60 protein-coding genes (1 of these 60 only partly in view) are annotated in these 53,518 nt (G+C 66.7%); 35 read left to right on the top strand and 25 right to left on the bottom strand.

The window, feature by feature from the left end; all coding sequences use genetic code 11:
* The 4 genes in view from leuS to nadD are tightly spaced (at most 11 nt apart) and all read left to right on the top strand, a layout consistent with a single transcriptional unit that may run on beyond the window.
* Positions 1 to 1,100, top strand: the end of a protein-coding gene (gene leuS, locus DVT68_RS04255) for a leucine--tRNA ligase (RefSeq protein ID WP_114823775.1). The gene continues 1,657 nt to the left of window position 1, outside the view; 1,100 of the gene's 2,757 nt are visible here — the last part of the coding sequence; its start codon lies off the left edge, out of view; it ends in the stop codon at positions 1,098 to 1,100.
* 5 nt (positions 1,101 to 1,105) lie between these two features.
* Positions 1,106 to 1,675 (top strand): LPS-assembly lipoprotein LptE, encoded by a 570-nt coding sequence (locus DVT68_RS04250; protein ID WP_114823774.1) that lies wholly within the window; start codon positions 1,106 to 1,108, stop codon positions 1,673 to 1,675.
* 11 nt (positions 1,676 to 1,686) lie between these two features.
* Entirely contained in the window at positions 1,687 to 2,697 is a 1,011-nt protein-coding gene (gene holA, locus DVT68_RS04245; protein WP_114823773.1) for a DNA polymerase III subunit delta, read from the top strand.
* The gene (nadD, locus tag DVT68_RS04240; protein WP_114823772.1) at positions 2,697 to 3,332 is read left to right on the top strand and encodes a nicotinate-nucleotide adenylyltransferase; all 636 of its coding nucleotides are present in this window, start codon (positions 2,697 to 2,699) and stop codon (positions 3,330 to 3,332) included. Before holA ends, nadD begins: the two co-directional genes overlap by 1 nt.
* Positions 3,333 to 3,613: 281 nt before the next feature.
* On the opposite strand, the gene msrB is transcribed toward nadD, so the two are convergent.
* Together msrB and DVT68_RS04230 are read right to left on the bottom strand one after the other, a co-directional pair.
* On the bottom strand, positions 3,614 to 4,231 hold the full coding sequence (msrB, locus tag DVT68_RS04235) for a peptide-methionine (R)-S-oxide reductase MsrB (RefSeq protein WP_114823771.1): 618 nt from the start codon (positions 4,229 to 4,231) through the stop codon (positions 3,614 to 3,616).
* A 29-nt stretch (positions 4,232 to 4,260) separates the two neighbouring features.
* The gene (locus DVT68_RS04230) at positions 4,261 to 5,982 is read right to left on the bottom strand and encodes a cytochrome c biogenesis protein DipZ (RefSeq protein WP_114823770.1); all 1,722 of its coding nucleotides are present in this window, start codon (positions 5,980 to 5,982) and stop codon (positions 4,261 to 4,263) included.
* 264 nt (positions 5,983 to 6,246) lie between these two features.
* Between DVT68_RS04230 and DVT68_RS04225 the strand changes: the two genes are divergently transcribed.
* From DVT68_RS04225 to DVT68_RS04185, 9 genes are all read left to right on the top strand, one after another.
* Positions 6,247 to 6,771 (top strand): RNA polymerase sigma factor, encoded by a 525-nt coding sequence (locus DVT68_RS04225; protein ID WP_114824379.1) that lies wholly within the window; start codon positions 6,247 to 6,249, stop codon positions 6,769 to 6,771.
* Positions 6,772 to 6,776: 5 nt separating this feature from the next.
* On the top strand, positions 6,777 to 7,457 hold the full coding sequence (locus tag DVT68_RS04220) for an NrsF family protein (RefSeq protein WP_114823769.1): 681 nt from the start codon (positions 6,777 to 6,779) through the stop codon (positions 7,455 to 7,457).
* Between the two features lie 460 nt (positions 7,458 to 7,917).
* Positions 7,918 to 8,196 carry a hypothetical protein gene (locus tag DVT68_RS04215; RefSeq protein WP_114823768.1) on the top strand — a complete coding sequence of 93 codons (279 nt, stop codon included), beginning with the start codon at positions 7,918 to 7,920 and terminating at the stop codon, positions 8,194 to 8,196.
* Between the two features lie 95 nt (positions 8,197 to 8,291).
* Positions 8,292 to 9,359, top strand: coding sequence for an NAD(P)H-dependent flavin oxidoreductase (locus DVT68_RS04210; RefSeq protein ID WP_114823767.1), 1,068 nt, complete (start codon positions 8,292 to 8,294; stop codon positions 9,357 to 9,359).
* Positions 9,360 to 9,433: 74 nt separating this feature from the next.
* Positions 9,434 to 9,826 carry a ribosome silencing factor gene (rsfS, locus tag DVT68_RS04205; RefSeq protein WP_114823766.1) on the top strand — a complete coding sequence of 131 codons (393 nt, stop codon included), beginning with the start codon at positions 9,434 to 9,436 and terminating at the stop codon, positions 9,824 to 9,826.
* A gap of 85 nt (positions 9,827 to 9,911) precedes the next feature.
* Positions 9,912 to 10,382: a 23S rRNA (pseudouridine(1915)-N(3))-methyltransferase RlmH gene (gene rlmH / locus DVT68_RS04200; protein ID WP_114823765.1), complete on the top strand. Its 471-nt coding sequence runs from the start codon at positions 9,912 to 9,914 to the stop codon at positions 10,380 to 10,382.
* Positions 10,383 to 10,587: 205 nt separating this feature from the next.
* Positions 10,588 to 11,037 carry a GNAT family N-acetyltransferase gene (locus tag DVT68_RS04195; RefSeq protein ID WP_114823764.1) on the top strand — a complete coding sequence of 150 codons (450 nt, stop codon included), beginning with the start codon at positions 10,588 to 10,590 and terminating at the stop codon, positions 11,035 to 11,037.
* 94 nt (positions 11,038 to 11,131) lie between these two features.
* Entirely contained in the window at positions 11,132 to 12,643 is a 1,512-nt protein-coding gene (gene scpC, locus DVT68_RS04190) for a succinyl-CoA:acetate CoA-transferase ScpC (RefSeq protein ID WP_114823763.1), read from the top strand.
* Between the two features lie 29 nt (positions 12,644 to 12,672).
* Complete coding sequence (locus tag DVT68_RS04185; RefSeq protein ID WP_114823762.1) at positions 12,673 to 13,242, top strand: Maf family protein; 570 nt, start codon at positions 12,673 to 12,675, stop codon at positions 13,240 to 13,242.
* Positions 13,243 to 13,291: 49 nt separating this feature from the next.
* Here the strand turns inward: DVT68_RS04185 and DVT68_RS04180 are convergent, their stop codons facing one another.
* Positions 13,292 to 14,116, bottom strand: a complete 825-nt coding sequence (locus DVT68_RS04180) for a CPBP family intramembrane glutamic endopeptidase (RefSeq protein WP_114823761.1) — start codon at positions 14,114 to 14,116, stop codon at positions 13,292 to 13,294.
* Between the two features lie 211 nt (positions 14,117 to 14,327).
* Between DVT68_RS04180 and DVT68_RS04175 the strand changes: the two genes are divergently transcribed.
* Positions 14,328 to 15,884, top strand: coding sequence for a hemolysin family protein (locus DVT68_RS04175; protein ID WP_114823760.1), 1,557 nt, complete (start codon positions 14,328 to 14,330; stop codon positions 15,882 to 15,884).
* A gap of 52 nt (positions 15,885 to 15,936) precedes the next feature.
* Here the strand turns inward: DVT68_RS04175 and DVT68_RS04170 are convergent, their stop codons facing one another.
* Complete coding sequence (locus DVT68_RS04170) at positions 15,937 to 16,332, bottom strand: MAPEG family protein (protein WP_325050408.1); 396 nt, start codon at positions 16,330 to 16,332, stop codon at positions 15,937 to 15,939.
* Positions 16,333 to 16,445: 113 nt separating this feature from the next.
* On the opposite strand from DVT68_RS04170, the gene ypfJ reads away from it, so the two are divergent.
* Positions 16,446 to 17,303 carry a KPN_02809 family neutral zinc metallopeptidase gene (gene ypfJ, locus DVT68_RS04165; protein WP_114823759.1) on the top strand — a complete coding sequence of 286 codons (858 nt, stop codon included), beginning with the start codon at positions 16,446 to 16,448 and terminating at the stop codon, positions 17,301 to 17,303.
* 155 nt (positions 17,304 to 17,458) lie between these two features.
* Positions 17,459 to 17,833 (top strand): YkgJ family cysteine cluster protein, encoded by a 375-nt coding sequence (locus DVT68_RS04160; protein ID WP_114823758.1) that lies wholly within the window; start codon positions 17,459 to 17,461, stop codon positions 17,831 to 17,833.
* Here the strand turns inward: DVT68_RS04160 and DVT68_RS04155 are convergent.
* Together DVT68_RS04155 and DVT68_RS04150 are read right to left on the bottom strand one after the other, a co-directional pair.
* The gene (locus tag DVT68_RS04155; RefSeq protein ID WP_114823757.1) at positions 17,830 to 18,597 is read right to left on the bottom strand and encodes an anti-sigma factor family protein; all 768 of its coding nucleotides are present in this window, start codon (positions 18,595 to 18,597) and stop codon (positions 17,830 to 17,832) included. The two genes, DVT68_RS04160 and DVT68_RS04155, sit on opposite strands and share 4 nt — an antisense overlap.
* Positions 18,584 to 19,144: a sigma-70 family RNA polymerase sigma factor gene (locus DVT68_RS04150; RefSeq protein ID WP_114823756.1), complete on the bottom strand. Its 561-nt coding sequence runs from the start codon at positions 19,142 to 19,144 to the stop codon at positions 18,584 to 18,586. The genes DVT68_RS04155 and DVT68_RS04150 overlap by 14 nt, the downstream gene beginning before the upstream one ends.
* Before the next feature lie 143 nt (positions 19,145 to 19,287).
* On the opposite strand from DVT68_RS04150, the gene DVT68_RS04145 reads away from it, so the two are divergent.
* Together DVT68_RS04145 and DVT68_RS04140 are read left to right on the top strand one after the other, a co-directional pair.
* On the top strand, positions 19,288 to 20,229 hold the full coding sequence (locus DVT68_RS04145) for a metallophosphoesterase family protein (RefSeq protein WP_114823755.1): 942 nt from the start codon (positions 19,288 to 19,290) through the stop codon (positions 20,227 to 20,229).
* Entirely contained in the window at positions 20,226 to 20,567 is a 342-nt protein-coding gene (locus tag DVT68_RS04140; RefSeq protein ID WP_114823754.1) for a cupredoxin domain-containing protein, read from the top strand. Before DVT68_RS04145 ends, DVT68_RS04140 begins: the two co-directional genes overlap by 4 nt.
* On the opposite strand, the gene DVT68_RS04135 is transcribed toward DVT68_RS04140, so the two are convergent.
* A complete protein-coding gene (locus tag DVT68_RS04135) occupies positions 20,554 to 21,363 on the bottom strand; it encodes a dioxygenase family protein (protein WP_114823753.1) in 810 nt (269 codons plus the stop codon). The genes DVT68_RS04140 and DVT68_RS04135 overlap by 14 nt on opposite strands.
* Before the next feature lie 198 nt (positions 21,364 to 21,561).
* Positions 21,562 to 23,421 (bottom strand): DEAD/DEAH box helicase, encoded by a 1,860-nt coding sequence (locus DVT68_RS04130; RefSeq protein WP_114823752.1) that lies wholly within the window; start codon positions 23,419 to 23,421, stop codon positions 21,562 to 21,564.
* A 118-nt stretch (positions 23,422 to 23,539) separates the two neighbouring features.
* Here DVT68_RS04130 and DVT68_RS04125 point away from each other — a divergent pair, with 118 nt between their 5' ends.
* The 3 genes from DVT68_RS04125 to DVT68_RS04115 are packed head-to-tail and all read left to right on the top strand — an operon-like array spanning position 23,540 to position 25,736.
* Positions 23,540 to 24,289: an SDR family NAD(P)-dependent oxidoreductase gene (locus DVT68_RS04125; RefSeq protein WP_114823751.1), complete on the top strand. Its 750-nt coding sequence runs from the start codon at positions 23,540 to 23,542 to the stop codon at positions 24,287 to 24,289.
* Positions 24,290 to 24,339: 50 nt separating this feature from the next.
* Positions 24,340 to 25,188 (top strand): S-formylglutathione hydrolase, encoded by an 849-nt coding sequence (gene fghA, locus DVT68_RS04120; RefSeq protein WP_114823750.1) that lies wholly within the window; start codon positions 24,340 to 24,342, stop codon positions 25,186 to 25,188.
* A gap of 5 nt (positions 25,189 to 25,193) precedes the next feature.
* Positions 25,194 to 25,736: a GNAT family N-acetyltransferase gene (locus tag DVT68_RS04115; protein WP_233523333.1), complete on the top strand. Its 543-nt coding sequence runs from the start codon at positions 25,194 to 25,196 to the stop codon at positions 25,734 to 25,736.
* Between the two features lie 40 nt (positions 25,737 to 25,776).
* Here DVT68_RS04115 and DVT68_RS04110 read toward each other — a convergent pair whose 3' ends face one another.
* From DVT68_RS04110 to DVT68_RS04100, 3 genes are all read right to left on the bottom strand, one after another.
* Positions 25,777 to 26,229 carry a pilin gene (locus DVT68_RS04110; RefSeq protein ID WP_147281663.1) on the bottom strand — a complete coding sequence of 151 codons (453 nt, stop codon included), beginning with the start codon at positions 26,227 to 26,229 and terminating at the stop codon, positions 25,777 to 25,779.
* Positions 26,230 to 26,403: 174 nt separating this feature from the next.
* Positions 26,404 to 27,720: a DEAD/DEAH box helicase gene (locus tag DVT68_RS04105; protein WP_114823747.1), complete on the bottom strand. Its 1,317-nt coding sequence runs from the start codon at positions 27,718 to 27,720 to the stop codon at positions 26,404 to 26,406.
* Between the two features lie 190 nt (positions 27,721 to 27,910).
* On the bottom strand, positions 27,911 to 28,567 hold the full coding sequence (locus DVT68_RS04100; protein WP_114824377.1) for a class I SAM-dependent methyltransferase: 657 nt from the start codon (positions 28,565 to 28,567) through the stop codon (positions 27,911 to 27,913).
* A 159-nt stretch (positions 28,568 to 28,726) separates the two neighbouring features.
* Here DVT68_RS04100 and DVT68_RS04095 point away from each other — a divergent pair, with 159 nt between their 5' ends.
* Positions 28,727 to 30,001 (top strand): MFS transporter, encoded by a 1,275-nt coding sequence (locus tag DVT68_RS04095; protein WP_114823746.1) that lies wholly within the window; start codon positions 28,727 to 28,729, stop codon positions 29,999 to 30,001.
* Positions 30,002 to 30,019: 18 nt separating this feature from the next.
* Positions 30,020 to 30,505 carry an FKBP-type peptidyl-prolyl cis-trans isomerase gene (locus DVT68_RS04090; RefSeq protein WP_114823745.1) on the top strand — a complete coding sequence of 162 codons (486 nt, stop codon included), beginning with the start codon at positions 30,020 to 30,022 and terminating at the stop codon, positions 30,503 to 30,505.
* A gap of 114 nt (positions 30,506 to 30,619) precedes the next feature.
* Here DVT68_RS04090 and DVT68_RS04085 read toward each other — a convergent pair whose 3' ends face one another.
* From DVT68_RS04085 to DVT68_RS04070, 4 genes are all read right to left on the bottom strand, one after another.
* Entirely contained in the window at positions 30,620 to 31,048 is a 429-nt protein-coding gene (locus tag DVT68_RS04085; RefSeq protein WP_114823744.1) for an organic hydroperoxide resistance protein, read from the bottom strand.
* Positions 31,049 to 31,052: 4 nt separating this feature from the next.
* A complete protein-coding gene (locus DVT68_RS04080; RefSeq protein WP_114823743.1) occupies positions 31,053 to 31,511 on the bottom strand; it encodes a MarR family winged helix-turn-helix transcriptional regulator in 459 nt (152 codons plus the stop codon).
* A 203-nt stretch (positions 31,512 to 31,714) separates the two neighbouring features.
* Positions 31,715 to 32,287 (bottom strand): C40 family peptidase, encoded by a 573-nt coding sequence (locus DVT68_RS04075; RefSeq protein ID WP_114823742.1) that lies wholly within the window; start codon positions 32,285 to 32,287, stop codon positions 31,715 to 31,717.
* A gap of 92 nt (positions 32,288 to 32,379) precedes the next feature.
* Positions 32,380 to 33,558, bottom strand: a complete 1,179-nt coding sequence (locus DVT68_RS04070; RefSeq protein ID WP_199535950.1) for a hypothetical protein — start codon at positions 33,556 to 33,558, stop codon at positions 32,380 to 32,382.
* 235 nt (positions 33,559 to 33,793) lie between these two features.
* On the opposite strand from DVT68_RS04070, the gene DVT68_RS04065 reads away from it, so the two are divergent.
* The 4 genes from DVT68_RS04065 to DVT68_RS04050 all read left to right on the top strand — a co-directional run bounded on the left by DVT68_RS04065 (position 33,794) and on the right by DVT68_RS04050 (position 37,787).
* Positions 33,794 to 35,053, top strand: a complete 1,260-nt coding sequence (locus tag DVT68_RS04065) for an NAD(P)/FAD-dependent oxidoreductase (RefSeq protein WP_114823741.1) — start codon at positions 33,794 to 33,796, stop codon at positions 35,051 to 35,053.
* A 58-nt stretch (positions 35,054 to 35,111) separates the two neighbouring features.
* Complete coding sequence (gene gorA / locus DVT68_RS04060; protein ID WP_114823740.1) at positions 35,112 to 36,458, top strand: glutathione-disulfide reductase; 1,347 nt, start codon at positions 35,112 to 35,114, stop codon at positions 36,456 to 36,458.
* Between the two features lie 111 nt (positions 36,459 to 36,569).
* On the top strand, positions 36,570 to 37,352 hold the full coding sequence (hutG, locus tag DVT68_RS04055) for an N-formylglutamate deformylase (protein WP_114823739.1): 783 nt from the start codon (positions 36,570 to 36,572) through the stop codon (positions 37,350 to 37,352).
* A 189-nt stretch (positions 37,353 to 37,541) separates the two neighbouring features.
* Complete coding sequence (locus tag DVT68_RS04050) at positions 37,542 to 37,787, top strand: signal peptidase (protein ID WP_114823738.1); 246 nt, start codon at positions 37,542 to 37,544, stop codon at positions 37,785 to 37,787.
* An 83-nt stretch (positions 37,788 to 37,870) separates the two neighbouring features.
* Here the strand turns inward: DVT68_RS04050 and DVT68_RS04045 are convergent, their stop codons facing one another.
* The 7 genes from DVT68_RS04045 to asnS all read right to left on the bottom strand — a co-directional run bounded on the left by DVT68_RS04045 (position 37,871) and on the right by asnS (position 44,028).
* Positions 37,871 to 38,293, bottom strand: coding sequence for a RidA family protein (locus DVT68_RS04045; protein ID WP_114823737.1), 423 nt, complete (start codon positions 38,291 to 38,293; stop codon positions 37,871 to 37,873).
* Positions 38,290 to 38,958 (bottom strand): carbonate dehydratase, encoded by a 669-nt coding sequence (gene can, locus DVT68_RS04040; protein ID WP_114823736.1) that lies wholly within the window; start codon positions 38,956 to 38,958, stop codon positions 38,290 to 38,292. Before can ends, DVT68_RS04045 begins: the two co-directional genes overlap by 4 nt.
* Positions 38,959 to 38,968: 10 nt before the next feature.
* Entirely contained in the window at positions 38,969 to 40,420 is a 1,452-nt protein-coding gene (locus DVT68_RS04035; RefSeq protein WP_114823735.1) for an aldehyde dehydrogenase, read from the bottom strand.
* Between the two features lie 169 nt (positions 40,421 to 40,589).
* Entirely contained in the window at positions 40,590 to 41,378 is a 789-nt protein-coding gene (locus tag DVT68_RS04030) for an SDR family oxidoreductase (RefSeq protein ID WP_114823734.1), read from the bottom strand.
* A 22-nt stretch (positions 41,379 to 41,400) separates the two neighbouring features.
* Entirely contained in the window at positions 41,401 to 41,715 is a 315-nt protein-coding gene (locus DVT68_RS04025) for a hypothetical protein (RefSeq protein ID WP_114823733.1), read from the bottom strand.
* Between the two features lie 37 nt (positions 41,716 to 41,752).
* Positions 41,753 to 42,613 carry a MalM family protein gene (locus tag DVT68_RS04020; protein ID WP_114823732.1) on the bottom strand — a complete coding sequence of 287 codons (861 nt, stop codon included), beginning with the start codon at positions 42,611 to 42,613 and terminating at the stop codon, positions 41,753 to 41,755.
* Positions 42,614 to 42,627: 14 nt separating this feature from the next.
* Positions 42,628 to 44,028, bottom strand: coding sequence for an asparagine--tRNA ligase (gene asnS / locus DVT68_RS04015; protein WP_114823731.1), 1,401 nt, complete (start codon positions 44,026 to 44,028; stop codon positions 42,628 to 42,630).
* Between the two features lie 135 nt (positions 44,029 to 44,163).
* On the opposite strand from asnS, the gene DVT68_RS04010 reads away from it, so the two are divergent.
* From DVT68_RS04010 to radA, 8 genes are all read left to right on the top strand, one after another.
* A complete protein-coding gene (locus DVT68_RS04010; RefSeq protein ID WP_114823730.1) occupies positions 44,164 to 44,490 on the top strand; it encodes a HesB/IscA family protein in 327 nt (108 codons plus the stop codon).
* Positions 44,491 to 44,812: 322 nt separating this feature from the next.
* Entirely contained in the window at positions 44,813 to 45,250 is a 438-nt protein-coding gene (gene rpsF / locus DVT68_RS04005) for a 30S ribosomal protein S6 (RefSeq protein ID WP_114823729.1), read from the top strand.
* 14 nt (positions 45,251 to 45,264) lie between these two features.
* Positions 45,265 to 45,495, top strand: coding sequence for a 30S ribosomal protein S18 (gene rpsR / locus DVT68_RS04000; RefSeq protein ID WP_017462785.1), 231 nt, complete (start codon positions 45,265 to 45,267; stop codon positions 45,493 to 45,495).
* A gap of 219 nt (positions 45,496 to 45,714) precedes the next feature.
* Entirely contained in the window at positions 45,715 to 46,164 is a 450-nt protein-coding gene (gene rplI, locus DVT68_RS03995; protein ID WP_114823728.1) for a 50S ribosomal protein L9, read from the top strand.
* Between the two features lie 209 nt (positions 46,165 to 46,373).
* A complete protein-coding gene (locus DVT68_RS03990) occupies positions 46,374 to 47,819 on the top strand; it encodes a replicative DNA helicase (protein ID WP_114823727.1) in 1,446 nt (481 codons plus the stop codon).
* Positions 47,820 to 47,982: 163 nt separating this feature from the next.
* Positions 47,983 to 48,243 (top strand): hypothetical protein, encoded by a 261-nt coding sequence (locus tag DVT68_RS03985; protein ID WP_114823726.1) that lies wholly within the window; start codon positions 47,983 to 47,985, stop codon positions 48,241 to 48,243.
* A 189-nt stretch (positions 48,244 to 48,432) separates the two neighbouring features.
* Positions 48,433 to 49,521: an alanine racemase gene (alr, locus tag DVT68_RS03980; RefSeq protein WP_114823725.1), complete on the top strand. Its 1,089-nt coding sequence runs from the start codon at positions 48,433 to 48,435 to the stop codon at positions 49,519 to 49,521.
* 70 nt (positions 49,522 to 49,591) lie between these two features.
* Positions 49,592 to 50,974 carry a DNA repair protein RadA gene (radA, locus tag DVT68_RS03975; protein WP_114823724.1) on the top strand — a complete coding sequence of 461 codons (1,383 nt, stop codon included), beginning with the start codon at positions 49,592 to 49,594 and terminating at the stop codon, positions 50,972 to 50,974.
* A 169-nt stretch (positions 50,975 to 51,143) separates the two neighbouring features.
* Here radA and DVT68_RS03970 read toward each other — a convergent pair whose 3' ends face one another.
* Genes DVT68_RS03970 through DVT68_RS03960 form a run of 3 tightly spaced genes read right to left on the bottom strand, consistent with a single transcriptional unit; the run spans position 51,144 to position 53,422 of the window.
* Positions 51,144 to 51,734: a glutathione S-transferase family protein gene (locus DVT68_RS03970; RefSeq protein ID WP_233523332.1), complete on the bottom strand. Its 591-nt coding sequence runs from the start codon at positions 51,732 to 51,734 to the stop codon at positions 51,144 to 51,146.
* A gap of 27 nt (positions 51,735 to 51,761) precedes the next feature.
* Positions 51,762 to 52,622, bottom strand: coding sequence for a formyltetrahydrofolate deformylase (gene purU / locus DVT68_RS03965; protein WP_114823723.1), 861 nt, complete (start codon positions 52,620 to 52,622; stop codon positions 51,762 to 51,764).
* Positions 52,619 to 53,422, bottom strand: a complete 804-nt coding sequence (locus DVT68_RS03960; protein WP_114823722.1) for a cytochrome C assembly family protein — start codon at positions 53,420 to 53,422, stop codon at positions 52,619 to 52,621. Before DVT68_RS03960 ends, purU begins: the two co-directional genes overlap by 4 nt.
* Between the last annotated feature and the right edge of the window lie 96 nt (positions 53,423 to 53,518).

The following is a 53,518-nucleotide window of genomic DNA, read 5'->3' as shown; positions in this document are numbered from 1 at the left end:
AGTCGAGCTGGTACTACGCCCGCTACACCAGCCCCGGCGCCAACGATCAGGTCGACGAACGCGCCAACTACTGGCTGCCGGTGGATCAGTACATCGGCGGCATCGAGCACGCCATCCTGCACCTGCTGTACTTCCGCTTCTATCACAAGCTGATGCGCGACGCGGGCTTGGTGAAGGCGGACGAACCGGCCACCAACCTGCTGTGCCAGGGCATGGTGATCGCCGAGACGTTCTATCGCGATAACGCCGACGGCTCGAAGGACTGGATCAATCCGGCCGACGTGGAGATCGATCGCGACGAGAAGGCGCGCGTCATCGGCGCGCGCTCGAAGAAGGACGGTGAGCCGGTGAAGATCGGCGGCACCGAGAAGATGTCCAAGTCCAAGAACAACGGCATCGATCCGCAGGCGATGGTGGACAAGTACGGCGCCGACACGGTGCGCCTGTTCTCCATGTTCGCCGCGCCTCCGGAGCAGTCGCTCGAGTGGAGCGAGGCCGGCGTGGAAGGCATGGCGCGCTTCCTGCGCCGCTTCTGGCGCGAGGTCACCACCCATGCCTCGCAGCCGGACCATCCGGTGGTTGATCCAGCCGCGCTCGACGCCGGCCAGAAGACGCTGCGCCGCCAGGTGCACGAGTGCATCCAGAAGGTCAGCGACGACCTGGGCCGTCGCCACTCGTTCAACACGGCCATCGCCGCGCTGATGGAGCTGCTCAACGCGCTCAACAAGTTCAACGACATGAGCGAGCAGGGCCGCGCCGTGCGCCATGAGGCGCTGGAGGCGATGGTGCTGCTGCTCAACCCGGTGGTGCCGCACGTCAGCCACACGCTGTGGCAGGTGCTGGGCCACGCGGAAGCGGTGCTGGAAGACCAGCCGTGGCCGCAGGTCGACAGCAGTGCGCTGGTGCGCGATTCGCTTACCCTGGCCGTTCAGGTCAACGGCAAGCTGCGCGGTACCATCGAGGTGGCCGCCAATGCGTCCAAGGAAGAAGCCGAGGCGCTGGCGCGGGCCCATCCCCAGGTGATCGCTTTCCTGGAAGGCCTGACCATCCGCAAGGTCATCGTGGTGCCAGGCAAGATCGTCAACATCGTCGCAGGATGAAATCCATGAGCCGAGTGTTCCAAGCTTCGCTGCTGTTGATGTCCACCCTCATCCTCGCAGCGTGCGGGTTCCATCTGCGCCAGAACGTTGCCCTTCCGCCAGGCATGCAGCAGGTGCACCTGACCGTGGCCAACAACCTCGATTTGCAACGTCGCCTGACCCGCGCGCTGGAGACTGCGGGCGTGACGGTGGTGGACCACACGGGCCATGACGTCGCCGAGATGACCGTGCCGGCTGCCTACTTCAGCACCGATACGCTGTCGGTCAGTGGCCAGGCGCAGGTGACGGAATACACCGTGCGCTACCAGGTGCAGTTCGAAGTGCGTGATGGGACGGGCGCGCCCATCGTGCCGCACCAGCGCATCGACCTGCAGAAGGAATTCAGCTACGACGCGACCAACACCATCGGCACCACGGCGCAGGTCGACGCGATCCACGCCGCGCTCAACGATGAAATGATCACGGCGATCATGCTGCGCCTGCAGGCCGCTGGCCGCCATCCGGCAAAGACCGCGGCCGAGGCCGCCGCGCAGGAGGGGCCATCGGCCCCCGCGCCGGCGTCCACCACGCACTGACGAGTCGCCACATGCCGCTCAATCCCGCCCAATGGCAGAAGGCGCTGGCCGCGGACCAGCTGCGGCCGGTCTACCTGCTGGCGGGCGAAGAGCTGCTGGTGCTGGAGGCAGCCGACGCGCTGCGCGCCCAGGCGCGCAAACTCGGTTATGCCGAGCGCGAAGTGCTGGACGTCGGCAACCATTTCGACTGGGACGACCTGGCGCGCGCCGCCGCGGGCATGTCCCTGTTCGCCACGCGACGCCTGCTGGATCTGCGCCTGCCGACCGGCCGTCCCGGCACAGAGGGCGCCAAGGCAATCAACGAATTCTGCGCCAACCCGCCGCCGGACGTGACCCTGCTGATCACCGCCACCGAGTGGAGCAGCAAGCACGAAGGCGCGTGGACCAGGAACCTCGATGCCGCCGGCGCGTTGGTGGTCTTCAATGCGCCGCGTCCCAACGAATGGGCGGCATGGATCGGCGCGCGCCTGGCGTCACGCGGCCTGTCCGCCACGCCGGATGCCGCCGCCCTGCTGGCCGAGCGCGTGGAAGGCAACCTGCTCGCCGCCGCGCAGGAGATCGACAAGCTGGTCGTGCTGCATGGTCAGGGCAAGATCGACGCCCAGGAAATGGAGAATCTGGTCGCCGACAGCGCGCGCTACGATGCCTTCAAGCTCACCGACGCGGCTTTCGCCGGCGAAGGCGGCCGCGCGCTGCGCATCCTGCACGGGCTGCACGCCGAAGGCGATGAACTCATTGCGCTGATGGGCTGGCTGGTCAACCAGTTGCAGCTGGCGCTGCGTCTGGCCAATGCGCGTGACTTCGCCGCGCAGGCCCGCGCCGAGCGACTGTGGCCGGCGCGCGAACAACTTTTCCGCAAGGCACTGCGTCGTGCTCCGCGCGAGCACTGGTTGCAGTGCCTGGCGCGCGCCGCTCGCATTGACCGCATGGCGAAGGGCCGCGAGCAGGGAGATCCGTGGCTGGAGGCCGAGCGCCTGATTGCGGCGATCGCCGAGCCTCGCGCCGCACAGGCCTTGTCGTGATGCGTCCGCTCGCCATCTTCGGCGGGACCTTCGACCCGGTGCATCTGGGCCACCTCAGCGTGGCCTGGGAGGCGTCGGAGCTGCTGGACGCGGACGTGCGCCTGATGCCAGCCAGCGTGCCGCCGCATCGTCCCGCGCCCACGGCGAATGCCGCTCAACGCGTGGCCATGCTGCGCGCAGCGCTGCAGAAACAGGGCCGCCTCGCCGTGGATACGCGCGAGCTGGAACGCAGCGGGCCGTCCTACACCATCGATACGCTCAGCGAGCTGCGCGCCGAACAGGGCGACCGGCCTTTGGTGCTGCTGATCGGCGCCGACGCTTTCGCCGGATTGCCAAGCTGGCATCGCTGGCAAGCGCTGTTCGAGGTCGCGCATATCGGCGTGTTGAGCCGCCCGGGCGTGGAAGCGGAGCTGCCTGCTGCGTTGCTTGCCGAGATCGCCGCGCGTCGCGTGGACGACGCCGCCACGCTGCGAAGCCTGCCGGCGGGCAAGGTGATCGAACTGTCGGTGACGCCGCTGGAAATCTCCGCGACGCGCATCCGCGAACTGCTCGCCGAAGGGCGCGACCCGCGCTATCTGTTGCCGTGCGGATTGTTCGACGACCCTGCCGTGCTTGCTCCTTACCGCAACGCCTGAAAATTCCCTGGCGGTGTCCTCGCGAAGCGACGTCCTTGCCCGTCATCCCGGCGAACCCCAAAAAGGGGGCAAGTGCTGGGATCCAGTGTCTTTGCTCGCACAGGAAAGATGAGCCACTGGACTCCCGTCATCGCGGGAACGACGAGCTATACGTCGTGGTTCTTGCTCGTCATCCCAGTGAAGGCTGGGATCCAGTGACTTTGCTCACACAGGAAAGATGAGTCGCTGGACTCCCGCCCTCGCGAGAATGACGAACTCTTCGAAGTTCATGGCGGGCGCGCTCAGGATCGATGCGGCACAAAGCGCAGCGCCACTGAGTTCATGCAATAACGCAGTCCTGTCGGCGGCGGACCGTCGTCGAACACGTGGCCTAGGTGGCCATCGCAGCCGGCGCAACTTACCGTGACGCGTTCCCAGCCGAAGGTGGTGTCACGCCGCTCGATCACATTCCGCTTCGCAATCGGCTGCCAGAAGCTGGGCCAGCCGGTGCCGGAATCGAACTGGGTGGCTGCATCGAACAGCGCCGTATCGCAGGCAGGGCAACGATATAGCCCGGGTACCGGCGGCTTTTCGTGGGGCCCGCTGAAGGCCCGCTCGGTGCCTTCGCGGCGCATCACGTAGTAGGCGTCATCGGAGAGCCGCTGATGCCATTGGGCGTCGTTGAGCACCAGCTTGCGCACATGGCAGTTGCCGAGGCGGTGTCCGTCGTCGGCGAAGCAGACCAGCAGGACGTCGGCGCCCTGTGCCGGAGGCGTGGCCGCCATGGCCGCGCTTCCGGCAGCTCGCCGGAGCAGCCAGGGCAGGGTGATCCAGCCCACGGCGGCCAGCGTGCCGCCGGTCAGCGCCGCGCGCAGAAAGCGGCGACGCTCCAACCTCACAAGGTCCTGAGTGCGGGACATGACAGGCTCCTGCGCGCGTGGCGCGCGTATCAACCGAAGGTGAAGGCGTAGGCCTGCACACCGGGGTCGAGGAAGGTGATTTCGAAGGTGCGCTCGTCGCTGCCGTTGGCCTGGCGCACCAGCTGGTACAGGCGTTGCGCATCGACCGTGCCGTTGCCGTCGGCGTCGATGTCCGCGCCGTGGTCGGCGCCCGGCGCCTTGCCGTCGATGGTGACGCGGAAACGCACCGGCTTGCCGTCGCTGTCAGGACCCAGCACGAGGTGCAGGTCGCGTCCACGGAAGCGATACACGATGCGCCCGTTGGCCGCATCCAGTCGCGCATTCTCGTCGCGCACGGTCCAGCGGCCGTCGAAGGCCCACTGGTTGGCCATCAGCGTGGACGGCGCGCGATAGGTCCACGGATCATCGTGGGCGACATGGCCACCGGCGAAGTTTTCCGCGCGGGCATAGCCCACGTAGGTCTCCGGCGAGCGCGTGGGGTCGCCCGAGCCGGCCGCTTCGGCACCTTGGGCGCCCGGCCGCACGTAGCCGCCGGGCAGGTTTTTCTGGCCCGCCTCGGTGAGCAACTCGCGGATCACGTCCTCGCTCTGGTCGTACTCGCCTTCGCCGAAATGGTGATGACGGATGCGGCCCTGCGCGTCGATGAAGTAGTGCGCTGGCCAGTATTCGTTGCTGAAGCCTTTCCAGATCGCGTATTCGTTGTCGAGCGCCACTGGGTAATCGACGCCAAGATCCTTCACCGCCTTGATGACGTTCTGCGGCTCCTTCTCGAACGCAAACTCCGGCGCGTGCACGCCGATCACGACCAGGCCATGGTCCTTGTACTTGTCGGCCCAGCCTCGCACGTAGGGAAGCGAGCGGATGCAGTTGATGCAGGAGTAGGTCCAGAAATCCACCAGCACGACCTTGCCACGCAGCGCCTCTGCGCTGAGCGGCGCCGTGTTGAGCCATTGGGTTGCGCCGGCGAGCGAAGGCAGCTCACCTTCCACCGGCAACGGGGCGCCCGCCTGCACCGCAGGCTGCGGAGGAGGCGCCGGACGCACGGCGTTGATCAGCCTCTGTTCGATGCCGGCAGTGCTGGCCAGCGACACGCGGGTGAGCACGCCGGTGTCCAGACCGAGCGCGATCATCGCCACGCCGACCAGCACCAGTACGCCCAGCGCACGCCGCACCCATTCGCCTGCGCCGAGCGAGCGCTTCATCAGGGTGAACACGCGACCGCCGATGGCCAGCGCGAGGGCCAGCGAGGTGGCCGCGCCTGCGGCGTAGGTGAGCAGCAGCAAGGTGGTCTGCACGCTGGCGCCGTCGAGCGCGGCCCCGGTCAGCAGCAGGCCGAGGATCGGGCCGGCGCACGGCGCCCACAGCAGTCCGGTGGCCACGCCCAGTCCCGCAGCCGACCACACCGAGTCGCCGTCTGCGTCGCTGCGCTGGGAGAGCTTGTTGCCCAGCTTCACGAACGGCCGGCTGATCCATTCCGCCAGATGGGTGGGAAGCAGGGTGAGACCGAGGACGGCCAGCACCACCATCGCCACGATGCGCCCGTACTGGTTGGCGCGGATGGCCCAGCCACCGCCCACCGCGGCCAGCGTGGCGACCAGCGCGAAGGTCAGCGCCATGCCCAGCAGCATGGGCAGGCCGTTGCGCACGAACGGCCGGTCGGCCCGCGCAAACACGAAAGGCAGCACCGGCAGGATGCACGGGCTGAGGATGGTCAGCACACCGCCGAGATAGGCGAGGATCAACACGAGCATGGCGCAGCGTCCATTGGGAGTTCCACGGCTTATTCGGCGACGAGGCCTCGACGGTTACCTGCTACACGCTGGTAACGCTTGGCGCGTGGCAGGCGAATACCCGATAGACCCTTCGCATACCTTGCATCCATGCCACCCAGCTTGACCACCGCCGGCACGATGGTTCTAGATAGGGCTCTTCCTGCCTGGGCAAGGATCGACCCTGCCGTGACTGACGCCGACGCCCACGCCAGCGACTCGCCGGAACGGCGGCGCGCGGCATGGATGGCCGCCGCGCAGGCTGGCGACCGCGCGGCCTACGAACGCGTGCTGGCCGACTCGGTGTCGCAGATCCGCGCCGCCGCCCGCCGCCAGGGCGTGCCGCACGACCTGCTCGATGACGTGGTGCAGGAGACCCTGCTTACCGTCCATCGGGTGCGCCACACCTACGATCCGACGCGCTCCTACGATGCCTGGCTGGGCGCCATCGCCAGCCGGCGCGCGGTCGACGCCTTGCGCAGCCAGGGGCGGCGCGGGCGTCGCGAACTGCATGACGAGCACGCCTACGACTCCCACCCTGATGCCGACGACGCCACCGCGGCCACCGAGCGCGAGCAGGAGGCGCGGCGGTTGCGCGACGCCATCGAGGCCCTGCCGCCCGGACAGCGCGAAGCAGTCGAACAGTTGGGCCTGAAGGAGCGCTCGCTGGCCGAGGCCTCGGCGCTCACCGGGCGCCAGACTGGCGCGCTGAAGGTCAACCTGCACCGCGCCATGAAGGCGCTGCGTGCCCGTTTCCACGGAGATTCCTGAGCATCATGAGCGAGCCGCGACTCACCGAGTCACTGATCCAGTCGCTGGGCGGCCAGCTGACCCCGGTGCGGCGCCTGCCGCCGCCGTGGCTGCGCACGGCGGGCTGGCTGTTGGTGGTGGCGGCCATCGCGGCGCTGCTGCTGCACCACTATGGCGCGGAGCACATGATCCGGCGCTGGGCGGCCGAGCCGGATATTGCGGTGGCCGGTGCTGGCGCCGTCATCACCGCCGTTTGCGCGGCCTGGGCGGCGTTCTCGCTGGGGGTGCCGGGGCGACCGGCACGCTGGGCCTGGCTGCCGCTTCCCGGCCTGTTGCTGTGGGTAGGCGCCAGCGGGCTGGGCTGCCTGCGCGACTGGGTGTTGCCCGGGGCGGAAGTGGCCGGCGTGCACCAGTCCGTGGACTGTCTGGTATTCATCATCGGGCTGTCGATTCCCTTGTCGGGTTTGCTGATCTGGCTGCTGCGCCGCGCCTGCCCGCTGCGGCCGGTGCTGGCAGCGGTCATGATCGGCCTGGCGAGCGCCGCGGCATCGGCCGCCCTGCTGGAGATCTGCCACGGCTTTGCGGTGGCCGCGACCGACCTGCTGACCCATGCGGTCGCCGTCGCCCTCGTCGTTGCCGCCAACGCCCTGATGGGCGGTCGCCTGCTGCAACCCCACTGGACACAGGCGGATCGCACGGGCGCCTGAGGTCGCGATTCATGGTGATGCGGCGCAGCACGTGGCTGCCATGGAACCGGATGTCACCGACGTCCACAGGGGCGCGCCGAATTCCCGTGGATCAACTGCCCTGTGAAGCCAATTCGCCCGCCGTTTGCTGCAATGAGCGCCGCAGCAATCGGCCGGCGCCTCCGGCTGCCTGTCGATATTGATGCTGAACGACGATCCGGGCCTGTCGCAAATCGCCAACGTATGCGGGTATACGCTTGTATCGTTCCGGCGCGGATTCATGGGGGACGCGCCGCGGATGTGGATTCACGGACCAGGGATGGACCGTTCGCATCGGGCAGGACTGCAGATGCGGCGTGGCCGGGATCGGCATGTGCCGGTGCCGGATCGCCGGGGTTGTCCGGGAGGGGCGATCGCGGCTGTTCCATGGAAGTGCGGCTTGGCCGCACGGTTACCTAACCGCTCCAGGAGATATGTACCCATGAAAGTTTCCCGTTACGCCGTACTCGCCCTTGCGACCGCCGTCGTCTTTGGCCTGGCCATGTCACCGGTCATGGCGCAGAGCACGACCCCGACGCAATCGGCCCAGGACACCAGCAAGGACGCGATGAAGTCCAGCTCGGATGCGATGAAGTCCTCCAGCGATTCGATGAAGAGCGATGCCAGCGATGCCGCCAAGAGCAGCACGCATCAGAAAAAGCATCACAGCGGCGCCAAGAAGAGCAGCGAACCGGCCGCCGCCTCGACCGCCGGCCACTGATCCGCGATTGACCTACAGGGCCCTCTCCGTCGCTGGGGAGGGCCTTGTCACGGGCGTGGTGTAATACCGGAAGGTAGCCAAGCGGAGCACACGCCATGCCTTCCCGGTTCCTCGCGCGTCTGGGGGTTGCGCAGCCCCTCGTGCTCGCCCCGATGTCCGGGGCCTCGACGCCAGCCCTCGTGGCGGCGGTGTCCAACGCGGGCGGACTGGGTTCGCATGGCGTGGGCTACCTCGCGCCTCAGGCGATACTCGACGAAGCGGCGAAGATACGCGCGCTCACCGACCGTCCGTTTGCGCTGAACCTGTTCGTGTTGCCCGACGAATTCGAAGAGGACGAGGAGGCGATCGCGTTTGCGCGCGCCACGCTCGACGCGCTGATGGAGCGTGAAGGCCTGGCGGTGCGCACTAGCCGACCGGAGCGCTGGGCGCCGCGTTTTTCGGAACAGTTCGCTGCGTTGTGCGAGGCGCGTCCCGCGGCGGCCAGCTTCACGTTCAACTTGCTCACGGCAGCGCAGGTACGCGAGCTGAAACAGCGTGACATCGCGGTGATCGGCAGCGCGACCACGCTCGATGAAGTACGCGCATGGGCGGCGCTGGATGTGGACGCGATCAGCCTGCAGAGCGCCGAGGCCGGCGGCCATCGTGGCAGCTTCCTGCACCGTCCGGAGGAGGGCATGATCGGCCTGTTTGCGTTGTTGCGGCTGGCGGCCCGGGCTGTCACGCAACCGCTGATCGCAGGCGGCGGCATCATGGATGGGCGCGGCATGTTGGCCGCGGAGGTGCTGGGAGCGGACGTCGCCCAGCTCGGCACGGCCTTCCTGGCCTGCCCGGAATCGGCGGCGGCGCAAGCCTGGAAGGGCGATCTCAGTCGGGCGCAAGACAGCAGCATCACCACCATCCGCAGCTTCTCCGGGCGTGCGGCCCGCGGGCTGCGCAACACCTATGTCGAGGCGATGGCCGCGGTGGAATCGCGCTTGCCCGGTTATCCGGTGATGAACGCCCTGACCGCGCCGCTGCGTCGCGCGGCCGCGGCGGCGGGGCGGGGAGACCTGATCTCGGAGTGGAGCGGACAGGGCGTGGGCATGCTGCGGGCCATGCCGGCCGCGGCGCTGGTGGCAAGCTTGCTCGAGGAGTACGGCCAGGCGCGCCAGGGTCTCTCTTGACGAGGGTTTGAGATGCGGGCGTTATACTGCCCCCGCGCCATCCCGCGCATCGATTCGCATCGAGGCAACCGCACTTGAGTCAGACCTCCCCGCGCAGCACCAAATCCGCCACCACGGCGGTCGTTCGCAAGCATGTCATCGACGCGCTTGATGAACTGAAGGCCAAGGACATTCGTGAGATCGACGTCCGCGGCAAGACCTCCATCGCCGATCTGCTGGTCATCGCTTCCGGCACCTCCGCGCGCCACGTGAAATCCATCGCCGACGAAGTCGTCAAGTTCGCCAAGAAGGCGGGCGTGATGCCGCTCGGCGTGGAAGGCGAGCAGGAAGCCGAGTGGGTACTGGTGGACCTGGGTGACGTGATCGTCCACGTCATGCTCCCGCGCATCCGCGAGTTCTATGGCCTCGAAAGGCTGTGGACCGTGGGTGACCGCGAAATCGACGCCGAAGCCGTCAACGCGGGCTGATGCCCGTGGCCAGGCGTTCTGTTCCACGCGCTGTCCTTGACGCGCGCGTGGCTCCCCTTGCTGTCACCATTTTTCTGACTGATCCATGCGCGCACGCCTGATCGCCGTCGGTGAACGCATGCCCGCCTGGGTGGCTGAAGGCTTCGCCGAGTACCGCAAGCGGTTGTCGCATGAGCTGCCGCTGGAACTGGTCGAACTCAAGCCCGGCGTACGCGGCAAGGGGCGCGATGACGCGCGTGCGATCCAGGACGAAGGCGCCGCCATCCTGGCGGCCTTGCCGCGCGACATCCACGTGGTCGCGCTGGATGGTCGCGGCAAGACCTGGTCGAGCGAGGACCTCGCCGCACAGCTCGAGAAGTGGCGCATGTCTGGCCGTGACCTGGCCTTCCTGATCGGCGGGCCGGACGGCCACGCGCCGGACGTGTTGGCGCGCGCGGACCAGAGCTGGTCGCTGGGACCGTTGACCCTGCCGCACATGCTGGTGCGCCTGGTGCTCGCCGAGCAGCTCTATCGCGCCACCACGTTGCTGTCCGGGCATCCCTACCACCGCGCCTGAAGCTAGATAGCCTGTAGGGGCGCACGTTGTGCGCCAGCGCAGCGTCACCGTAGCGCACAGGTTTCCTTCCGCGTCGACCGCGCACGGGGTGCGCTTCAGCATGTTGAGTGCGTGGTCGCGAGTCCGGCGAAAAGTGGTCATGTCGTCGCGCCAACCCGCTGCCGCATACTGCGTTCACCGTTCTGCCCAACCAAAGGATTTGAACATGTCCGTCGCGGTGCGCCTTGCCTGCATCCATGATCTTGATCTCGTCGCGCCACTGTTCGATGCCTACCGGCAGTTCTATCAGCAGCCCGCGGACCTGGCGTTGGCGCAACACTTTCTGCGCGAACGCTTCCAGCATCATGAGTCGGTGGTGTTGGTGGCGACGGATGCGGAAGGCGAGGGCATCGGCTTTGTGCAGCTTTACCCGTTGTTCTCTTCCGTGCGGGCCGCGCGCACCTATCTGCTCAATGATCTCTTTGTCGCACCGAAGGCGCGTCGGCAGGGTGTGGCTGCGGCATTGATGCACGAGGCGGCGGACCATGTGCGGGCACTGGGCGCAGTGCGCATGGCGCTGACCACGGCGCACACGAACGAGGCTGCGCAACGGCTTTACGAGTCGCTCGGCTGGCGGCGTGACGAGCAATTTCGCGAATACACCCTCACGCTGTAGGGCAAACCAGCCACTCGACCATCGTCTAGCTTGGCAAAGGTTTGACGTCACCCCGCGCTAACATGTTCCGATTGCAGCGCAGGAGACTTCAATCGTGGACAAGCGCATCCGCCATGCGGGGCTGGCCAGCAAGGTCATGACGGCGGCGAAGGCCGCGGAGCTGATTGATCCCGGCATGACGATCGGCATGAGTGGCTTCACCGGCGCGGGTTATCCCAAGGCGGTGCCGCAGGCGCTTGCTGCGCGCATGGTCGCCGCGCATGAACACGGCAAGCCCTTCCGCGTGCGAGTCCTCACCGGGGCCTCCACCGCGCCGGAACTCGATGGCGCCCTGGCGCGGGCCGACGGCATCGATCTGCGCTTGCCGTACCAGTCCGATCCGGAGCTGCGCGCGCGCATCAATCGCGGCGAAATGGATTACCTGGACATCCACCTGAGCCACGTCGCGCAGTACGCGTGGTTCGGCTTTTTCGGCAAACTCGACCTGGCCATCGTCGAAGCCACCGCGATCATGCCCGACGGCAGCCTGCTGCCGTCCTCGTCGGTCGGCAACAACAAGACCTGGCTGGATCTTGCGGACAAGGTGATCGTCGAGGTCAACCACTGGCAGCCGCTCGAAATGGACGGCATGCACGATATCTATTACGGCACCGCGCTGCCGCCGCATCGCAAGCCCATTCCTCTGCTGAAGCCCGACGACCGCATCGGCGAACCGTACCTGCGCCTCGATCCGAACAAGGTCATCGCGGTGGTGGAGACCAACGCGCCTGACCGCAACAGCGCCTTCGCGCCGCCGGATGAATCCTCCAAGCAGATCGCCTCGCACCTGATCGACTTCTTCCGCCACGAGATCGCCAAGGGTCGCCTGAGTCCGCAACTGCTGCCGCTGCAGTCTGGCGTGGGCAATATCGCCAATGCGGTACTGGGCGGCCTGCGTGACGGCGGCTTCAGTGGCCTGACGGCTTTCACCGAAGTCATCCAGGACGGCATGCTCGACCTGCTGGCCAACGACGTGCTGAGCGTGGCCTCGGCCACCTCGTTCTCGCTGAGCCCGGCCGGCATCGAGCGCTTCCTGGGCGACATCGATTTCTTCCGCAAGCGCATCATCCTGCGCACGCAGGAGATTTCGAACCACCCGGAGCTGGTGCGTCGCCTTGGCTGCATCGCCATGAACGGCATGGTGGAGGCCGATCTCTACGGCAACATCAACTCCACCCATGTCGCGGGCACCAGCATCATCAACGGCATCGGCGGCTCCGGTGATTTCGCCCGCAATGGCTTCATTTCGTGCTTCCTCACGCCGAGCACGGCCAAGAACGGCGCCGTCTCGTGCATCGTGCCGATGGTGAGCCATGTCGATCATACCGAGCACGACGTGGCGGTGGTGGTGACCGAGCAAGGCCTTGCGGATCTGCGCGGCCTGTCGCCACGCCAGCGCGCCAAGGTCATCATCGAGAATTGCGCGCACCCGATCTATCGTCCCTTGTTGCAGGACTATTACGATCGGGCCCTGCACGGCAGCCGTGGCAAGCACACGCCGCACCTGCTGAACGAGGCCTTGTCCTGGCACCAGCGTTTCCTCGAGACCGGCGATATGCGACCGTAGGCATCCTGGATGCCTCACCGGATGGGTTCATGCTGTACCTCGCCTCCCAGTCGCCGCGCCGACGCCAGTTGCTAGAGCAGATCGGCGTGACGTTCAAGGTGATTGACGTCAACGTGCCGGAGCATCGCGCGCACGCCGAATCGCCGCGCGAATACGTCAGCCGCGTGGCGCGTGAGAAGGCGCTGGCGGGGCTTGCCGCGCAGAGTGATCCGAAAGCCGCCGTGCTGGGCGCCGACACCGAGGTCGTGCTGGACGATGAGGTGTTCGGCAAGCCCAGCGATGCCGCTGACGCCGCGGCGATGCTGCGCCGCCTGTCAGGGCGCGTGCACGAGGTGATTTCCACGGTGTGGCTGGTCAGCCGCAAGGGCGAGTGGACCGACACCAGTCTGTCGCGCGTGCGCATGGCGGATCTGGACGATGCGACGATCGCCGCCTACATCGCCACCGGCGAGCCGTTCGGCAAGGCGGGCTCGTACGCGATCCAGGGTCACGGCGCCAGGCTGGTGGCGCATCTGGATGGCAGTCACTCCGGCGTGGTGGGGTTGCCGGTGTTCGAGACGGCGCGGCTGTTGCGCGCGCATGGGTTGATCGGCGCCTGATTCATCGCCGTCTCGAAGGGGCGGCAGGGTGTGCGCCCGCCCGCGAACTTCAGACGCCGCCGCCGGGCGTCATCACGAACCACGACACTACGGCCAGCAAGTTGTTCATGCCGTGGGCCAGCACGGCTGGCCAGATCGAGCCCGATTGCACGCGCAACCAGCCCAGCACCAGGCCGAGCAGGGCGAGGTTGGGCAACGCGTACCAGAGGAAGGACAGGTCCGGCAGATGCACGACGGCGAACAGGAGCGCCGTCAGCACGATGGCCCAGGCGTTGCCGACGTGGCGGCTGACCGCCGACAGCAGCACGCCGCGGAACAACAGCTCCTCCACCAGCGGGCCCAGGCTCACCACGATCAGCGCAAGCGGCAACCGCAGCAGCACGGGGATGTTGGCGCCCAGTTGCTTGATGTCCTGGCTCACCTCGTGTCCGCGTGCCAGCCACTCGGTCAGCATGCCGCCGACGATCGGCATCAGCGCCCCGAGCGCCAGCCCGACCATCACCATCACCAGCGGACGAGGACGCGTGAATCCAAAACCCGGCAGCGTGCTGAGCTCCCACAGGGTGGGCCACCATCGCCGCGTAAGGTGCACGATCCACGTCGCCGCAATCAGCAGGGTCGCGATCACCGCGATGGCGCTTACGTCGGAGTGACCCAACCAGGCGTGTCCCTCACGGACCACATCGCCGATTCCACCACCGTGTCGCAGGACCGCCAGCAGGCCGACCAGCAGGCTGATCACTCCGCCGACGGCCAGTTGCAGCAGGAAGTACAGCGCGATCAGGCCGAAGGCATGGCCCAGGCCTGGCGCGGCCACTGAAGGCGCGGCCAACGATGGTGAAACACGGGCGGCTTGCGGTTGGTTCGCATCCATCGAAAGGTCCTGCAGGAGCGCGTGTCTGCGTTGTTGCGCCAGCGCGCAACGCGCTTGCGGTCTGGCATCGACACGCTAGCCCTTGCCGCCGAGCAGGCGCAATCCTGTCCTTTGGCACGGTGGGTGAACGCTGCAGTCACGGTGTTCACGAGACGGCCCTGTATAGTGGGGGAGTGTTCCAAGGAGGAATCCGGCACTTCGGTGTCGCCCCATGTTCGCATTCGACTGGTTGACCGATCCCACGGCCTGGGCGGGCCTCCTCACCCTGGTGGTGCTGGAGATCGTGCTGGGCATCGACAATCTCGTGTTCATCGCGATCCTCGCCGACAAGCTGCCGGCGAAAGCGCGCGACAAGGCCCGCATACTCGGTCTCAGCCTTGCGATGGTGATGCGCCTTGCGCTGCTGGGCGCGATGTCCACGCTGGTCAAGCTGACCCAGCCCATCCTGGTCTGGGACGCAGTGTCGTTCTCCTGGCGCGACATTATCCTGTTGCTCGGCGGCGCCTTCCTGTTGTTCAAGGCGACGGTGGAGCTGCATGAGCGACTGGAAGCCGACGACGACCACGACGCGGCCAAGCGCGCACCCGCGCGCTTCTGGCTGGTGGTGGCGCAGATCGTGGCGCTCGATGCGGTGTTCTCGCTCGATTCGGTGATCACCGCGGTCGGCATGGTCGAACATCTCTCCGTCATGATGATCGCCGTGGTGATCGCGATGATCCTGATGATCTGCGCCAGCAAGCCGCTGACGAACTTCGTCAACGCGCGCCCGACGGTGGTGATCCTGTGCCTGTCCTTCCTGCTGATGATCGGCTTCAGCCTGGTGGCGGAAGGCTTCGGCTTCCACATCCCGAAGGGCTACCTGTACGCGGCGATCGGTTTCTCGATCCTGATCGAGGCCTTCAACCAGACCATGCGCCGCAATCGCCAACGCAGCCTGCTCGGCAGTGCGCGCAGCCTGCGCGACCGCACAGCGACGGCGGTGTTGAACCTGCTCGGCGGCGTAGGTGGCGAAGACGAAGACACGACGCCGAAGACGACTGCGACTTCCTCCGACGGCGGCATGGCGGTGTTCGGCAAGGACGAGCTGGCGATGGTGCAGGGCGTGCTCGACCTGGCGCATCGCCCGGTACGTTCGATCATGACGCCGCGCCCCGAGATCACCTGGATCGACCCGCGCGAGAGCGTCGAACAGCTGCGCGCGGAAGTCAGCGCCTCCTCTCATGCGTGGCTGCCGGTGGCCGGCGATGACCTCGACCAATTGGTTGGCGTGGCTTCGTCGCGCGATCTTTTGGCCAGCCTGCTCGAGCATGGCCACATCGAGGTGGAGCAGGTGGTGCGCAAGCCGCTTACCGTGCTCGAGTCGCTCAGCGTGCTGCGCCTCATCGAAGAGTTCCGTCGCTCGACGCTGCAGGTGGCGTTGGTGGTCGACGAGTACGGCAGCGTGCTCGGTCTGGTGACGCCCACCGACGTGCTGGAAGTGATTGCCGGCGAATTTCCCGATGACGACAGCGGCGACCCATCCGCGGTGCAGGACGCCGATGGCAGCTGGATGCTCGACGCCAGCCTGGATCTGCGGCGCGTCGAACACCTGCTTGGCTACAAGCTCAGCGGCGACGACAGCTTCTCCACGTTGGCAGGTTACGTGCTGCAGCAGCTGGGGCGTCTGCCCAGCGCGGGCGATGCCTTCGCCAGCGAAGGGCTGCGCTTCGAGGTCGTGGCAATGGATGGCGCCCGCATCGAGCGCCTGAAGGTAACGCCGGGCGCCTGAGATGGCGGCGGGCGCGCGAATGAGCCGCGCGCGCTCCGTACATCCGGCGATATCAACCGATCGCGATCGCGCGCACCAGGCCAATCACGCCGACGACCAGCGTCACCGCCCAACCTGCCGCGGAAACCATGAAGCCCGGGCCGCGCTTGGAGGCATCCGCCAGATAGGCCACCGCGTACCACGTGCGCCCGAACACCCATACCAGTCCACCGAGGCTGCCCCACAGCGGAAAGCCGTATTGCACCGCCAGCCATAGCGACGGCAGGAACACCATGGTGGATTCGAGCGTGTTCATCTGCACGCGCCACGCGCGTTCGAAGGCGGGGTGGCCGGTGATCGCCGGCGCCTTCACGCCGTATTTCTCGCGCGCATGACCGGTGGCCCACATCGCGCCGAACTGCAACAGGATGGTGAGCAGGACGACGACGGCGGGCAGGTGCTGGATCATGGTGGGTTCCAGGGAAAAAGGTGGCTCAATGTACCCGTCCATGGCACATGGCGGGAGGGGGCGGCTGGGCGTATGGTGGATGGATCGTCGACCACGCGCGGACGAGGGCCATCATGGACTGGCAGAAGGGCGAGCGTAGCGAGAACGTCGAGGTCGATAGCGGGAGCGGCGGCTCGCGCTTTGGCGGCGGAAGGGGTCTGGGCCTGGGGGGCATCGTGATCCTGGCCATCCTCGGTCTGGTGTTCTTCAAGGACCCGACCGCGCTGCTCGGCCAGGTCGACAATGGCGGGCAGGTCGCCGCGCCAAGCGGCCAGCCTGCGGACGTCGATCCCCAGACCAAGGATTTCGTCAGCGCGATCCTCGGCTCCACCGAAAAGACCTGGGGCGACATCTTCGCGGCGCATGGTCGCCAGTATGTGGATCCGAAACTCGATCTGTTCAGCGGCGGCGTAGACACCGCCTGCGGCGCGGCGTCCACCGCGGTGGGGCCGTTCTATTGCCCGGGCGACCAGAAGGTCTATCTCGACGTCGCGTTTTTCCAGGAGCTGGAGAATCGCTTCCACGCGTCCGGCGATTTTGCGCGCGCCTATGTGATTGCCCATGAAGTCGGTCATCACGTGCAGAACCTGCTGGGTATCTTCGACCAGGTCGAGCAGGCGCGCCGGCGTGGCGCGCCGATGGAAGGCGCCGATGGCCTGTCGGTGAGGCAGGAACTCCAGGCGGACTGCTTCGCCGGCGTGTGGGCCTACCACAGCCAGCAGCGCCTGCAGTGGCTGCAGCCTGGTGATATCGAAGCGGCGCTCAATGCAGCGAGCAAGATTGGTGACGATGCGCTGCAGCAGCAAGCTCAGGGTCGGGTGGTGCCTGACTCGTTCACCCATGGCACTTCCGCGCAGCGGGTGAAGTGGTTCCGCGCCGGCTTCGAGAGCGGGGACATCGCGAGCTGCAATACGTTTGCCGGTCAGCCCTGAGTACGGCCGACGCGCCTTGGGCCGCCGTTCGGGGGCATTCGGAATGTGAAGCGTGAGGCGCGGGCGCGGCTCATGCATCCCGCGCTGCGCCGGAGTCGCCGACGTTCTAGAATGCCGACGCTGCGCGCCTTGGGGTGCGCCTCCGAATAACCCTCATGCTTCATCCCTGCCTGCGTTGCGGCGCTTGTTGCGCATTTTTCCGCGTGGCCTTCCATTGGTCCGAGGCGGACGCGTCGCTCGGCGGCGTGGTGCCGCCCGAGCTGACTGAAACGCTCGATCCGCATCGTCTCGTCATGCGTGGGACGCAGGCATCCAGACCACGTTGCGTTGCGCTGCAGGGCACGGTCGGCGAGGCGGCGCACTGCGGCATTTACGAAGGGAGGCCTTCGGTGTGCCGCGAGGTGGAACCCTCATGGGAGTTCGGGCGACCCAGCGCCCAGTGCGACAAGGCGCGCATCGGCCATGGCTTGCCGCCACTGACCCCGGCGGACTGGCCCGTAGTCGCGGGTGCTGATGCCGCGGACGCCTAGCGCGCGGCTGGCACGCCGGGTTCGTTCTGGAACGCCAGCACGAACTGCCGCAGGTCGCCCTCGTTGACGTCCGAGATCGCCACGAACCGCATGCCGTCGGCGCGCCAACGGATCACCGTAAAGCCATGCTCACGAGCGATGGCTGGGCCAGACGCGCTGCCTTCGTCGGGCCACTGGGAGAGGTTGATCACATGCAGGCGGCGCTTGTACACCAGCGCCGCCACGCTGCGGCCGTCGATGGCGTCGAGGCGGCCACCCAGCAGCGGAAAACCTTCGCTGGCCAGGTCCTTCACTCGCGGCGAGAAATCCAGCTTCCCCTCGAACCACGGCTTCACCGTGTGCTGGTCGGTCGACACCACGTCCATCAGGTGCTGTTGCTGCAGCGAACGCACATGCGCGGAAACGGCCTGCGCCACGATGGGATCCGCCATCTCGCTCGAACGCCACCAGTGGAACCAGGCTGGCGAGGACAGCAGCTGGGCGCCGATGAACCCGGCAGCCATGGCCCAGGCCAGCGGAGCGCGAGACCGGGGCTTGGGAACGGAGGCGGCCGGCGCAGCAGCCAGGCGCTGGCGCAGCGCATCGGGCGCGCGGTGGTACAGCACGGGCTGCGACAACGCCTTGTGCAGGGTGGCATAAGCGTCATAACGCGCCGTGCAGCCGGTGCAACCGCGCATGTGGCTGGCCACCGCCGCGCTGTTGGCGGCGTCGAGTTCGTCGTCGAGATAGGCGTGCAGCAGCAGCCTGGTGTCATCGCACGTCATGGCGACGTACCTCCCTGGGCCGGCAGGTCAGTTCCGCGCGCAGGCGCTCGCGGGCGCGGGCGAGGCGTGACATCACGGTGCCGATCTTCTGTTCAGTGATGGTGGCGATCTCCCGGTACGAACATTCTTCCAGCTCGCGCAGCACGATCACCTCGCGCAGCGGCGGCGGCAGGTGTTCCAGCGCCGACTGCAGCGCGCCGACGTCAACGGCGAGCAAAGCCAGGGTCTCCGGCGATGGGCCTTCGTCCACCAGCGGGTGCATCTCGTCGTCGAACTCGGCGCGCAGGCTGTCCGGCGGCGTGCGTTGGCGCACCGTGTAGTAGGTATTGCGCACGATCGCCAGCAGCCACACGCGCGCGTCATTGCCATGGAAACTGCCGAAATAGCGCAGCGCACGCAGCATGGCTTCCTGCACCACGTCCTGCGCGTCCAGCGGATCGCGGGCCAGCCAGCGCGCGAGGTTGTACGCCGCATCCAGGTGCGGCAGCACCTGCGCGTCAAAGCGCGCACGGTCGGGTCCGGTCGTGCTGGCGGACGGATCGGTCATGGGTAGGTAGACCTCGCCTGGCGCCACTTTATTCCAGCCCCCGTGAAATCGCATGCAGGAGGGAATAGCCGGGACGCCGGCGAGGTAATACGGGTCAGGGGCGACGGGTGCGGTACCCGTCCCCAGCATCCGGAGATCCGAACATGCGTCATTCCGACGACAACGCAAACCCTGGACGCCGCCAGTTCCTCGAGTGCATGGCCTGGGCAGGCGCCGGCACGCTATGGCTGATGCATGGGGGCGTGCTGCGCGCCCAGCCGCTCTCGGCAGGCGGTGGACAGGCGGCCGCCGACGCCACCTTCGCCTTCGTGCAGGTCAGCGATTCGCACATCGGCTTCCACAAGCCGCCGAATGAAGACGTGGCCTCCACGCTGCGCGCTTCGCTGGCAAAGGTGAAGGCGCAACCGGTGACGCCGGACTTCCTGCTGCATACAGGCGATCTCACCCACCTGTCGCGACCGGAAGAGTTCGATACGCTGGCCGGGATCATGCAGGAATCCCAGGTTCCCAAGACCTTCTACGTGCCGGGCGAGCACGATGTGATCGGCGACAACGGCGCGGAATTCTTCCGCCGCTTCGGCGAGAAGCAGCAGTCCGGCGGCTGGTACAGCTTCGATCACCGTGGCGTGCACTTCGTGGGACTGATCAACGTGCTGAACCTCAAGGCGGGCGGCCTGGGTTCGCTCGGCGCCGACCAGTTAGCCTGGCTGAAGAAGGATCTCGCTCCGCTGTCCGCGGAAACGCCGCTGGTGGTGTTCGCACACATGCCGCTGTGGCCGCTGTATCCGCCGTGGGGCTGGGGCACCGACGACAGTGCGGAGGCGGTCAGCAACCTGAAGCGCTTCGGTTCGGTGAGCGTGCTCAACGGTCACATCCACCAGATCCAGCAGAAGGTCGAGGGCAACATCACGTTCTACACGGCGCGCTCGACCGCCTATCCGCAGCCGGCGCCGGGCGTGGGGCCTGCGCCCGGGCCGATGAAAGACGTGGCTTCCGACACACTGCATACCTACCTCGGCATTCGCGAGGTGCGCCACGTGCAGGGGCGCCAGGCGTTGGCCATTACCGACGAGCAGCTGTCATGAGCGCGTGGGCCAGCATGGGCGTGGCGTTGCTACTCGGCTTCGCCGTCAATGGCGCCTCCGCTGCCGAGGCGAATGCGCCGCCCGCGAAAGTGATGCAGGTGGACATCCGCAACTTCGCCTTCGCGCCACACAGCATCACGGTGCCGGTGGGGACGCGGGTGAACTGGACCAACAAGGACGACGAACCGCATCGGGTGACCAGCACCGGCAACCAGTTCGTGGCGTCACAGGCGCTGGATACCGGCGACAGCTACGCGGTGACGTTCGCCAAGCCGGGCACGTATGCGTACTACTGTTCAATCCATCCGATGATGGTGGGCACCATTATCGTGCAGTAGTCGCCGGCCGCCGACCGTCGAAGCGGTAGATGTCCATCGCCAGCAGGCCGTGTTCGATGCCTGCATCGATGCGGCTGGCGTGGGCATCCTCGCCTGCGGCGCCCAGCGCCACGTAGAGCGGCAGCAGGTGCTCGTCGGTGGGGTGGGCGCGTTCGGCAAACGGCGCCTGTCGGCGGTAGTCGAGCAGGGCGGGCACATCACCGTCGACCAGCTTGCGTTCGATCCACTCGATGAACGGACGCACGTAGGGCGCTTCGCGCTCCTCGCTGTAGCCCGCGCGGAAATCGTGGAGATTGTGGGTGATGCTGCCGGAACCGATCACCAGCACGCCCTCATCGCGCAACGGCGCCAGTGCGCGTCCCACCGCATACTGGTGCGATGGGCCCAGCTGCGGCTGGATCGACATTGGCACCACCGGTATGTCGGCTTCGGGGTAGAGCAGGCGCAGTGGCACCCACGCGCCGTGGTCCAGTCCCTGACCCGGGTCGAGCGTGGTCGGCAGGCCAGCCTGGTCGAGCAGTTCGGTGACGCGTGCGGCCAGCGCCGGTTCCCCGTGCGCGGGGTACTGGATCTCGAACAGCTCGCGTGGAAAGCCGTAGAAATCGTGAATCGTCTCAGGCCGCGCCGCGCCACCGACGTGCGGCTGGCGCGCCAACCAGTGCGCCGAGGCGATCACGATCGCCTTGGGACGCGGCAGCTCCTTGGCCAGCTCGGCCAGACGCTCGCCCACGCGCCGCGGCTGGATCGCGGTCATCGGCGATCCGTGGGAGATGTAAAGACTCGGCAGGGTGGTCATGGCGGCTATCTCGAGGATATCGCCATAGGGTAGGGGCTGCCGCGAAAATTGCATCGCGCGTGCGGTGAACGATCCGTCACCGCAACAGAACGATCAGGGGGCGCGCCGCGCGCCCAACGACCTGAAACCTTCCATCCGTCATTCCGGCCCTTGCCCCCTTTTGGGGGTGCGCCGGAATGACGGCGACGCGCGGGTACGTTACTTGCCGCGACGCGGCGGCTTGCCGCCGCCGTGGCCTTGCGGGCGTGGCTTGCCGCCGTGCGGCTTCTTGAAACCGCCAGGACGGTAACCGCTGCCGGGACGGCGCGGTGCTTCCTCACCGGCGCCGCTGTCATCACCATCCCATTCCTTGATGCGCAGCTGCTGCTGGCTCACCCACACTTTCTTCAGGTGCTCGAAGACTTCCTTCGGCATTCCGTCGGGAAGGTCGATCAGGCTGTACTCGCCGCGAATGCTCAGGCGACCGATGAAGCCGCTCTCCAGGCCTGCCTCATTTGCGATTGCGCCAATGATGTTGCCGGGCTTCACGCCGTGCTCGTGCCCCACCTCGACGCGGTAGGTGCGCTTGCCTTCCTCTGTGTGATGCGGACGCACCGGTCGGGGCGTGAAATCGCGCGGTGCGCCGTCGCGGTCACGCGGCTTGTGCTCGCGTGCAGCGTGACGAACATCCGCGTGCTCACGAGGTGCGTGCTCGCGCGGTGCGAATTCGCGCTTCGGCGGCGGCGTCAACAGCAAGGGCTGATTGCCCTGCGCGATACGCGCCAGCGCGGCGGCAATCTCAACGGCCGGAATGTTGTGTTCCTGCTCGTACTGTTCGATCAGCTGCTGGAACATGGTCAGCTCGCCCACGGCCAGCGTGTCGCTGATGCGCTGCTTGAACTTGGCGATGCGAACGTCGTTCACCGCTTCGACGGTCGGCAGCTTCATTTCCTCGATTGGCTGGCGCGTAGCGCGCTCGATCGCGCGCAGCATGCCCTTTTCACGTGGCGTGACGAACAGGATGGCATCGCCCGTGCGGCCCGCGCGGCCGGTGCGGCCGATGCGATGCACATAGCTTTCCGTGTCGTAGGGAATGTCGTAATTCATGACGTGGCTGATGCGCTCCACGTCGAGGCCACGCGCGGCCACGTCGGTGGCCACCAGGATGTCCAGCTTGCCGTCCTTGAGCTGCTGAATGACGCGTTCGCGCTGCGCCTGTGCAATGTCACCGTTGATCGCCGCCGCGGCCAGTCCGCGCGCCTGCAACTTTTCAGCCAGTTCCTCGGTGGCAGACTTGGTGCGCGCGAAGATGATCATCGCGTCGAACGGCTCCGCCTCGAGGATGCGCGTCATCGCGTCGAGCTTGTGCATGCCGCTGACGAACCAGTAGCGCTGGCGGATGTTGGCAGCCGTGGTGGTGGCGGCCTTGATGGTCACCTCCACCGGCTCCTTCAGGTGCCGCTGCGCGATCTTGCGGATCGGCGCCGGCATGGTGGCGGAGAACAGCGCGACCTGGCGGGTCGGAGGCGTGGCCTCGAGCACCTTCTCCACGTCGTCGATGAAGCCCATGCGCAGCATTTCGTCGGCTTCGTCGAGCACCAGGAACTTCAGTTCCGACAGATCCAGCGTGCCGCGATCTAGGTGATCGATCACGCGACCGGGCGTGCCCACCACGATCTGCACGCCGCGCTTGAGCGAGTGCAGCTGCGGTCCGTAGCTCTGGCCGCCATAGATCGGCAGCACCTGCAGGCCGGGCATGTAGGTGGCGTAGCGCTGGAACGCTTCGGCCACCTGGATGGCCAGTTCGCGTGTCGGCGCGAGGATCAGCGCCTGCGGCTTGCCGGGCTTGAGATCGATGCGCGAGAGGATCGGCAGTGCGAATGCGGCGGTCTTGCCGGTGCCGGTCTGCGCCTGGCCGAGCACGTCGCGGCCTTCCAGCAGCGGCGGAATGGTGGCGGCCTGGATCGGCGAGGGCGACTCGTAGCCGACGTCGGACAGCGCGCGCAGCAGCTCCGGATGAAGGCCAAGCGCAGCAAAGCCGACGGCTGCCGGCTGGGAATCGGAAGACGGGGAGGACATGGGGAACCTCGACATGGCATGCACGACGGCATGCGGGAGAATGGCCTATTGTAGCAGGCCCACCCGCTTCAGCCGGGCTTTTTCTGCCGCCCAGCGGCGGCATTGCCGAGGAATATTCATGTCTTCACGTCTCGATGGTCGTATCGCGCTGGTTACAGGCGCTTCTTCGGGTATTGGCGAGGCTGCCGCGCTGGCCCTGGCCGAGGCAGGAGCCAAGGTGGCCATCGCCGCGCGGCGGCGCGATCGACTCGAGGTGCTCGCGAAAAAGCTCGAGGCGCTCGGCGCCGAACCGACCGTGCTGGTGGCGGACCTCGCGTCGGAGGCCGAGGCGCAGCGCATTGTGGCCGAGACCGAAGCACACTACGGACGGCTGGACATCCTGGTGAACAATGCCGGCGTGATGTACCTCGAGCCGGTGGAACAAGCCGACCTGGGTCGTTGGCGGCACATGCTCGAGCTGAACGTGTTGAGCCTGATCGCCTCCACACAGGCCGCGCTGCCAGGCATGCGCGCGCGTCGCGACGGCCATGTCGTGAATATCTCGTCGACGGCGGGGCGCGTGGCCAATCCCAATGCGGCGGCCTATTCGGCGACGAAGTTCGGCGTGGTAGCGTTTTCCGAAGCGCTGCGCCGCGAGGTTTACCAGCACAACATCCGCGTCACCGTGATCGAGCCGGGCGTGGTGGAGACCGAACTGCGCGACCACATCGGTCACGCCGAGGTGAAGGCGAACCTCAACGCCTGGGCGGACAGCATGCGCCAGTTGCAGGGGCGTGACGTCGCCGACGCGATCGTGTTCTGCGTATCGCGCCCGCCCCACGTCAACATCAACGAAGTGCTGATGCGACCCACCGATCAGGAGCGCTGATCGGCGACGGACTATCATGGACGTCAGGCGGGATGACACGGAGTAGAAGCATGGCAGCGATCGAGACGATCACCGAGCAGCGTTGCCACGGCGGCGTGCAGGGTTTCTACCGGCACGAGTCGGAAAGCTGCGGTGGACCGATGCGCTTTGCGCTGTACCAGCCGCCGCAAGCCGCGCGTGAGGTGTGCCCGGTGCTGTATTTCCTGGCGGGCCTCACCTGCACGGAGGAGACGGCGACCATCAAGGCCGGCGCCCAGCGCCTCGCGGCCGAGCTGGGTCTCATCCTGGTGATGCCCGATACGAGCCCGCGCCAGACCGGCTTTGATGGCGCCACCGGTGACTGGGAATTCGGCGAGGGCGCCGGATTCTACGTGGACGCCACCGAGGCGCCGTGGTCATCGCGCTTCCGCATGCACAGCTATGTGGCGAGCGAGCTGCCGGCGCTGTTGGGCCGGCATTTCCCCGTTGATGTCGAACGCTCGGGCATCACCGGCCACTCGATGGGCGGGCACGGCGCCCTGACCCTCGCGTTGCGACACCCGGGGCAGTATCGATCGGTGTCCGCTTTCGCGCCGATCGTGGCGCCCACGCACGTGCCATGGGGTCAGAAGGCCCTGCCGCGCTACCTGGGCGAGGACAAGGCGACGTGGGCGGAGTACGACGCGTGTGAACTGGTGCGCCGGCGAACCTTCGACGGCACGATTCTGATCGACCAGGGTGAGTCAGACACATTTCTCGCCACGCAGCTGAAGCCCGAACTGTTCGACCAGGCTTGCGCGGAAGGTGGGCAATCGCTGCTGCTGCGTCGTCATGCGGGTTACGACCACAGCTATTACTTCATCAACAGCTTCATCGACGATCATCTGCGGCATCACGCGCAGGCGCTGGGTCGCCTGTGATTCGCGTGCAACCCATCACCACCGGGCGGGCATCGATTCGCCTGGCGGACGCGGGCGATGCCGCCCGCCTGCTGCGTTACCGCGTGCGCAATCGCGCCCACCTCGCGCCGTGGGAGCCATTGCGCGACGAGATCTACTACACGCTGGACCACTGCACGCAGACACTGATCGAGGTGCGTGACGCGGTTCGCCTGGACCGTTCCTATCCTTTCCTCGCGCTGGATCTGGCCGGCGAGGAAGTGCTGGCCAGCCTCACCTTCGCCAACGTGGTGCGCGGCGCCTTCCAGGCTTGCCATCTCGGCTACAGCGTCGCAGCGACATGGCAGGGCAAAGGGCTGATGCAGGAAGTGCTGGGCGCGGCGCTGCCGTGGGCCTTCCATTCGCTCGACCTGCACCGCGTGATGGCCAACTACATGCCGCGCAACGAACGCAGCGGCCGCCTGCTCGAGCGCCTTGGCTTCGAGCGTGAAGGCTATGCCAGGCAGTACCTGCAGATTGCCGGCGTGTGGGAGGACCACATCCTCACTTCGCGCATCCGCACACCGTAGCCGGACACGTACGTGGGTTGGTCCGCGTTTCGTGGATCACTTAGTGGGTGCTGGTCGTCGCAGGGGCGGGCGCCGGAGTGTCAGGGCGGGTGCAACGCGGCGGCGTCCACTGGCGGTCGCCAGCAAGCAGGTCGCAACTCCAGCTCAGGGCTGCGTCATGGCCACCATTACCGATGTCCAGCGGTGTGAGCAGGAAGACGGGATCGGGGCTGGCGCCGGTGTTCTTGGTGGCGATGGTGATGCGCCCGCTTTCGGAGATATCCACCCCCGACACATAGTCGTTGAGCGACGACTGGGCGTTGAACGTGAGGTCTTCCGGCCTGATACGGTTCAGGCCGCCCCGGGTGGTGGCGGCTTCCATCACGACCAGCTTGGCGGCTTCGCCGGCTTGCAGCGCCTGATCCAGGCGGTCAGCGATCCGGTGGTTGCGCCATGCGGGGATCGCAATGCTGGCGACGACGGCGACGATGGCGAACAGGGCCATGGCGCTCATGAGCGGCACTGACTTGGGGCGATTCATTCCGACTCTCCCTGGGCGCAGCAGCGGTACCACCCATCTTGCCAGCGACGGGTGAGCGGCTCGTTAACGAAGGGACTGGAGCGTGCCCATCACCCGCCAGGGAGCTTGGTCCCGCCCGCTAGCGCAGGCGGGACCAGGGCGTGTTCGTCAGGCCTTGCTGGCCGCGGGACGACGGCGGCGCTGACGCTTGCGGTTGCCCTCGGCGGGGCGATCGCTGCCGGTGTGCCCGTGACCGGTGTTGTGCGGGCGATGCGAGCCTTGCGGGCGACCCTGGCGCGGCTGGCGCTGGCCCTGCACCGGCTTCGGCGCATTGGCGTCCGTGCGCAGCGGATGCGAAGGTTCGAAGCCAGGCACTTCGCTGACGGCGATGTCCTGCTTGAGCAGCTTGCGGATGTCGCGCAGCAGGCCAGATTCGTCGTGGCTCACCAGCGACACGGCCATGCCGTCGGCGCCGGCGCGGCCGGTGCGGCCGATGCGATGCACGTAGTCCTCGGCCACCATCGGCAGGTCGAAGTTGATCACGATCGGCAGCTGGTCGATGTCGATGCCGCGCGCGGCGATGTCGGTGGCCACCAGCACGGTGATGCGGCCGGTCTTGAAGTCGCTCAGTGCACGCGTGCGCGCGTTCTGGCTCTTGTTGCCGTGGATGGCGGCGGCGCGCATGCCGGCGGTTTCGAGGTAGCGCACCAGCTTGTCGGCGCCGTGCTTGGTGCGGCTGAACACCAGCGTCTGGCGACGGCTGTCCTGCGACAGCACGTGCAGCAGCAGCTCACGCTTGTTGGCGGCATCGACCGGGTGCACGTGGTGGGTGACGGTGGTGGCCACGGTATTCGGCGGCGTCACCGACACTTCGCGCGGCTCGTGCATGAACTGCATCGCCAGCGCCTTGATCGGCGGCGCGAAGGTGGCCGAGAACAGCAGCGTCTGGCGACGGCGCGGCAGGGCGGCAAGGATGCGCTTGAGTGCGGGCAGGAAGCCCATGTCGAGCATGCGGTCGGCTTCGTCCAGCACCAGCACCTCGATGCCGGACAGGTCCAGCGAGCGCTGCTGCATGTGGTCGATCAGGCGGCCCGGCGTGGCGATCACGACGTCCACGCCGCGACGCAGCGCCTGCATCTGGGGGCCCATGCTCACGCCACCGAAGATGGTGGTGCTGCTGATGCGCAGGTGCTTGCCGTAGTCGCGCAGGTTGTCGTGCACCTGGGCGGCGAGTTCACGGGTGGGCGTGAGCACCAAGGCGCGCGGACGGCGCGTCGTGGCAGGGGCGCCCTGGGACAGGTGCTGCAGCAGCGGCAGCGCGAAGGCCGCGGTCTTGCCGGTGCCGGTTTGCGCGGCGGCCAGCAGGTCGGCGCCTTCAAGCACCACCGGGATGGCGGCGGCCTGGATGGGGGTGGGATTGGCGTAGCCTTGTTCGGCAAGCGCACGCAACAACGCAGGCGCAAGGCCCAGCGATTCGAAAGACATGGAAGCTCCAGCGCAACTCGGAGCGTCTTGCGAACCGCGTTGCAATCATCAAATGGGGGATGGGCGACGATGAAGTCGCCCGCTAAGTATAGCGCAAGGCGCTGGTTCCTGCCTGAGAGCTGCCTTAAGAGTCGTGAGACGCGCGAGGAAAGCCCGGAATGAGCACGTTCAAGTGCATGCGTCCGCGGGCTCAGTCCTGCCTTTCGGCCACGATCAGGTAGCTGTCGAACGGGGTACGGCCATGCAAGGGTCGCAGCGTGACGACGAGGCCAGCCGCCTCAAGCGGCGCGCGCAGTTCGTCGGCGCTCGGGTAGTGCTGCGCGCCCACGCCCATCCAGCCGCTGGCGCTGAGGATGGACTCCGACAAACGCGTGAAAAGGTAGCGCCAGCTGCGTTCGCGCAGCACGTTTCGAATGATCAGGAGGCCGCCGGGCGCGAGGTGGGCGACCGCGTTCGCCAACAGCGCGCGCTGGCCCTCCGCGGGCAGATAGTGCAGCACGTCCAGCAGCGCCACGTGGCCGCGCATCGGCTGCGTGTTGGCGCCGTCGGCGTGGCGCAGTTGCAACTGCCGCTCCAGGCCGGCCAGCCGCAGCGCGCGGCGGCCCGCCTCGATCTTGCGCAGGTCATGGTCGAGTCCGAGGTAGCCGCTGACCGCGCCTTGCGCATACAGGTACTGGCCGAGCAGGCCGATGCCGCAGCCGATGTCCAGCAGGGGCAGCGGCCGGTCGGCGACCAGTGCGGCGACCGCCGCGTAGGCAGGATCGGTCGCCAGCTTGCCGTTGACGTAGCGGCGCTGGAACCAGTGCTCGTAGGAGTCGGCGATGTGGTAGCGAACGGTGGCGTCCATGGAGCACATGTCAGCCGACTCATTGACTGCACGGCGTGAAGAAGCACGCCGCCGGAGCCACCCTTCGACGATGCCCGCTCTTGCACTGCGCAGTGCATGATGGTTCGCTTGGCGACCTTATGCCGCACCGGCGGTTGCCCATCCCGATTGGAGTCGTCGATGTCGCCGTTCGCGCCGCTGAAGGAACTCACCACCACCCAGCGCCACACGGTGCTGGCCAGCTTCCTCGGCTGGACGCTGGACGCCTTCGACTATTTCCTGCTGACCTTCGTGCTCGTCGCCGTGGCGAAGGAGTTCCAGGTCGACAAGGCGCAAGTCACCTTTGGCCTGTTCCTGACGCTGGCGGCGCGTCCGCTGGGCGCCCTGTTGTTCGGACGGCTGGCTGACCGCTACGGCCGGCGGCCGATCCTCATGCTGGACGTCGTGCTGTTCTCGCTGTTCGAGCTGGCCACTGCGTTTTCCACTTCGCTCACCATGTTGCTGGTGTTTCGCTTCCTGTTTGGCGTGGCGATGGGCGGGGAGTGGGGCATCGGCGCCTCGCTGGCCATGGAGTCGATCCCGCCGAACGCGCGTGGCGCGGTCTCGGGTCTGCTGCAGAGCGGTTACCCGTGCGGTTTCTTCCTCGGCGCCCTGGTGAACTGGCTGCTGGTCGACCACATTGGTTGGCGCGGCCTGTTCGTGGTGGGCGCGGCGCCGGCGCTGCTGGTGCTGTACATCCGACGCAGCGTGCCCGAGTCCGAGGTCTGGCGGCAGAGTCGCGCCGAGGGAAAGCGCAGGGGGCTGCGCGAGGCCATGTGTGGCCATTGGAAGCTGGCCATCTACCTGATGCTGCTGATGATGGCCTTCAACATGTTCAGCCATGGCTCGCAGGACCTGTACCACACGTTCGAGGAGGAGAGCCTGCACCTGGCCACCGGTTCCGGCGCGGCCTTCATGCTGGTGGCCATGCTCAACCTCGGGGCGCTGGTGGGCGGGCTGTTCTTCGGCGCCCTGTCCGAGCGCATCGGGCGGCGCCGCGCCATCATCCTCGCCACGCTGCTGGCCATCCCCGTGATCCCGTTGTGGACCTACGGCGGCTCCTTGCCGGTGCTGGCGCTGGGCGCCTTCATGGTGCAGGTGATGGTGCAGGGCGCCTGGGGCGTGGTGCCCACGCACCTCAACGAGCTGTCGCCGGACGAGGTGCGTGGCACCCTGCCGGGATTTGCCTATCAGACCGGCAACCTGCTGGCGGCGGTCACGGCCAACGCCCAGCTCTGGATCGGCGGCTGGCGGGGAGGCGACCTGGCGTTCGCCATGTCGGACTGGATCGCCGCCGTGGCCGTTTTGCTGGCCCTGCTGGCCTGGCTGGGGCCCGAGGCGCACGGGGTGCGCTTTGGCCGGCGCGCCGCGGCGGCAGGCGGCCAGCCGGAGGGGCTGCTAGAATCCCGGGTTTGATCCATCACGAGACATGCAATGAAGGCTGGCAAGGACAAGGTCATCTCACTCCACTACACGCTGACGGTGGACGGGGAGAAGGTCGAGAGCTCCCTCGACCGCAACGAACCGCTGTGGGTGCTGCTGGGCCATGGCCAGCTGATCCCCGGCCTCGAGAAGGCGCTTGAAGAGCGCGAAGCCGGCGAGAGCCTGCAGGTCGAGGTCGCCCCGGCCGAGGGCTACGGCGAGCGCCAGGATGGCCTGAGCCAGCGCGTGCCGAAGAAGTACTTCCAGCAGGCGGGCAAGCTCAAGCCGGGCATGACCACCGTGCTGGCCCTGAAGGAAGGCGGCCACCGCGTGGTGGTGGTGCAGAAGGTGGGCATGACCACGGTCGACGTGGACCTCAACCACCCGATGGCCGGCAAGACGCTGAACTTCGACGTCACCCTCAATGAAGTGCGCGAAGGTACCGAGGAAGAAATCGCCCACGGCCACGCCCACCCGCCGGGCGCCGAGGCGCACTGACGTATTTCCCCTCTCCCCCATGGGGAGAGGGCAGGGTGAGGGGCCACGTTCCCTCAGTCCAAAAAACAACGGCGCCTCACGGCGCCGTTGTCGTTTCTGCCGGTGGCGAGGCGCTCAGACCAACGCGATCTGCACGTCCACGTTGCCACGGGTCGCGTGCGAGTACGGGCAGATGTCGCGGTGCGCGGTGTCGACCAGTTCCTGCGCCACGGCGCGGTCGAGGCCGGGCAGGCTCACGTCCAGCTTCACCGCGATGCCGAAGCCGGTCGGCTCGCGCGGGCCGATGCCCACATGCGCCGTCACCGAGGCGTCCTTCAGCGCCACACCCTGCTGGCGGGCCACGAAGCGCACGGCGCCCTCGAAGCAGGCGGCGTAGCCGGCCGCAAAGAGCTGCTCGGGATTGCTGCCGGCGCCGCCCGGGCCGCCCAGACCCTTGGGCACGACCAACTGCAGATCGAGCACGCCATCGTCACTCTTTGCATGGCCCTCGCGGCCGCCAGTCACAGTGGCGGTGGCGGTATAGAGAATCTTGCTGATGCTCATGGTGTCATTCCTCGGTGGGGGAGAGTTGGAGTTGCCGGGTCAGTTGCTTCAGTTCATCGCGCAGCGTCTGCATCTGCTCGAGTGAGAGCTGCAGGCGTTGCGCCATGCATTCGGGGATGTCGCTGGCCTGCTCACGCAAGGCCAGGCCGGCCTCTGTCAGGCGGATCTCCACCTCGCGCTCGTCTTCGGCGCGGCGGCGGCGGTCGACCAGCCCCGCCGCCTGCAACCGTTTCAGCAGGGGCGTGAGCGTCCCCGAATCCAGCTGCAGGCGGGCGCCGAGTTCGCGAACGGTCAGGCCTTCCTGCTCCCACAACACCAGCATCACCAGGTATTGCGGGTAGGTCAGACCCAGCGGTTCCAGCAAGGGCCGATACAGGCCGGTGACAGAACGGGACGCCGCATACAGCGCAAAACACAGTTGCCGGTCCAGCAGGAGGTGATCGGGGGTGGGTTTGCGTTCCATGGGACGAATCATATGTGCAAAATTCAATTGTGTACAATTGAATGTTCCGATGGATCCGATAGGCCCGGTCAAAGGTCGGCTGTCCGGTGGAAGCCCGCTCCGGGCGCGAAAAGCGGGCCCTCACGGGGACGTTGCATGGCGGAGACGCAGTCATGCCGCCGCTGCGCATCCAGTGCGCTCCTGCAGGGGAAGAGGGGCGGAGCTTAGTCGAGCAGGCGCTTGCCGAACGCGAAATGATCGCGCCAGTACGGGCCGTCGATGTCATCCAGCCGCACGGTGCCGCCGCTGTTCGGCGCATGCACGAAACGGCCCTTGCCGACGTAGACGCCGACGTGGCTGATGCCGTCATTGCCGCCGAAAAACACCAGGTCGCCGCTCATCAGGTCGGTCATCTGGCGCACCCGGGCGCCACCCAGCTGGGACATCTCGCGCGAGCTGTGGGGCAGCATCAGGCCGGCGGCGCTGCGGTAGATGTAGTCCACCAGGCCGCTGCAATCGAAGCCGCCGTCCGGCGTGTTGCCGCCCCAGCGATAAGGCGTGCCGACCAGGGCGATGGCGCGGAACAGCACGTCATTGGCGGTGCCGGTGGCGCCGGACGGGGCGCGGGCGGGCTCGTTGGCCAGGGAGGAATGCGAGTCACGGTATGTCGGCTCCGGACGCCGGGCGCCGCTGGCGCAGGCGGCCAGCAACAGGACCACCGCGCCCAACAGCAGATGCCGCGTCGCGCGCCAGCGCGCGGGCCGATGCACGGACGGATCGGCGGGGTCCAGGCACATCAAGCTTCCCCTCGGCGTGAGACGGTGCCGAGGTTAGCAAATCAATGGCTTGGAAGATAGTTGTGAGTAATTGCTGGAATCGGTCTCGGCCTTCATGAGCCGGGCTTGTCGACCGTGATGGTGCGATCACTCAATTTGCGCCCCTCGCGATCATGGCTGGTGATCTTGTACTCGCCGGGCCATAGGTAGAGCGTGTTCATGCTGTTGTCGGTGAGGAAAACGTAGCGATCCGCCGGGATGGCGTCATCCGACTCGTTGGCGTAGCGCGCCTCGACCACGCAGGGCAACTGGCGCTGGCACATCTCGCTGGACACCACCCGTGACTGGCGCGCCCCGCCGAGGGCCAGCCAGTGGGGGCGACGCTCGTGGCCCGAGGGCGGCAGGATCACGTCGACGTCGTGCCTCGCCGGATCGGAGGCCCACACGCTGCCGCTCAGCCGGCTGATCAGCACCGACGGCCGGTCCACCGGGAATTGCGCATACAGCTGCTGGTACGGCTCGGTCTTGGGCATCGGACCGATGTCACGCCAGCGGGTCTGGTCGATCGACAACGGGTCGAAGCCGGTCAGCTCCTTCAGCTGCATGGCCATCGGCTTGATGCTGCCTCCAAGGTTGCCCGGCGCCTTGTCGATATGGGCGTAGCCGGCATGCACGAACAGCTTGGCCTTGGGGTCCTTGGCGAACACCTGGCGATAGATCAGGTTGGCCTGTCCGGCTTCGCGCTCGGCCAGCAGATCGGCATCCGATTCATAGGCCACGATCTTGAAACCCAGCCGGATCGCCTCGCGGATGATCTGGCCGTACAGCGGCTCGTGCAGGTACTCGCTGCCGGAGCTGGCGATCGGATAGCCCCGCTTCATCAGGTCGGTGTCGTTGTTGCTCAGCGCTTCGGCGGCGAAATAGTTGAATCCCTCGGCGCGCAGCTTGGGCAGCAAGGCCAGGGTCAGTTCGCGCGTGTGCGCATCGTGGTGCGCCTCGTTGATCATCACGATATGCCGTGAGGCGGCGAGTTTCGCGATCTCGCTCGCTGCGTCCGCCGCCTGCCAATCGGTGGGCGAGGGCAGCGGTACGGGTGTCTGCACGCGGTTGTCGAAGGGGAAATCGATGATCGCCTCGTCGTACAGGCCCAGTTCGTCCTCCACCGTGGAGAGCAACTGCTGGTCGATCAGGCGATCGTCCTTGGTCAGTTGCGGCATCACCTCGCGCAGGTACAAGTAGCGCATCAGGTCGCTCTTGATGTGCGCCGTCTCGGTGAACAGATCGCGCGACACCTGCGTGCCCGACGATGCCCGGGCCGGTGACGATGTTTGCGCAGGGGACGGAACGGAGGGCGGCGTCTTTTGTGCGCTTGCCTGTGACGCCATGGCCAGTAGGCCGGCCATGGCCGTTGCGGCTAGCATGGCCCGACGCCATGCGTGGCTGACCCAGCCAGATTTCCTATCAGACCTGTCCATCGCTCTGATCCCTCGGGGTTAGGGCCGGCAATTGCGACGCTACAATAACCTCATGGATGCTTCACGCAGTGATGTGTTGATTCTTGGCGGCGGTGTCATCGGCCTGGCCTGCGCTTATTACCTGCGGAAATCCGGGGCTACCGTGCGCGTTCTGGAGCAGGGTACGCCGGGTTGCGGCAGTTCGCACGGCAATTGTGGAACGATCACGCCCAGCCACGCCGCCCCGCTCGCCATGCCCGGCATGCTCGGCGTCGCGTTGCGCTCGATGCTGCGCGCCGACGCGCCGCTTTACCTCAATCCACGCTTCGACGGTCCACGCCTGCGTTGGCTGCTGGGCTTTGCGCGCCACTGCAACTGGCGTGATTTCCAGCATGCCGCGCAGGCGCGCTCGGCCATCCTGCAACACTCGCGCCGGCTGCTGGAAGTGCTGGTGCACGACGAACACCTCGACTGTGAATTCGGTCACGAGGGCGAGTTGTATGTGTACCGCACACCGCGCGCGCTACAGGACGACGAGCGCCACCACGCGGAGCTGCTGGATCGCCTGGGCGTGGAGGTGCAGCGTTGGCGCAGCGACGAGGTGGAAGCACGCGAACCGGCGCTGAAGCCGGGCGTGGCCGGTGGCCTCTACCATCCGGGCGATGCCCGCCTGCGACCGGACCGGTTCGTCGCGGAACTGGCGCGCCGCGTCGTCGAGCTTGGCGGCGACATCGAGACGGGCGCGCGCATCGATCAGCTTGGCGTCAAGGACGGGCGCATCGACCACGTGCGAACGTCGCGTGGCGTGTTCAGCGGCGACCGCGTGGTGATGGCGCTGGGCGCGTGGTCGCCACTGCTGGGCAAGCAACTGGGGCTGCGCCTGCCGATGCAGCCGGGCAAAGGCTATTCGCTGACCTATACGCGCCCGCAGCTGGCGCCGCGTCATGCGCTGGTGTTGCGCGAGGCTTCGGTCTGCGTCACCACCTGGGCCAGTGGCTATCGTCTGGGCAGCACGATGGAGTTCTCCGGTTACGTCGAAGGACTTAACCGCACGCGCCTGGATGCGCTGCGCCGCGGCGCCGCCCAAGGCTTGCGCGAACCTGAGGGCGCGCAACTGCTGGAGGAATGGTGGGGATGGCGTCCGATGAGCATGGACGAGGTGCCGATCATCGGGCCAAGTTCGCGATGGTCCAACCTGATGCTCGCCACCGCGCACGGCATGCTCGGCGTGAGCATGTCGGCGGCGACCGGCGAGCTGGTCGCGTCGCTGATGCGTGGCGAGAACCCGGCGATCGACCCCGCTCCTTATGCACCGGCGCGCTTTGGCGTCTGACCTTGACGCCGCCTGATCGCCTGCTCGCTTAGGGTTGGGGTTTGAAAGGGAGAGGGGAATGGCTGAAACCTTTGACCTGATCGTGCTTGGCGGCGGTTCGGGCGGCCTCGCCACGGCCTTCCGCGCCGCGCGCCATGGCGCCCGCGTGGCCTTGCTGGAACCTGGCGCTCTTGGCGGCACCTGCGTGAACGTCGGCTGCGTGCCGAAGAAGGCGCTGTGGTATGCCGCGCAGCTCGCCCAGGGCCAGCGGCTGGCGCTCGATTACGGCTTTGCTTCGCAGCCCGGTCAGCTCGACTGGGAGCGCTTCCGTCAGCACCGCCAGGTCTATATCGATGGCATCCGTGAACGCTACGCAAGTCGATTGGCCGCCTCCGGCATCCAGGTCTACGCGGAAACCGGTCGCTTCGTCTCGCCGAATACCGTGGCCACTTCGTGCGGCGAAGAACTGCGCGCCACCCAGATCGTGATCGCGACCGGCGCGCGGCCGCGGCGCCTCGACGTGCCGGGCTTCGAGCTGGGCATGGTCTCCGACGACATATTCGCCCTGCATGCGTTGCCACGACGCATCGCCATTGTGGGTGGCGGTTACATCGCAGTGGAGTTCGCCGGCCTGCTGCGCGCGCTCGGCAGCGAGATCTCGTTGCACGTACGCAGCCGCCTGCTGGCCGATTTCGATGGAGAGTTGGTGGAAGCGCTGGAAGAGCATCTGCGCGCGCAGGGCGTCGTGATCACTCACGACGTGCAGGTTGGTGGGCTGCAGCGGGAGGGTGAGGGTCTGGTCCTCGACGATGCGGTCAACGGTCCGGGCAGTCCTTGTGACGCCTTGTTGTGGGCCGTCGGGCGCATTCCCGACACCGAGCGCCTCGACCTCGACGCTGCCGGCGTTCAAGTCGATGAGGAGGGGCACGTCGTCACCGATGCCTGGCAGAACACCAGCGTGACAGGTGTGTGCGCTGTCGGTGACGTCACCGGTCGCGAGGAACTCACCCCAGTGGCGGTTGCGGCCGGACGACGGCTGGCCGATCGCCTGTTCGGTGGCGAGCCTGATAGCCGTCTCGATTACGAGAACATTCCCAGCGTGGTGTTCGCCGAGCCGCCACTGGCGATGGTTGGCCTCACCGAGGCGCAGGCGCGGTCGCGTCACGGTGATGCGCTGCGCGTCTATCACAGCCGCTTTACGCCGTTGCAGTCGGCGGTGGTGAAGGCGGGGCCGCAGACCCTGGTGAAGCTGCTGTGCGTTGGCGCGGACGAGCGCGTGGTGGGCATCCATGTGTTAGGCGCTGGCGCGGAAGAAATGCTGCAAGGATTCGCCGTGGCGATGAAGATGGGGCTGCGCAAGCGCGACCTCGACGCGACGGTGGCGATCCATCCGAGCTCGGCGGAAGAACTCGTGCTCATGGGTTGAGGCGAGAAGTGAGTGAAGAGGAGTGAGTAGTGAGAGAAGGCAACACCTTCTTTTCTCTGACTTCTCACTCCTCTTCACTCACTCCTGCTTCTACCCCGTTAGACTCGCCCGATGACCTCGACCTACACGCTCCATCGCGGCGTCGCACCGCTGCTGATCAGCCTGCCGCACGACGGCAGCTACATTCCCGAGGCGATCGCCGCGCGCATGCGTCCGGCGGCGCGCAGATCGGTCGATACCGATTGGCATGTGGGGCGCCTGTACGAGCCGCTGGCCCGTGCGCTGGGCGCGAGCGTGCTGCGTCCAACGGCGTCGCGCTACGTGGTGGACCTCAATCGCCCGGCCGACGGTCGGGCGCTGTATCCGGGGCGCCGCGAAACCGGCCTGGTGTCGACCATCGGCTTCGACGGCGAACCGCTTTACCTCGATGGCGCCGAGCCGTCAGCGGAAGAAATTCAACAGCGGGTAAATGAATTCTGGCATCCGTACCACCAGGCGCTTTCGCAAGAACTTGACCGCCTGCGCGCCGAGCATGGCCGTGTGGTGCTGTGGGAGGGTCACTCGATTCGCAGCCGGGTGCCGATGCTGTTCGAGGGCCAGTTGCCCGACTTCAATCTTGGCACCGCCGAAGGCGCGAGCTGTTCGCAGGCGTTGCAGCAGGCGCTGCAAGGCGCGCTGGAAGCGCAGTCGTCATACAGTTTCGTGGTCAATGGCCGCTTCAAGGGCGGCTATATCACCCGTCACTACGGGCGGCCGGCAGACGGCGTCGAGGCCGTGCAGCTGGAGCTCGCGCAGCTCAATTACATGGACGAGGACAGCTTCGCGTACGACGAGGCAAAGGCGGCCAAGGCCCAGGAGCTGATTGGCCAGTTGCTGCAGCGCTGCGTGGCGTGAGCGCAAGAAACTTCGTGGCTTGTTAGGGAGTTGCAATGTCAAGGCGCACGCCGCGAACGTCGCGTGCGCATCGTTGACGCACGCTGTTCCGCGGCGTCTCGAAACATGCCAATGTGTAGTTGTCGCGCCACCCGTGGCTTGCCGGGTTCCGGCCGGGTCCGCGGCATCAGACGTCCGAGGTTCATCATCATGCGTAAGTTCGCGATCGCTTCCCTGCTTGTGGCGGGTGTCGCTCTTTCCGGTTCCGTGCTGGCTCAGGAAGCTGCCCCGCAGGCGGCCGCGCCCAAGCCGGCAGCGACGCAGCCGGCGAGTTCTTCTTCGCATCACCACCACAAGAACAAGTCGGAAAACAACGGCCAGCCCAAGCAGAAGGGCAGCAAGTCGGCCAAGCGCACGGCCAAGTCGACGCTGCCGCAGACCGAACCCAGCCATTGAGGCTTGATGGCCGGGCCCCGGCGTGAGTGTCGGGGCCTGGTTTCCGCAAGCGCGGGCGGGTTAGTCGCGCTTCCCGCTCCGCGTCACTTGTTACCCAGGTATGCCACGCACTTGAGTTCGATCGCGATCGGCGTCGGCAGGGCGGTGATGCCCAGCGTGGTGCGACAGGCATCCACGCCGGCGAAGTACTCGGCATAGAGCCGGTTGTAGGCGGGAAAATCGCGCGCCATGTCGGTGAGGAACACGGTCACGTCGACCAGATCCTCCCAGCGCGCGCCGCTGGCTTCCAGCACGGCGCGCACATTGGCGAACACCTGACGGCACTGCGCCTCGATGTCGTACGCAACCAGCGCGCCTTGTGCGTCATGGACGTTGCCGGGGATGGCATTGCTGCCCGGCATGCGCGGTCCTACACCCGACAGGAACAGCAAGTCACCCACGCGCCTGGCGTGCGGGTAAGCGCCCACCGGGGCGGGCGCCTGCTCGGTGCGGACCACGTCGCTCATCGGTTGAACTCGGGGATGGTGCCCAGTTGCTGCAGCGCGTGTTCGTAGGCGGGCTTGAGGTCGGTGCGCTGACTCACGTGCATGCCCAGATCGTTCACGTGGCCGTCGAACAGGCTGTAGCACCAGGCGTGCACCGACAGTTTCTGTCCGCGTTCCCAAGCGTCCATCACCATCGTGGTGTGGCACACGTTGACCACCTGCTCCATCGCGTTGAGCTCGCACAGTCGGGCGTTGCGCAGGTTCATCAGGTCGATCGATGACAGCAGGTGCGAGTGCTTCTGCGCCACGTCGGCCACATGGCGCAGCCAGTTGTCGACCAGGCCGAGGCGACGGTCGTCCAGCACCGCCTGCACGCCGCCGCAACCGTAGTGGCCGACCACGATGATGTGCTCGACCTTGAGCACGTCGACGGCGAACTGGATGGTGCTCAGGCAGTTGAGGTCCGTGTGCGACACCACGTTGGCGACATTGCGCTGGACGAAGATGTCACCCGGCGGCAGGTCGACGATCTGGGTCGCCGGCACGCGCGAATCGGAACAGCCGATCCACAGGTACTTCGGCGCTTGTTGCTGGGCGAGGCGTTCGAAGAAGCGCGGATCCTGCGCGCGCACCGCAGCGGACCAGGCGAGGTTGCTGTCGATGAGGTTCTGGAGGGGGCTTTTCACGGCGATCTTCTCAATAGCGAATGCAGATATTTTTCGGCTCGGTGAAGAAGCGCAGCGCTTCGGCGCCGCCTTCGCGGCCGACGCCGGATTGCTTCGTGCCGCCGAACGGCGTGCGCAGGTCGCGCAACAGCCAGCAGTTGGTCCACACGATGCCGAAATCCAGTTGCGCGGCGAAGCGGTGCGCACGGGAGAGGTCGCGCGTCCATACCGAGGCCGCGAGGCCGTAACCGGTGCCATTGGCGACGGCCAGCGCTTCGGCCTCGTCATCGAAGGGAATCAGCGTGACGACCGGGCCGAAAATTTCGTGCTGGTTGGTGGCCGCGTCGCTGGCCAGCCCTTCGATGACGGTTGGCGCGACAAACCAGCCATTCGCGCAGCGTCCCTGCATCTGCACGGCGTCGCCGCCACAGAGTACCTGGCCGCCTTCCGTGCGCGCGGTATCGATGCAGCCCATCACCTTGTCGAAATGTTCGCGCGAGACGAGCGCGCCCAGGTCGCTGCCCGTCTCACTCGGATCACCCACGCGCAACGCCTTCACACGTGCGAGATAGCGCTCGCGAAAGGCGTCGTAGATCGAACGCTGCACCAGCAGCCGGGATCCGCACAGGCAAATTTCGCCCTGGTTGGCGAAACCCGAGCGCACGATGGTGTCGAGGTTGGCGTCGTTGAGGTCGGCGTCCTCGAACACCACGGCGGGATTCTTGCCGCCCAGTTCCAGCGACAGCTTCTTGAACTGCGGCGCGGCGGCGCTGGCGATCTGCGCGCCGGTGCGCGTGCTGCCGGTGAAGGACACCGCTTTCACCGCCGGATGCTCGACGATGGACTGGCCCACGTCAGGGCCGCGGCCCTGCACGATGTTCAGTACGCCGGGCGGAAAACCCGCCTCGATGCTCAGCTCGCCCAGCAGGGCGGCGGTGCATGGCGTGATCTCCGACGGCTTGGCCACCACCGCGTTGCCGGCGGCCAGCGCCGGCGCGATCTTCCAGGTGAACAGGTAGAGCGGCAGGTTCCACGGGCTGATGCAGCCCACCACGCCCAGCGGCTGGCGCAGCGTGTAGTTGATGGCGCCAGTTTCCATCGCATGCGATTCGCTGCTCCACGGCACGATCGCGGCAGCGAAATAGCGCAGGTTGGAAACGGCGCGGGGAATGTCCAGCTGTCGGGCCTGCGCGAGCGGCTTGCCGCTGTCGCGCGATTCCAGCGCGACGAACTCGTCCATGCGCGCTTCGACCAGGTCGGCCAGGCGGTTGAGCAGGCGAGCGCGCTGTTCGGTGGGCGTGACGCTCCAGCCGGGCGCGGCGCGCTGTGCGGCAGCCACGGCGTCTGCGACGTCTTCGGAAGAGGAATCGGGACAGTGCGCGAACACCTGGCCAGTGGCGGGTTCGAACACGTCCAGCCAGCGATCGTGACGCGGCGCCTGCAGGCGGCCGTCGATCAGGTTGGCGAGGCGCGGGGTTGGCATCGGCGCAAGCTTAAGGCCTGGGGCGCTCAATTGCACCGGACGCGTGCGTATGCGCGAGGTGAAGCACTCCCTCGGAGAAGGGCGTCCTGTGCGCGAAGAGCCCACAGCGTGGAGGCTTGGCAGCCGAAGGTCGCGCGCAAAGCGCACCTACAGCTTCAAGAAGGCGATATCAGCTCAGCGAGCGCGTACGGCCGCCATCCACCGCGATGCTCACGCCGTTCACATAGGCCGCCGCGGGCGTGCACAGGAAGGCGACGACTGCGGCCACTTCCGCCGCTTCGCCGAAGCGACGCGCCGGCACGCTGGCCAGCATGCCCTGGGCAATCTCGTGCTCGGTAATCCCGGAGTTGCGCGATTGCGCGGCCAGCAGGCCGTCGAGGCGGGCAGTGCGGGTGTAGCCGGGCAGCACGTTGTTGACGGTGATACCGTCGGCGGCAAGCTCACTGGACAGCGTCTTGGCCCATGCCGCCACCGCGGCGCGCACGGTGTTGGACACGCCGAGCCCGGCGATCGGTTCCTTCACCGAGGTGGAGATGACGTTGACGATGCGCCCGTAACTGCTGGCGCGCATGCCCGGCAGCAGCGCCTGCACCAGCGTCTGACCGGCCAGCAGATGCTGGCGGAAGGCCGCTTCGAACGCGCCCAGCTCGGCGGCATGCGCGGGGCCACCCGGCGGGCCGCCGGTGTTGTTGATCAGGATCTCGATCGGATGATCGGCCACCATGTCGACCAGCGCCCGATGCAGGCCTTCCGTGTCGGCCATGTCGACGGCGAACCATCGATGCTGCTGGCCGGCGCGACGGGGCAGCGCCTCGGCCGCCGACTGCAACGAGGCGGCCGAGCGCGACAGGAGCGTCACGCTTGCGCCAAGTTCTGCCAGTTCGATCGCGCTGGCGTGGCCGATGCCTTGGGAGGCGCCGCAAACCAGTGCATGACGTCCGCTCAGGTCCAACAGCATGGCGTTTCCTCCGGGGTGGGGATCAGCGAGCGTTGAGTTGTACGCCCAGCGCGCCAAACCAGCATAGCCACGCCACCCACAGGCTGTAGCGCCAGGCGCGGCGCCAGCGCGTGATGGCGCCGTCTTCGAGCGCCGGTAGCACCGGCGATCGCAGCGCGAGCTGCAGGCGCATCCAGGTGCGCAGGGCATTGGTGGGCTGGCCGTCGGCCTCGGCGATGATCTGCCATTCGCGCGGATGATGGCGGCGCAGCAGCGAGGCCACCCGGTACTGCGAGGCAAAGTGCAGTACGAAGCAGGCGACGCCGGCGACGAGTAGGGTGAGATAGAGCTCGATCATGACGTGCAAGTGTGCCCGGTGTGGTCGTTGGCGGCGATCAGCCCTTGGCTGCGCCGGCTGCGGATGGCGTGGCGTCCTGGTTGCCGCCGTTCTTGGTGGCGTCGGGCTTGTTGTTCTCCCCGATGCCCGGCAACGGGATGGCGTCACGTAGCGTATTGAGCACACCGTCGCCTTGCGCCGGCTTGGCGCAGATGGCGTTGTCCACGGCGTCCTTGTAGGTCTTGTCCATATGGCCGACCCACACCGTGCCGTTCGGTCCGTGCGGCACCTTGAACGTGCCTGTGTTGGCCATCTTGACCGGCGCCTCCGCCGAGAAGGCGGCCGGCGACTGCTCCCAGTAGGTGTTGCCAGCCTGCTGCTTGGCCGAGCTGTACAGCACCAGGTAGCGGGCGCGCGGATCCTTCACCTCGACACTGCCGAAGGCGCCGGTGGTTTCGTCGGTCCAGCCCATGTGTTCGCACAGGCCGACGTCCTCGGAGCTGAGCGGCTGGAACGCCTCGTCAAGCACCACGATGGTGGGCGCAAACAGATAGCTGGCGCGCAGCCAGCGGCCGCTCAATTCGGACTTGAACGCGATGCGATAGGGAAACTTCACGTCGCGAGGCAGGGCGAAACTCAGGAAGTAGCTGCGCTCGCCATTGAGGCTGGCCACCATGCTGCCCGGGCCGAGCACGTACTTCTTCGGCTTCCATGGCAGCGGTGTCTGGTAGGAGAAGTCGGCGAAGGTGCTGCAGCAGGGCGTGGCCTGCTGCAGCGCCGCCTTGGCCTGGTCGAGGCCGCCATTGGGGTTTTCCGACGCACGCAGGTTGGGCGGCACCAGCGACTTCGCGCTGTGGCATCCACCGGCCAGGACGGCGGCGGCAACGAGGGCTGTGGCGACGATCGGGCGATAACGCATGGGGTAACCGTGGATCAGAATTCAGCCGTTCCCGCTGCACGCGGGTAGGGGATGGCGTCGCGGATGTTGGACAGGCCACACACGTACACCAGCAGGCGCTCGAAGCCGAGGCCGAAGCCTGCGTGCGGCACGGTGCCGTAGCGGCGCAGGTCGCGGTACCAGCCATAGGTGGCCGGATCGAGGCCGAACTGGACCATGCGGCGGTCGAGGTAGTCCAGGCGCTCCTCGCGCTGGCTGCCGCCGATGATCTCGCCGATGCCCGGGGCCAGCACGTCCATCGCGGCGACGGTCTTCTCGTCGTCGTTCAGGCGCATGTAGAAGGCCTTGATCTGTTCGGGGTAGTTCATCACCACGACCGGACGGCCGACGTGCTTCTCGGCGAGGTAGCGCTCGTGCTCGGTCTGCAGGTCGATGCCCCAGGCCACCGGGAACTCGAACTTCTGCCCCGACTTCTTGAGGATGTCGACCGCCTCGGTGTAGTCGATGCGTTCAAACGGCTGGGCGATAAAGGCTTCCAGACGGCTGATCGCATCCGGCTGCACGCGTTCGGCGAAGAACGCCATGTCGTCGCCGCGCTCCTCCAGCACCGCCTTGAAGATCGCCTTGAGGAAGCCCTCGGCGCAGTCGGCGTCGGCGTTGAGGTCGGCGAAGGCGATCTCCGGCTCCACCATCCAGAATTCGGCAAGGTGGCGCGCGGTGTTGGAGTTTTCGGCGCGGAAGGTCGGGCCGAAGGTGTACACCTTGCTCATCGCCAGGCAGTAGGCCTCGACGTTGAGCTGGCCGGACACGGTGAGGAAGGCTTCACGGCCGAAGAAATCCTTGCGGAAGTCGATCTTGCCGTCCGGCGTGCGCGGCAGGTTGGCCAGGTCCAGCGTGGACAGACGGAACATGTCGCCGGCGCCCTCGGCGTCGGAGGTGGTGATGATCGGCGTGTTGATCCAGAAGAAGCCCTGCTCGGTGAGCCAGCGGTGGATCGCCGTCATCATGGTGTGGCGCACGCGGGTCACGGCGCCGAACAGGTTGGTGCGCGGGCGCAGGTGCGCCACTTCGCGCAGGAACTCCATCGAGTGCTGCTTGGGCTGGATCGGATAGGTTTCCGGATCGTCGACGAAGCCTGTGACGGTCACCTCCGTCGCCTGGATCTCGAAGCTCTGGCCCTTGCCCTGCGAGGCGACCAGGGTGCCCGTGGCGATCACGCCAGCGCCGGCGGTGAGGTGCTTCACCTCGCTCTCGTAGTTGGACACGTCACCGGTGACCACCACCTGGATCGGATCAAAGCAGGAGCCGTCGCTGACATTCACGAAGGACAGGCCGGCTTTCGAGTCGCGCCGGGTGCGAACCCAGCCGCGCACGGTCACGGTGCTGCCGGCTTCGATGCTGCCGGAGAGAGCCTGCTTGACACTAACCACCGCCATGGATTGAAACTCCTGCTGGGCGCCGCATATCGGGCGCATAAGACGAATCTGGCATCATAATGGCGACTCGTTCAGGTCGCGACCCTTCGCGACCGATTTCCGACCATCGCAATACCCGGTAGTTGCACACCACCCATGACCATCACCATCACCCCCGCCGCCAGTGAGCGCATGCGCACCTTCCTTGCCGGAGCCCCCGGCGCCGCGGGTGTGCGGTTTGGCGTGAAGAAAACCGGCTGCTCCGGTTTCGGCTACGTGGTGGACCTGGCCCAAACTGTGGGCGAGGGCGACGAGACGCTGAACGTCGACGGCGTTCCCTTGATCGTGGATGGCAAGAGCCTGCCGCTCATCGATGGCACCGTGATCGACTTTCAGCGCCAGGGCCTGAACGCCAGCTTCGTGTTCCACAACCCGAACGCCACCGGCGAGTGCGGTTGTGGGGAGAGCTTTACGGTCGGCTGAGCCCGTCTGGCGCGCGACACGATTTGCGTTCGTCATCCTCGCGAACCCCGAAAAGGGGGCGAGGACGGGAATCCAGGGCCTTTGGAGGGCTGGCGGCAGTGTTGAGAGACGCTGGATCCCCGCTTTCGCGGGGATGACGGTCATGAGAGGGCGTAAGGCCGAGTGGCCCTGCACTCTGATCCGCTTGCCCCAAACCCCTGAAATCCCTTACACTTCCGCTTCTGTCCGCGCCCCAAGGGTTCGGATGGAACCTTGCCTCACCGCATAGGGCGGGAGGCTGCCAGGCCCCAAAAAGGCCGCATCCACAAGGAGTTACCCACAGATGTCCCTGCGACATTACGAAGTCGTGTTCCTGGTCCACCCTGACCAGAGCGAGCAGGTCCCGGCCATGATCGAGCGCTACAAGGCGCTGATCGAAACCGACGGCGGCAAGATCCACCGCCTGGAAGACTGGGGCCGCCGCCAGCTGGCTTACCCGATCGTGAACCTGGCCAAGGCTCACTACGTCATGCTCAACATCGAAGTCAGCCAGAACGCGCTGAACGAGCTGGAGTCGGGCTTCCGCTTCAACGACGCCGTGCTGCGTCACCTGGTCATCAAACGTGACGAGGCCGACACCGAGCAGTCCTTCATCCTGAAGTCCAAGGAAAAGGATGACGCCAAGTCCTCGCGCCGCCGCGATGACGACAGCGAGGGTGATGAGCGCCCGGCCCGTCGTGACCGCGACGACCGTGACAACGATCGCGACAGCGACGACTGATAAGGAGCACAGACATGTCCAAGTTCTTCCGCCGCCGCAAGTTCTGCCGCTTCACTGCTGAGAAGGTGAAGGAGATCGACTACAAGGATCTCAACACCCTTCGCCAGTACGTCACCGAGAACGGCAAGATCGTTCCGTCGCGCATCACCGGCACCAAGGCCCGCTACCAGCGTCAGCTGGCGACCGCCATCAAGCGCGCCCGCTTCCTGGCCCTGCTGCCGTACACCGACAACCACGACGTTTAAGTCGTGCTTTAGCTTCCTCTCCCCTCCGGGGAGAGGACTGAGGTGAGGGGTGGGTGCTCGCGAAAGAGCATCGGCAAGCGAGCTTCGATTCAAGGCGTTTGCAAGATTGACCCCTCATCCCGCCCTTCTCCCCCAAGGGGAGAAGGAGTGGAAAACCAACTTCGGACAACCGTCCACGGCTGCGTCGGGCCACACCGGCGCTAACGAAAAGGAACCACCATGGAACTGATTCTTCTCGAGAAAGTCCGCAACCTCGGCAACCTGGGCGACAAGGTCAAGGTGAAGCCGGGTTACGGCCGTAACTACCTCCTGCCGCAGGGCAAGGCCGTGCCGGTCAACGCCGCCAACCTCGAAGCCTTCGAGAAGCGCCGCGCCGAGTACGAAGCCAAGGCTGCCTCGCAGCTGTCCGGCGCCGAAGGCCGCAAGGCCAAGCTGGAAGGCGCTTCGGTGACCATCACCGTGAACGCCAGCCCGGAAGGCAAGCTGTACGGCTCGGTCGGTCCGCGCGAAATCGCCGAGGCCCTGGAGGCCGCTGGCCACGACGTGCACAAGAACGAAGTGATCCAGGGCGAAGGCCCGATCCGCCACACCGGCGAGTTCGAGGTCGTGGTCGCTCTGCACGCCGACGTGCAGACCCAGGTCAAGGTGATCGTGGTCGGCGAAAAGTAAGCCGCCCCATCGCTTGCGATACCCAGACGGGCGCCTCCGGGCGCCCGTTTGCTTTTTGGGGCGACGCCCGGCGTTGTCCACCGTTTTATCCACAGCTAACCACAGCTTTTCCACAGGGTTATTGTCTCGTCGCCCGAGATGGCGCCGCGTATGCTCTGTGCCCAACGTCACGTCACCGGCAACGATCCGGCCCGCTGCGAGGAATCGCGATGTCCTTTGTTCCCGATCCTTCCGACCGCACCGAGCGCTCCGAACGCCGCGGGCGGGGTGGGCGCTCCGAGCGCAAGCCTGCGCCCGGCCTCGATGCGCTGCGCGTGCCGCCGCACTCGATCGACGCCGAGCAGGCGGTGCTGGGCGGCCTGATGCTGTCCCCGGATTCGCTGGACAAGGTGGCTGACCGCCTGGGCGAACACGACTTCTATCGTCGCGACCACCGCCTGATCTGGCGCGCCATCACCGAACTGGCCGCCAAGGGCATGCCCTGTGACGCGGTGACCCTCGGCGACTGGTTCGAGGCCAACGGGCTGGCCGAGATGGTGGGCGGCGCCGCCTACCTGATCGAGCTGGCGAACACCACGCCCAGTGCGGCGAACATCGCCGCCTACGCGGAGATCGTCCGCGAGAAGTCCGTGCTGCGCATGCTCATTGATGCCGGTACCGGCATCACCGAAGACGGTTACCTGCCGGAAGGCAAATCCGTGCAGGAGGTGCTCGAGCGCGCCGAGCAGGCGGTGTTCAAGATCGCCGAGTCGGGCGCGCGCGGGAAAAAGGACACCGTGTCGATGCGCGAGGCGGTCAAGGACGCCTTCCGCATCCTGTCCGAGCGCTTCGAAAACAAGGGCCAGCTCACCGGCGTCTCCACCGGCTTTTCCGATCTGGACGAGCTCACCTCGGGCCTGCAGCCGTCCGACCTGATCATCGTCGCGGCGCGCCCCTCGATGGGCAAGACCGCGTTCTCGGTGAACATGGCCGAAGCCGTCGCGATGCGTGGCAAGAAGGCGGTGGCGATCTTCTCGATGGAAATGTCGGCCTCACAGCTGGCCTTCCGTATGATTTCGTCGGTGGGCCGCATCCATGCGCAGCACCTGCGCAACGGCGACCTGGCCGAGGAGGACTGGCCGCGCGTCACCAACGCCATCGCGTTGTTGTCCGAGGCGAAGATCTTCATCGATGACACTCCGGGCCTGTCTCCGGTGGAAATGCGCTCGCGCGCCCGCCGCCTGCATCGGGAGCACGGTGGCCTCGGCCTCATCGTGATCGACTACCTGCAGCTGATGCAGGTGCCGGGCATGAAGGAAAACCGTGCGACCGAGATTTCGGAAATCTCGCGCTCGCTGAAGGGCCTGGCCAAGGAACTCAACTGCCCGGTGATCGCGCTCTCGCAGTTGAACCGCTCGCTGGAACAGCGCGCCGACAAGCGTCCGATGATGTCCGACCTGCGCGAATCGGGCGCTATCGAGCAGGACGCGGACGTGATCATGTTCATTTACCGCGACGAGTACTACAACAAGGAATCGCCCGATAAGGGCCTTGCTGAAATCATCATCGGCAAGCAGCGTAACGGCCCGACCGACACGGTGAAGCTGACCTTCCTGGGTCATTACACGAAGTTCGAGAACTACGCGCCCGATTCCTTCGTCGGCGCGTTCGAATAGCGCCCGCTGCTTCCTTTAGTCGCCGTTCCGGTTTGGTAACGGCGGCTGTACCGTGGGCGGCCTATGCGCCACCTGCACGCGAAACAGGGGCGGGGTTCACATCCCGCGGCGCACCCTCGAAGCTGGACTTTCGCACGAGTTGCGGCGTGTGCCTTGGGTCCCGTTGCCGCTGATCGTGCTGCTGGTGCTGGCGTCATTCGAGGGCGCTGCCATGAATCGCACGATGATTTCCGCCTTGCTGGTCCTTGCCTGCCTGCTCCTAGCCGGCTGCGGCCACCCACGCCCGATTGAGGACAGCGAAAGCTGCGGCAAGCAGATGACCGATCTGCAGAATGCCGTGGAGTCCGGGGCCATGACCAAGAAGGAATTCGATCATGCCCACAAGGCCCTCATGAAGCGTTGCCTGGCCCATGGGGAGAGCTGAGCCGTCGGCGCTTGCCTCGGGAATGCCATGACCTGGTCCGCCCAGTGCCGCCCCGGGCAACTAGCCTGAGCGCGGATGGCCGGTCCGGGCCTTGGCAGTACTGCTAAGCTTGCCAGCCAGTCCGCAGCGGGCCGGCTCTGCCGTCCTCCCTCTTCCCGCCATCGGCCGCGCGTGCGGTCTCCATCAGGCATGAGCCGCACCACCGTCGCCACCATCCATCTGGGCGCGCTGCGCCACAACCTTGCCCGCATCAGGCAGCTGGCCGCGCCCGCCAAAGTGATGGCGGTGGTCAAGGCCGATGCCTACGGGCATGGGCTGGAGCGCGTGGCCCGGGCGCTGGATGGCGATGCTGATGCGTTTGCGGTGGCTGCGCTGGGTGACGGCCTGCGTCTGCGCGCGGCGGGTCACCGCCAGCGCATCGTGGTGCTGTCGGGCCCCGATCGCGCCAGCGACATCGCCGAGATGCAGCGCCTCAACCTCGATGCGGCGATTCATCACGAAGAGCAGTTGCAGTGGCTGCGCGAAGCCTCGCCCGCGCGTGGCTTGTTGCGCGTGTGGCTGAAGGTCGACAGCGGCATGCACCGCCTGGGTTTTGCTCCGGAGGCGGTGGCGTTCGTCCACGCGCAGTTGGCCGCGATGCCGGGCATCGACCCGGAGATCGGCCTGCTCACGCACTTCTCCGAGTCGGAGGTGTTCGACGGCCTGCGTACGCCCGCGCAGATCGCCCGCTTCGCCGAGGCGACGCAGGGCCTGCGTGGGCCGCGCTCGCTGTCCAACTCGGCCGCGGTGCTGGGGTGGGTGGACGCGCGCGCAGACTGGGTGCGTACCGGCGGCCTGCTGTATGGCCTGTCCGTCGTCGATGGCAAGACCGGAGCCGATTTTGGATTCCGGCCCGCAATGACGCTCAGCACCCGCCTGATCGCCATCAATCGCATCGGCAAGGGCGAACCCATCGGTTACAACGGCGCCTGGACCTGCCCGGAGGACATGCCCGTAGGTGTGGCCGCGGTCGGCTATGGCGATGGCTACCCGCGCAGCGCGGTGGCCGGCACCCCGGTGCTGGTGGGCGACAAACACGTGCCGCTGATCGGCCGCGTATCGATGGACCTGATTACCCTGGACTTGCGCAGCGCGCCGGAGGCCAGGGTCGGCGACCGCGTCACCCTGTGGGGACCGGAACTGCCGGTCGAATGGATTGCCGCCAACGCCGGCACGATCTCCTACGACCTCACCTGCGGCATGACCCGTCGCGTGCTGTTCGTCGAAGACGAAAGCTGAGGGCGTCTCGCCGTCTGCGATGCCCGCCCGCTAAGCTCGCCGTATTGCCCCTCGTGTTGCAGGAACCACCATGGCAAAAGCCAAGACCGCCTACGTCTGCTCCGACTGCGGGGCCGAGCATTCCAAATGGCAAGGCCAGTGCGTGGAATGCGGTGTCTGGAACTCGCTCAGCGAATTCGTGGTGCAGCCGGCGGTGAAATCCGCCGGCGCGGCGCGCAGCACATCAGGCTACGCGGGCGCCGCCTCGGGTTCGCCGAAGGTCACTCCGCTGACTGCGGTGGCGCTGAACGCCGAAACGCGCACGCTTACGGGCATCGGTGAGCTCGACCGCGTGCTCGGTGGCGGCCTGGTCGATGGCTCGGTGGTGTTGATCGGCGGCGACCCGGGCATCGGCAAATCCACCCTGCTGCTGCAGATGCTCGGCACGCTGGGAACACAGATGGCCAGCGTGTACGTCACTGGCGAGGAATCGCTGGCCCAGGTCGCCGCGCGCGCCCAGCGCCTGGATCTGCCGCTGGCGCCGCTGCATGCGCTGGCCGAAACCTGCATCGAACGCATCATCGAACAGGCGCTGGCCAGCCGCCCACGCGTGTTGGTGATCGACTCGATCCAGACCATCTGGACCGAACTGCTCACGGCGGCGCCGGGCTCGGTGAGCCAGGTGCGCGAATCGGCGGCCAAGCTCACCCGCTTCGCCAAGGAAACCGGCACTTCGGTGTTCCTCGTCGGCCACGTGACCAAGGAGGGCGGCATCGCCGGTCCTCGCGTGCTGGAGCACATGGTCGACGCGGTGCTGTATTTCGAAGGCGAATCGGGCAGCCGCTTCCGTGTGCTGCGTGCGTTCAAGAACCGCTTCGGCGCGGTCAACGAGCTGGGCGTGTTCGCCATGTCGGAAAAGGGTCTGCGCGAGGTGCCCAACCCCTCGGCGATCTTCCTCTCGGCACACAGCGGCCCGACCTCGGGCAGCGCGGTGATGGTCACCCGCGAAGGCACCCGACCCTTGCTGGTGGAAGTGCAGGCGCTGGTGGATCAGTCATCGCTGGGCAATCCGCGCCGCGTGGCGCTGGGACTGGAGCAGAACCGCCTGGCCATGCTGCTGGCGGTGCTGCATCGTCATGGCGGCGTGGCCGCGTACGACCAGGACGTGTTCGTCAACGTGGTGGGCGGCATCCGCGTGCAGGAAACGGCGGCGGACCTGCCCGTGCTGCTGTCGGTGCTGTCCTCGCTGCGTGATCGCCCGTTGCCTGAAAAGACCATCGCCTTTGGTGAGGTGGGACTGTCGGGCGAGATCCGCCCCGTGCCCAACGGCGAGGAGCGCTTGAAAGAGGCCGCGCACCACGGCTTCCAGAAGGCCATCGTGCCGAAGGCCAATGCGCCGAAGAAGGGCAAGGTGGGCGAGATGGAAGTGGTGGCGGTAGAGCGCCTGTCGCAGGCGATCGACGCCTGCCGCTAGACGCTTTTCCCTCTCCCCTTGGGGAGAGGGCAGGGTGAGGGGCGGGGGCTCGCCTTAGCCTTCCAATCAGCGCGCATTGAACCCGCGATATCGCAAGGGTGTCCCCTCACCACCGTGAAGGTGGGAACGCCCCAACCCTCCCCCGGCGGGGGAGAAGGAGCAAAGCGACTCACGTCGGCGGCAATGCCGCAAAGTCCGGATGCTTCTCCGCATGCTGCGAGAACGCCACCAGTCGCGGATACGCCCTGGCGTCGACCACATCCGCCGCGACCAACTGGGTAAAGCCCCACGCCACCGCGATCGACACGTCCGCCTGGGTCGGGGCATTGCCGAACAGCCAGCCGTCGACGCCCTGCAGCTCACGCTCCAGCAGGTCGCAGGCCGCGTGCAGTTGCCCCGTCACGCGCTGCAGCCAGCCGGCATCGCGCTTGTCGGCATCGCGCTTGTGCTCGTAGACGATCTGCACGCTCTTCTCGCTGGCGGCGAGCGCAATACCGGTCAGCCGCAGCGCACGCAGCCGTTGTGCACGTTCGGCCGGCATCAGCGACTTGCCGCTGACCGTCTCGGCCCAGTCGATGATCAGGCCTGATTCGGTCAGCCAGCTGCCGTCTTCCAGCACCAGCGTTGGCGCTTTCACCAGCGGGTTGAGCTGCTGGAACTGGTCGAAGTTGCGGAATACCGACCAGGAACGGTGCTGGAACGGGACGCCCAGCAGACGCAGCGAGATCGCCGCACGCCGGACATAGGGGGAGTCGAGCATGCCAATCAGTTCCACCAACAACCTCCGTCAGGAATGGAAGACTACGGTCTTGTTGCCATTGAGCAGCACGCGGTCGTCGAGAAACAGCCGCAAGGTGCGGGCCAGTACGCGGCGCTCGATGTCGCGGCCGATGCGGATCAGGTCGTCCGGCGTGTCGGCGTGCGTGACGCGCTCGATATCCTGTTCGATGATCGGGCCTTCGTCGAGATCGGCGGTAACGAAATGCGCGGTGGCGCCGATGAGCTTGACTCCGCGCCGGTGTGCCTGATGGTACGGCCGCGCGCCTTTGAAGCCGGGCAGGAAGGAATGGTGGATGTTGATGCAGCGGCCCGCCAGGCGCGTGGACAGTTCGTTCGACAGCACCTGCATGTAGCGCGCGAGCACCACCAGATCGGTATTGGTCTGCTCGATCAGCGACCACAGCGCCGATTCCTGTGTCGCCTTGGTGGCCGCGTCGACCGGCAGGTGGTGGAACGGGATCGCGTCGAAGTCCAGGTGCCGGAATGTTTCGCGTGGATGGTTGGCGACCACGCCCACGATGTCCATCGGCAATTCGCCGAGGCGCCAGCGATAGAGGATGTCGGCCAGGCAGTGGTCGAACTTCGACACCAGCAGCAGCACGCGGCGGCGCCGACTGCGGTCGCGCAAGGTCCACTGCATGCGGAGTTGTCGCGCGAAAGGAGCGAAATCCGCATCGAGGTCGGCCAGCTCGCGCGATGCATTTTCGAATACCAGGCGCATGAAGAAGCGCCCGGTTTCCTGGTCGCCGAACTGCTGCGCCTCCACGATATTGCCGCCCTGGTCCGCCAGATGATTCGATACCGCCGCCACGATGCCCGCACGATCGGGGCAGGACAGGGTCAGCACGAACTGGCGGGCGGCGCTCATGGCGTACGGTGCAGGATGAGTTCGAGCACCAGCTTGGTGCCGAAGAAGGCGAGCAGAAGCACGCCCATGCCGATCAGCGTGAGGTTGACCGCGCTGCGTCCACGCCAGCCGTAGCGCCAGCGGCCGTAGAGCAAGGCGCCGAACACCAGCCAGGCGATGATCGACAGCACCGTCTTGTGGATCAGGTGCTGGCCGAACAGGTTGTCGACGAACAGGATGCCGGTGAGCAGGGTGAGCGTGAGCAGCAGAAAGCCGGCGCCGATCAGTCGGAACAGCAGCGTTTCCGTGAGTGTCAGCGGTGGCAGCGCGCGCATCCATGCGCCGAACTGGCGATGGCGCAGCGCGCGCTCCTGGACCGCGAGCAGGATGGCCAGCGCCGCGGCGATCGACAGCACGCTGAAGGCCAGCAGCGCCACCGTGACGTGCAACTTGATCTGCCACTCCAGCGGTTCGGGCGAGGTAGCGGGCGCCCAGAACGCGTCGGCGGCGAGCAACAGCGCCGAGAGCGGGAAGACGATGACGCCGAGCGCCGCCACGGGCCGCGTCAGGTTCACCAGCAAGGTCAGCGCCGACACCACGCATGCGACCAGCGACAGCGCAGCGAAGAAGTGCAGGTCCAGGGCGCCGCGATGCAGGCTGAGCAGGATCGTCCCGTGCGTCAGCACGGCAATGGCGCCGACGGCGAGCGCGACGCGCCGCAGGACGGTGACGGAGTGGTTGCGCACGAAGAGCGGCCACGACAGCAGTCCTGCCGCAAGCAGGTAGTCGAAGATGGCGATCAGTGCGGCGACGGTAAGCATGGCGGGGAAGTGTGGCACAGGGTTGGCGGGGCGTGAACGGCGCAGGGCGGCACTTGCGATATTTAGAAAGTTGTCTAAATATCTAGCTATTCCATG

It is taken from the genome of Dyella solisilvae, assembly GCF_003351225.1.
Taxonomy (GTDB): domain Bacteria; phylum Pseudomonadota; class Gammaproteobacteria; order Xanthomonadales; family Rhodanobacteraceae; genus Dyella; species Dyella solisilvae.
Note: the sequence above shows the minus strand (reverse complement) of the source record. Positions and strands in the feature narration are given on the sequence as shown.

What these genes read in the sequence shown, in the direction of transcription:
- DVT68_RS04180 (WP_114823761.1), bottom strand. Translation starts at nt 14,116, where the DNA reads ATGGATGCGAACCAACCGCAAGCCGCCCGTGTTTCACCATCGTTGGCC.
- radA (WP_114823724.1), top strand. Translation starts at nt 49,592, where the DNA reads ATGGCAAAAGCCAAGACCGCCTACGTCTGCTCCGACTGCGGGGCCGAG.
- DVT68_RS04175 (WP_114823760.1), top strand. Translation starts at nt 14,328, where the DNA reads ATGTTCGCATTCGACTGGTTGACCGATCCCACGGCCTGGGCGGGCCTC.
- DVT68_RS04225 (WP_114824379.1), top strand. Translation starts at nt 6,247, where the DNA reads ATGGCCGCCGCGCAGGCTGGCGACCGCGCGGCCTACGAACGCGTGCTG.
- DVT68_RS03990 (WP_114823727.1), top strand. Translation starts at nt 46,374, where the DNA reads ATGTCCTTTGTTCCCGATCCTTCCGACCGCACCGAGCGCTCCGAACGC.
- asnS (WP_114823731.1), bottom strand. Translation starts at nt 44,028, where the DNA reads ATGGCGGTGGTTAGTGTCAAGCAGGCTCTCTCCGGCAGCATCGAAGCC.
- DVT68_RS04030 (WP_114823734.1), bottom strand. Translation starts at nt 41,378, where the DNA reads ATGCTGTTGGACCTGAGCGGACGTCATGCACTGGTTTGCGGCGCCTCC.
- DVT68_RS04110 (WP_147281663.1), bottom strand. Translation starts at nt 26,229, where the DNA reads ATGAGCGCCATGGCCCTGTTCGCCATCGTCGCCGTCGTCGCCAGCATT.
- DVT68_RS04160 (WP_114823758.1), top strand. Translation starts at nt 17,459, where the DNA reads ATGCTTCATCCCTGCCTGCGTTGCGGCGCTTGTTGCGCATTTTTCCGC.
- fghA (WP_114823750.1), top strand. Translation starts at nt 24,340, where the DNA reads ATGGCAGCGATCGAGACGATCACCGAGCAGCGTTGCCACGGCGGCGTG.
- hutG (WP_114823739.1), top strand. Translation starts at nt 36,570, where the DNA reads ATGACCTCGACCTACACGCTCCATCGCGGCGTCGCACCGCTGCTGATC.
- rpsF (WP_114823729.1), top strand. Translation starts at nt 44,813, where the DNA reads ATGTCCCTGCGACATTACGAAGTCGTGTTCCTGGTCCACCCTGACCAG.
- DVT68_RS04185 (WP_114823762.1), top strand. Translation starts at nt 12,673, where the DNA reads ATGCTGTACCTCGCCTCCCAGTCGCCGCGCCGACGCCAGTTGCTAGAG.
- DVT68_RS04125 (WP_114823751.1), top strand. Translation starts at nt 23,540, where the DNA reads ATGTCTTCACGTCTCGATGGTCGTATCGCGCTGGTTACAGGCGCTTCT.
- DVT68_RS04145 (WP_114823755.1), top strand. Translation starts at nt 19,288, where the DNA reads ATGCGTCATTCCGACGACAACGCAAACCCTGGACGCCGCCAGTTCCTC.
- DVT68_RS04010 (WP_114823730.1), top strand. Translation starts at nt 44,164, where the DNA reads ATGACCATCACCATCACCCCCGCCGCCAGTGAGCGCATGCGCACCTTC.
- gorA (WP_114823740.1), top strand. Translation starts at nt 35,112, where the DNA reads ATGGCTGAAACCTTTGACCTGATCGTGCTTGGCGGCGGTTCGGGCGGC.
- rplI (WP_114823728.1), top strand. Translation starts at nt 45,715, where the DNA reads ATGGAACTGATTCTTCTCGAGAAAGTCCGCAACCTCGGCAACCTGGGC.
- DVT68_RS04250 (WP_114823774.1), top strand. Translation starts at nt 1,106, where the DNA reads ATGAGCCGAGTGTTCCAAGCTTCGCTGCTGTTGATGTCCACCCTCATC.
- DVT68_RS03960 (WP_114823722.1), bottom strand. Translation starts at nt 53,422, where the DNA reads ATGCTTACCGTCGCCGCACTGATCGCCATCTTCGACTACCTGCTTGCG.
- DVT68_RS04045 (WP_114823737.1), bottom strand. Translation starts at nt 38,293, where the DNA reads ATGAGCGACGTGGTCCGCACCGAGCAGGCGCCCGCCCCGGTGGGCGCT.
- ypfJ (WP_114823759.1), top strand. Translation starts at nt 16,446, where the DNA reads ATGGACTGGCAGAAGGGCGAGCGTAGCGAGAACGTCGAGGTCGATAGC.
- DVT68_RS04230 (WP_114823770.1), bottom strand. Translation starts at nt 5,982, where the DNA reads ATGCTCGTGTTGATCCTCGCCTATCTCGGCGGTGTGCTGACCATCCTC.
- DVT68_RS04095 (WP_114823746.1), top strand. Translation starts at nt 28,727, where the DNA reads ATGTCGCCGTTCGCGCCGCTGAAGGAACTCACCACCACCCAGCGCCAC.
- DVT68_RS04130 (WP_114823752.1), bottom strand. Translation starts at nt 23,421, where the DNA reads ATGTCCTCCCCGTCTTCCGATTCCCAGCCGGCAGCCGTCGGCTTTGCT.
- DVT68_RS04170 (WP_325050408.1), bottom strand. Translation starts at nt 16,332, where the DNA reads ATGATCCAGCACCTGCCCGCCGTCGTCGTCCTGCTCACCATCCTGTTG.
- DVT68_RS04220 (WP_114823769.1), top strand. Translation starts at nt 6,777, where the DNA reads ATGAGCGAGCCGCGACTCACCGAGTCACTGATCCAGTCGCTGGGCGGC.
- DVT68_RS04100 (WP_114824377.1), bottom strand. Translation starts at nt 28,567, where the DNA reads ATGGACGCCACCGTTCGCTACCACATCGCCGACTCCTACGAGCACTGG.
- purU (WP_114823723.1), bottom strand. Translation starts at nt 52,622, where the DNA reads ATGAGCGCCGCCCGCCAGTTCGTGCTGACCCTGTCCTGCCCCGATCGT.
- DVT68_RS04105 (WP_114823747.1), bottom strand. Translation starts at nt 27,720, where the DNA reads ATGTCTTTCGAATCGCTGGGCCTTGCGCCTGCGTTGTTGCGTGCGCTT.
- DVT68_RS04050 (WP_114823738.1), top strand. Translation starts at nt 37,542, where the DNA reads ATGCGTAAGTTCGCGATCGCTTCCCTGCTTGTGGCGGGTGTCGCTCTT.
- DVT68_RS04035 (WP_114823735.1), bottom strand. Translation starts at nt 40,420, where the DNA reads ATGCCAACCCCGCGCCTCGCCAACCTGATCGACGGCCGCCTGCAGGCG.
- holA (WP_114823773.1), top strand. Translation starts at nt 1,687, where the DNA reads ATGCCGCTCAATCCCGCCCAATGGCAGAAGGCGCTGGCCGCGGACCAG.
- DVT68_RS04085 (WP_114823744.1), bottom strand. Translation starts at nt 31,048, where the DNA reads ATGAGCATCAGCAAGATTCTCTATACCGCCACCGCCACTGTGACTGGC.
- DVT68_RS04215 (WP_114823768.1), top strand. Translation starts at nt 7,918, where the DNA reads ATGAAAGTTTCCCGTTACGCCGTACTCGCCCTTGCGACCGCCGTCGTC.
- DVT68_RS04025 (WP_114823733.1), bottom strand. Translation starts at nt 41,715, where the DNA reads ATGATCGAGCTCTATCTCACCCTACTCGTCGCCGGCGTCGCCTGCTTC.
- DVT68_RS04155 (WP_114823757.1), bottom strand. Translation starts at nt 18,597, where the DNA reads ATGACGTGCGATGACACCAGGCTGCTGCTGCACGCCTATCTCGACGAC.
- DVT68_RS04090 (WP_114823745.1), top strand. Translation starts at nt 30,020, where the DNA reads ATGAAGGCTGGCAAGGACAAGGTCATCTCACTCCACTACACGCTGACG.
- DVT68_RS04020 (WP_114823732.1), bottom strand. Translation starts at nt 42,613, where the DNA reads ATGCGTTATCGCCCGATCGTCGCCACAGCCCTCGTTGCCGCCGCCGTC.
- alr (WP_114823725.1), top strand. Translation starts at nt 48,433, where the DNA reads ATGAGCCGCACCACCGTCGCCACCATCCATCTGGGCGCGCTGCGCCAC.
- DVT68_RS04210 (WP_114823767.1), top strand. Translation starts at nt 8,292, where the DNA reads ATGCCTTCCCGGTTCCTCGCGCGTCTGGGGGTTGCGCAGCCCCTCGTG.
- DVT68_RS04135 (WP_114823753.1), bottom strand. Translation starts at nt 21,363, where the DNA reads ATGACCACCCTGCCGAGTCTTTACATCTCCCACGGATCGCCGATGACC.
- rpsR (WP_017462785.1), top strand. Translation starts at nt 45,265, where the DNA reads ATGTCCAAGTTCTTCCGCCGCCGCAAGTTCTGCCGCTTCACTGCTGAG.
- DVT68_RS04195 (WP_114823764.1), top strand. Translation starts at nt 10,588, where the DNA reads ATGTCCGTCGCGGTGCGCCTTGCCTGCATCCATGATCTTGATCTCGTC.
- DVT68_RS04080 (WP_114823743.1), bottom strand. Translation starts at nt 31,511, where the DNA reads ATGGAACGCAAACCCACCCCCGATCACCTCCTGCTGGACCGGCAACTG.
- DVT68_RS03970 (WP_233523332.1), bottom strand. Translation starts at nt 51,734, where the DNA reads ATGCTCGACTCCCCCTATGTCCGGCGTGCGGCGATCTCGCTGCGTCTG.
- msrB (WP_114823771.1), bottom strand. Translation starts at nt 4,231, where the DNA reads ATGTCCCGCACTCAGGACCTTGTGAGGTTGGAGCGTCGCCGCTTTCTG.
- nadD (WP_114823772.1), top strand. Translation starts at nt 2,697, where the DNA reads ATGCGTCCGCTCGCCATCTTCGGCGGGACCTTCGACCCGGTGCATCTG.
- DVT68_RS04140 (WP_114823754.1), top strand. Translation starts at nt 20,226, where the DNA reads ATGAGCGCGTGGGCCAGCATGGGCGTGGCGTTGCTACTCGGCTTCGCC.
- rlmH (WP_114823765.1), top strand. Translation starts at nt 9,912, where the DNA reads ATGCGCGCACGCCTGATCGCCGTCGGTGAACGCATGCCCGCCTGGGTG.
- DVT68_RS04075 (WP_114823742.1), bottom strand. Translation starts at nt 32,287, where the DNA reads ATGTGCCTGGACCCCGCCGATCCGTCCGTGCATCGGCCCGCGCGCTGG.
- DVT68_RS04065 (WP_114823741.1), top strand. Translation starts at nt 33,794, where the DNA reads ATGGATGCTTCACGCAGTGATGTGTTGATTCTTGGCGGCGGTGTCATC.
- DVT68_RS04150 (WP_114823756.1), bottom strand. Translation starts at nt 19,144, where the DNA reads ATGACCGATCCGTCCGCCAGCACGACCGGACCCGACCGTGCGCGCTTT.